We start from the raw sequence: 44,119 nt of genomic DNA, 5'->3' as shown, positions 1-44,119 counted from the left end.
TCGAAGCGGGGCCGCTTTCCAGTTCTTCGCTTTCGCGTTTCCCTTTCCGGCGAGTCCGACTCTATCAGATCCTTTCGGGCCTGATTCCCAGTCAGTGGGGTTTGTCTTCCCGGCTGTTGGGCCGTTCCGACGTCCAAACTCTAGCGGATTTTCCCGGCGACTCATAATCGAGTCTTCGAAATCAATTTCGGCATGCCGAAATTTTCCCGAGTGGGAGATCGTGCTGAGTTTTGGTTGCCGCATTCGCGGCAGGATCGGCTGCCGCAGAACCGTTCCGGCTCCGTGACAACTCGAAGAACCTTACGGATCGAGGTGGGACGTGTCAACTCCGCCAGGTCAAGCGGTTTTACCGCGTGTCCGACAGGAGTTCAGTCCAGGTCGGTGAGGCGGCCACCGGCGTCCGGCTGGGCGTGTTCCACGCGGCGCAGGAGGCGGATCAGCATGTCGCCGAGGACGCCGCGTTCGTCGCCCGTGAGGTCCTGGAGCAGGTCCTCCTCGAAGTCGGAGGCCATGCGCATCGCCTCCAGCCACTTCGTACGGCCCTCGTCGGTCAGCTCGACGATCACACGCACCCGGTTGTTCTCGTCCCGGTCGCGGGTGACCAGGCCCTCGCCCGCCATGCGGTCGATGCGGTGGGTCATCGCCGCCGGGGTGAGACCGAGGCGCTTGGCCAGCTCTCCCGGGCCCAGGCGGTACGGGGAGCCCGCCAGGACCAGGGTCTTGAGGACCTCCCACTCGGCGTTGCTGATGCCGAGGGCGGCGACCTGGCGTCCGTACGCCACGTTCATCCGGCGGTTCAGTCGGCCCAGGGCCGAGACGACCTGCTCGACCTGGGGGTCCAGGTCACGGAACTCGCGCTGATAGGCGGCGATCTGCTCGTCGAGGCTCGGCTCCTGGGGTCCGGGCTGCTCGGTGGTGTCAGGCATGGCGGGCAGTATCGCACGCCTTCCAAAGCCGTCGAAGTCCTTCGGTCTGAATTGTTGAGCTTCTAACTTTAGTGCTAAAGTCTTCGGGTTCGAGTCGTTCGGATGGCTCGACAAGTCGCTTCGAGACCTTGAGGTAGGTGAGTGTGACCAGGGAGATGGGTGCAGCACTGCGGCGGATCCAGCTGGGGAGCGCGCTGAGCGCGTTCGGGCTGGGGTTCACCGTTCCGTATCTGTACGTCTATGTGGCACAGGTACGGGATCTGGGTGCCGGTACGGCGGGAGTCGTGCTGGCGGTCTTCGCCATGGCAGCGCTCGCCGTTCTGCCGTTCACCGGGCGGGCCATCGACCGGCGCGGGCCGCTGCCCGTACTCGTCGTCGCCTCGGTCGTCGCTTCCCTGGGCGCTGCCGCCCTCGGCCTGTCGTCGGATGTGACCGCCGCCGTGCTGTCGGCCGCGATCCTCGGCGCGGGTACGGCCGTCATGCAGCCGGCGCTGGCCACCATGCTCGTGTGGTGCTCCAGCACCGCCACCCGTACGCGTGCCTTCGCCATGCAGTTCTTCCTGCAGAACCTCGGGCTCGGCATCGGCGGGCTGGTCGGCGGACAGATCGTCGACACGAATCGGCCGGAGACCTTCACCCTGCTGTTCCTCATCGAGGCCGCGATGTTCATCGTGCTCGGTGTCGTCGCCTCCACAGTGCGGCTGTCCCGGACGCCTTCCTTCTCCGACGCCAGGCCCACCGACGGGTCCAAGGCGCCGGGCGGGCTGCGGACGCTGCTCTCGCACCGGGCCATGGTGCAGCTGTGCGTGCTGGGCTTCGTGCTGTTCTTCGCCTGCTACGGACAGTTCGAATCCGGGCTCGCGGCGTACGGCACCGAGGCTGCCGGAATCCAGCCCTCGACGCTCGGTATCGCGCTGGCCGCGAACACCGCCGTCATCGTCGTGGCTCAGTTCGTCGTACTGCGTCTGGTGGAGCGCCGCAGGCGCAGCCGGGTCATCGCCTCGGTCGGTCTGATCTGGGCGGTCGCCTGGATCGTGGCGGGGTACGCGGGGCTCGGACACGGCAGCCAGACCATGGCGACGGCCGCGATGATCTCCACGTACGCGCTGTTCGGGCTCGGTGAGTCGATGCTGTCGCCGACCGTGGCGCCCCTGGTCGCCGATCTGGCGCCGGAGTCGATGGTCGGTCAGTACAACTCCGCGTTCGCCCTGTGCAAGCAGCTCGCGCTCGCGGTCGGTCCGGCCGTGGGCGGGCCGATGGGGGCGACGCTGCACGGCCCGTACATCGTGACGTTCGTGCTGTTCTCGCTGGGCATCACGGTGCTGGCGCTGCGGCTCGGCCGACGGCTCACTCCCGTACAGGATCAGCCGTCGATCGAGACGGTGCCGTCCAGGGTGGTGGCCGTGTCACTGCCGGAGGCCGAGCCCGTGGTTGCCTCCGCCGTCACCACTCGCTGAGGCGGTGGAGCGGTATAGACGAGTAGGGGTCCTGCTTCGGCAGGGCCCCTACTGCGGCAGGGTGAATTCGCACCAGACGGCTTTGCCGCCGCCAGGTGTGCGGCGGCTGCCCCAGGACGTGGCGATCGTCGCGACGATGGAGATGCCGCGGCCCGCTTCGTCCGCCGGGTCGGCTCGTCGGCGGCGCGGCAGGTGGTCGTCGCCGTCGGTCACCTCGATGATCAGGCGACGATCGGTGCGGCGCAGGCCCAGGCGCATCGGCGGGGTGCCGTGCTTGAGGGAATTCGCGACGAGTTCGCCGGCGGCCAGGACGCCCAGGTCGCAGAGCTCGACCGGGAAACGCCACGACGTCAGGACGCCGGTCGCGAAGGCGCGGGCGCGCGGGGCCGCTTCGATGCCGCCGAGAAGATCGAGCGAGGCGTTGTGGAACAGCTCCGCGTTCGCCCCCGTTCGGGCGGGGTGCTGGACCACCAGCACCGCCACGTCGTCGTCGTGTTCCGCCGTGACGCCGAGGGAGCGGATCAGCCGGTCACAGACCACCTGGGGGGACCCCTTGGCACCGGAGAGGGCGCGTTCCAGAGCGGCGACGCCCTCGTCGATGTCCTCGCTGCGGCGCTCCACCAGGCCGTCCGTGTAGAGGACCGCGGTGGAGCCGGGCGGCAGCGCGATCGTGCCCGATGTGTGGATCCAGCCGCCGGTGCCGAGCGGCGGTCCTGTCGGGTCCTCGGCGCGGTGGACCGTACCGTCCTCGTGGCACACCAGGATCGGGAGGTGCCCGGCGGAGGCGTAGACGAGCCGGCCCTCGTTCGGATCGTGGACCGCGTAGGCGCAGGTGGCGATCTGGCTGGCGTCGATCTCGGCGGCGAGACCGTCGAGGAGCTGGAGCACCTCGTGCGGCGGGAGGTCGAGGCGGGCATAGGCGCGCACGGCCGTGCGGAGCTGGCCCATGACGGCGGCGGCTCGCACCCCACGGCCCATCACATCCCCGATGACCAGGGCGGTGCGGCCTGCGCCGAGGGTGATGACGTCGTACCAGTCGCCGCCGACCGCGGCGTCCGTGCCGCCTGGCTGGTAGGTGGCGGCGATCCGCAGGTCGTCGGGCTGCTCCAGCTCCTGAGGGAGCAGGGAGCGCTGGAGGGTGACGGCCGTTTCGCGGTGGCGGCGCTCGCTGGCGCGGAGCCGTTCGGCCGCTTCGGCGTGGTCGGTGACATCGACGGCGTAGACGAGAACCCCGCCTTCGCCGCCTTTGTTCCTGTTCTTGCCGCTCCGGCTGCCCTTGTTCTGTTTCTTGTTCCCGTCCCTGTCCCCGTGTCCGTCGCCGCCGTCGGTTTCGCCGTCGCTGTCCCTGTGCACCGGGGTGCAGGTCACGGTGTACGAATTGCCGTTGCGGACCTTGCGGGACTTGACCGTACGGGGTGTGCCACTGCGCAGGACCTGGTCCATGAGGGGCAGCAGGCTGAGCTCGGTGAGCTCGGGCATGGCCTCGGCGGCGGTGGCGCCGGCCGGGCGCGGTCCGAAGGCGGCGGCGTAGGCGTCGTTGACGTACGCGATCCGGTGGTCGGGGCCGTACACCAGGGCCACCAGGGCGGGCAGCTGGCCGAGAATGTCCCGGGCCGAGAGATCCTCCAGGGCCGGGCCGCGATCGGGAGGTTCGCCGTGCGTGTCGTGGTGCGTGTCACCGCGCGTGTCGCCAGGCGTGTCACCGCGCGTGTCGTCGCCCGGCGGGCAGGACCCGGTCTCGGGCCGTGCGTACTCGGCGCGGGCCGAGGGCACGGGACTGCGGTCGTCCCGTGCGGCGGCGCGGCGCTGCGTTCCGGGTAGGCGGGCGCTCCAACGCGTGAAGTTCACGGAATTTCTGGCCTCGTGTGTCGGTCTGGTCCGCTTGGGCGGGCTGCTCACTGTCGGTCGCTGCCGGCCGGGTCACTCTGTGCAGGTGTGGGTCCACCCATGGTCACACGTCCAGTGTGACGGACCGTACTGACAGTTGTCGGTACGGCCGGGTCCCGGGTAGGTGCGCAGACGGGCCGACGGGCAGTCAGCCGCCGTTCCTCGGCGGGCCCTCGGGCCCTGGTGGGTGGCCGGGTCCCGGCGTGCCGTCGGCGTTCGGCGGGCCGGTCCGCCCGGGGCGTTTGCCTCCTGCGGCGAGTTCGAACTCGGCGCGCGGGTGTTCCAGCGAACCGAGGGAGACGATCTCGCGCTTGAAGAGCCCGGCGAGGGTCCATTCGGCAAGGACACGGGCCTTCCGGTTGAACGTCGGGACGCGGCTGAGGTGGTACGTACGGTGCATCAGCCAGGCCGGGTAGCCCCTGAGCTTACGACCGTAGACATGGGCGACGCCCTTGTGGAGACCGAGTGAGGCGACGGAGCCCGCGTAGCTGTGCCGGTACTCCTTGAGGGGTTCGCCGCTGATCGACGCGAGGACGTTCTCGGCGAGGACCTTGGCCTGGCGCACGGCGTGCTGGGCGTTGGGGGCGGTCTCCTTGCCCGTTTCCGCGGCGGTCAGGTCGGGTACGGCCGCGGCGTCCCCGGCGGCCCAGGCATGCTCGACCCCTTCGACGGTGAGTTCCGCCGTGCATGTGAGCCTGCCGCGCTCGTTGAGCGGCAGGTCGGTGGCGGCGAGGATCGGCGCGGGTTTGACGCCCGCGGTCCACACAAGGGTGCGGGTCGGGAAGCGGGAACCGTCGCTCAGGACGGCGATCCGGTCCTCGCAGGACTCCAGCCGGGTGTCGAGGCGTACGTCGATATTGCGGCCTCGCAGCTCACGGATCGCGTAGGTGCCCATGGCGTCGCCGACCTCGGGAAGGATGCGGCCGGTCGCCTCCACGAGGATCCATTTCAGGTCCTCCGCCTTGATGTTGTGGTAGTACCGCGAGGTGTAGCGGGCCATGTCCTCCAGCTCGGCCAGGGCCTCGACGCCCGCGTACCCGCCGCCGACGAAGACGAACGTGAGGGCGGCGTCGCGGATGGCCGGGTCGCGGGTGGCGGAGGCGATGTCCATCTGCTCGATGACATGGTTGCGCAGGCCGATGGCCTCCTCGATGGTCTTGAAGCCGATGCCGTGGTCGGCGAGGCCGGGGACCGGGAGGGTGCGCGAGACGGAGCCTGGTGCGAGGACGAGTTCGTCGTACGGGATCTCGACGGCGCCGGTGCCGTCCTCCCCGGTGGCGAGGGTGGTGACGGTCGCCGTGCGTTTGGCGTGGTCGATGCGTTGCGCCTCACCGATCACGATCTTGCAGTGCATCAGGATCCGGCGGAGCGGCACGACGACGTGACGCGGTGAGATCGAACCGGCGGCCGCTTCGGGCAGAAATGGCTGATACGTCATATAAGGCTCGGGTGTGACGACGACGATCTCGGCCTCACCGTTCCTGAGTCTCTGCTTCAGCTTCCGCTGGAGACGCAGCGCTGTGTACATCCCGACGTAGCCGCCGCCGACGACGAGAATGCGCACACCCGGCGGGGGGCCGGGGGGTGTTCCCCCGGAATCTGAAGCCATCACCACCCCATGACGCAACGTGCTCCAGGGTTTGTCCACAGCCCCGGCAAATTGTGTGACCGGACGTTCTGGACGGGCCGCTGTTGCCGATCGCGGCTACAACACGGAAGCTGCGCAGGTCAGGGGTTGGAGTGGGGGTCGCGGGCGGGGGTCGAATCAGTAACCAACCGGTCCTTGCTCCGATCGGGGGGCGCTCCGTGCGGAACTACCCCCTTCTGAATTGACTCGGGCTCAACTATGTTCGTGTGTCGTCGGGGTGTCGGGTTGGGGCCATGATCCACACTCTGACTAAACGGCGGGAAGTCTCCGGGGGGAGACGTCATAACCGGGGGAACAGCTATGCACATTCAGGATTCTCATTGGCAGACTGCTACGGCAGTTACGCCCCATTCGTCCGACGGAAACGGACGAAACGGGGCGGTAGGGACAGTGGACACGGTGGGTCCGGTCGCGGCAGCCGGAACAGGCGGCACGACCGGAACAGCCGGGGCCACCGGAGCGAACGGACGCTCGGCTCCGCTCCGCGTGGACGCACAGCGCAATCTGGAGCATGTGCTGCGAGCCGCACGCGAGGTGTTCGGTGAGCTGGGATACGGGGCTCCGATGGAAGACGTGGCGCGTCGCGCCAAAGTCGGAGTCGGCACGGTGTACCGGCGGTTCCCGAGCAAGGACGTGCTGGTGCGGCGGATAGCCGAAGAGGAGACCTCCCGGCTGACGGACCAGGCGCGGACCGCGCTGGGCCAGGAGGAAGAGCCGTGGTCGGCGCTGTCGCGCTTCCTGCGAACGTCCGTGGCCTCGGGCGCGGGGCGGCTGCTGCCGCCGCAGGTGCTGCGGGTCGGGGTCGATGCCGACGCCGACGCCGACGGCTCGAACGCGGTCCGGGAGTCGCAGGCCATAGCGGCCTCCGTATCGGACTCGGGTCCGGGCAGTACTCGGGATGAGACGCGGGTGCCTCAGCAACGGCAGGGCGCGGGTCAGGCCGACCTCCGGCCGGCCGACGGGCCTTCCGTAACGGAGACCGGCATCGAGGACGACACGGGAGCCGGCGAACTGCTGGAGGTCGTCGGCCGGCTGGTGGACCGGGCACGGGCAGCCGGTGAGCTGCGCCATGATGTGACGGTGGCGGATGTGCTGCTGGTCATCGCGACGGCGGCGCCTTCGCTGCCCGACGCGGATCAGCAGGCTGCGGCTTCGAGCCGACTGCTGGACATCCTGCTGGAGGGGCTGCGCTCTCGACCAGCCGCGTGAGAGGGCTGCGCGGTAGCGGAGCGCACGTGCGTGCCGGTGTGTGAGCGTGGCGCGCGGGCGTGCCGGTGCGCGGGCGTGCCGGCGTGGTGCGCGGGCGTGCCGACGCGGCGAGATGGCTGCGTCGGCGCGGGAGCACGGCACGTTGGGCGCGGTGACTGTGGCGGCACGTGAGCGCGGTGACGCCTGAGAGTGCGGGTGCGTGGGCGTGTTGTGCGTGGGTGCGCCGGCTCTCCGGGCGGGTGGCTGGGCGCGCCGTCGGATCGGACCGGGTGGCTGGGGCGCGCCGTCGGGCGCGATTGGCCTGGCGTGAATGCGCTGGGCGTCGAGCGGTGGGCGTGGCCCGTTCAGGCGGGTCCCGCTCGGCAGCCCATCGTTGCTCGTGCACCGCTCGTCTTCCCCTTCCCCCTCCCCTTCCCCTTCCCCTTCCCCTTGCGGCCTCCGAGTCCGTCCTCTCGACCGCTCCTGGACCGGGGCGCGCTCTGCCCGCCGATCGGCTCTCTGTGGCGCCGTCTCAGCTCTCCTCCGGTTCTTCGGCGGCTCTCGGACGTCGCTTGAATGGCTCTTGATCGGCGTGTCTTCCGCGCTTGATCGGCCCTTGTCGGTGGGGCTGCTGCCCTTGGTCTGGAACCCACCCGTGCAGAAAAAAACTCCCTTAGCCTTCCCCGAATGAGTGGCCGCTAGTGCTCACATTCGGGAAAACGCCCCGGATGAGTGGTTGCCGGGGCTGAAGGTTCGGCGTGATTGCGCCATGTGGCAGTCTTGCCCGGTGTTCGGGTCCGAAAGCGCATACGGGGGCTTCCGCGATGAGCCGTGACGGTCAGCAGGAAGAGTCGTTCGACGACGTTCCCGCCGTGGGTGGTGTGGCGGAGACCGGTGGACTGTCCTCCCGGCAGGTACCGAGTCAGGGCGGACCCGGGCGGTCGGGTGGTGACGCCAAGGGCGGTACCGTCCTGCCCGGTCCGCGGCCGGGACGTATCAGGGCCGACATCGCAGTGCCGATGCAGCGGGAGGGCGGCCGAACCACCACCGCCGATGCCTCCGGCCCCGCTTTCTCCGACGCCGAGTTGATCAGGCACATGCGGGACGGCGACGATCTCGCGTACGAGGAGCTGTTCCGGCGGCACTCGGACGCGGTGCGCCGCTACGCGCGGACCTGCTGCCGGGACGCGCACACCGCCGACGACCTGACGGCCGAGGTCTTCGCCCGCACACTGCAGGCGGTGCGCAGAGGCAAGGGGCCGGAAGAGGCGGTACGGGCCTACCTCATGACGGCTGTCCGGCATGTCGGAGCCGCGTGGACCAAGACCGCGAAGCGGGAGCAATTGGTCGATGACTTCGCGGTGTTCGCCGCCCAGGCATCCCAGTCCTCCCAGGTGTCGGACGCGGACACGCTCGACCTCGGTGCCGATGTGCTGGCGATGCACGAGGCCGAGCAGTCGATGGCGATGCAGGCGTTCCGCAGTCTGCCGGAGCGCTGGCAGGCGGTGCTGTGGCACACCACTGTCGAGGAGGAGTCGCCCAGCGATGTCGCCCCGCTGTTCGGGCTGACCGCCAATGCCACGGCGGTGCTGGCCAGCCGGGCCCGCGAAGGGCTCAAGCAGGCCTACCTGCAGGCGCATGTGAGCCAGGCGCTCACCTCGGGCGGCGACTGTGCGCGTTACGCCGACCGCCTCGGCGCGTATGCCCGGGGTGGACTCCGGATGCGCGCCGAGCGCGGGTTGCGGGGGCATCTGGACGAGTGCGTGAAGTGCCGGCTCGCCGCAGGCGAGCTGGCCCATGTCAACGCCGGGATTCCTGCGCTGCTGCCGGTCGCGGTCATCGGCTGGTTCGCCGCCGGGTATGCGCTCAAGGCTGCCGGAATCGTCGCCGGTGGCGCGGCGGGAGCCGCGGGCGCGGGTGCCGCCGCAGCGGCGACCGGTGGAAGCTCGTCCGGGGGCTCGGCCGGTGGTGCCGCGCTCTCGGAAGGGCTCGGTGCCCCGGCGAAGGCCGGTATCGCGGCGGCGGCTGCCGTGGCCGTGACGGCCGGACTGGCCTGGGCACTGGTCGGCAACGACCAGCCGAAGCCCGAGGCCAGACATGCGGCCAAGCCGGCTGCCGTGGCGCCCGCGATGCCGACGCCCGCACCGCCGAGGCCGAAGCCGACACCGCCGCCGAAGCCCGATGCGCCGGCACCGCCCGCACCGCCTGCCCCGTCCCCGACGCCCCCACCGAAGCCGACGCCTACTCCGACACCGACGCCTACTCCGACACCGACCCCGACCCCTACTCCGACACCGACTCCGACGCCCACCCCCAAGCCGGCATCGCCCCCCAAGCCCTCGACGCCTGCCACGTCACAACCGCCCGCCCCGACCCCACCTCCGGTTCCGCCCGCGCCGATCGTCTACCGGGTCAGCGAGCTGAGCTACTCGATGCTGGGTGACCACACCCGACCGGAGGTGGTGATCGGTGAGAGCAACTGGGTCTGGCAGCGCTCCGGCCTGCGGATCGGCGGCACGCAGTACGCGCACGGGGTGACCGTCCACAGCAAGTCATCGGTCACCATTCAGCTGAACCGGCAGTGCACTCGGTACGAGGCCATGGTCGGGGTCGACGACATGGCGATGGGGTTCGGCACGGTGCGCTTCTCCGTCTTCAACGGTGACGGGACGCGGCTGTGGCAGTCCCCGGTGATGAACGGTAACGACCCTGCCGTACCCGTCGGGGTCGGTATCACCGGTCAGCAAAGGATCCGGCTCGTCGTCGAGCGGGTAGAACCGGGCGGCGGCGCGGCCCTCGCCGACTGGGCGGATTCGACCATCAGTTGTCGGTGAGGGGGCCCGGGAGTTCTGCGGTGATGCGGGTCAGGAGCTCGATGACGTCGTCGACCGTCAGCGTGCGGCCTGCGGCGCGCTCCGACTCGTACAGCTGAGGTCCCAGTGTCTCGCGCGCCTGTCGCTCGACCTCGTCCGCCTCGGCCTGTTGCGCCTTGGTTCTGGGGCCGGACAGACGCCAGCCGTCGGCCGCCCCCAGGATCCGTACGGCAGCTCCGTGGCGGCGCACCTTCAGCAGCACGGTCGCCACGCTGTCCGCCAGATGTCCGGTGACGAGCTCGGCGCACTGGGCGTCCCGCGCCGCGCGCAGTGCGAGCGTCAGACCCCGTATCCCGGCCACCGGGCCGCCCTCGGGGCCCGGCTCGTGCACGGCGATCCGGGCAGCCAGCCCTTCGACCACCGCGGTGAAGTGCGACGGCGGGCTGCCGCGTCCGGCCGAGGCCTCCGCCTCGGTGACCAGCCGTCGCGCCTTCGCGATCTCGCCGCGGTCCAGGGCCAGGGTGGCGCGCAGGAAGTGGGCGTAGGCGCGGGCGTCGTGCACCTGGTAGCGCTCTGCCTCGGTCTCCGACTCGGTCAGAGTCCGCTCGAAGCCCGCCATGTCCCCAATCCGGTAGTCGAGTTCGGCGAGGCGGGCGAGAAGGAACGGTCCCTCGGCGTGCGCCCCGACCTCACGGGCGAGCAGCAACGCCTCCTCGTACGCCGCGCGCGCCTCCTCGTACCGTCCGCGCATCATGCCGGCCTCCGCGGCTGCGCCCGCGACCTGCGCACGCAGCCAGCGGTCGCCGACGCGGCGGCCCAGCTCGCGCAGCTCGGCGAGATCGTCGTCGACACCGGGCATGCCGCCGGGCATGTCGACGACCATGTGGGTACGGAACAACAGCGTGACGCCGTACTCCCAGCCGCCGCCGTGGATACGGGCGTTGGCGACCGCCATATCGATCATCTCGTGCGCTTCGGCGGTGGTGCGGCTCACGAACAAGGTGATCGGCCAGATCAGTCCCGGGAAACGGGCGGACTGCGGCCCGGACGACCCGAACGCGTCGGCCACCCGGCCCATCAGGGCCCGGCGCCGGTCATCACCGCGGATGTCGTCGGCCGGGCCGCTCTCCGCAGCGAGGAAGTACCGCAGTACCTCCAGATGCATGCGCGGCCAGAAGCGGGGGTCGCTGCCGTCGTCCGGTTCCGGTCCGAGCGCCACGGCCCGCTCGGCCCAGGTGAGGCCCTCGGGACGGAAGTTCCGCAGAAACCAGAACCACCCCATACCGAGAACCAGGCGCACCGCATCCGGTTCGGACGGGGTGGTGACGATGGAGCGGTGGAGAGCGGCCCGGATGTTGTCGAGGTCCGTCTCCAGGCGTGTGATCCAGGGGAGCTGGTCGCCGGAGCGAAGGCGGGGCTCGGCCTCCTCGACCAGTGCGACGAAGTACGCGGTGTGCGCGCTCGCGGCGGCGGCGCGGACGTCCGGGGTCTCGGCGGCGCGTTCGGTGGCGTACTCGTGGATGGTCTCCAGGAGGCGGTAGCGCATCTCACCGGAGGCGGTCGGGGTGGCGACGACGAGGGACTTGTCGACGAGAGCGCCGATCAGGTCGGCGGTGGAGTGCCGGGCTGGGGCTTCGGTGGCAGGGGGTGCTCCAGCCGTGGTGACGGCTTCTGCGGCGGGCAGGTCCCAGCCACCCGCGAAGACGGAGACCTGCCGCAGAACCGCGCGTTCGTCCTCGTCGAGCAGGTCCCAGGACCAGTCGACGACGGCGCGCAGCGTCTGCTGACGCGGCAGTACGGTGCGGGATCCACCGGTCAGCAGACGAAACCGGTCGTCGAGCCGGTCCGCGATCTGGCGCGGGCTGAGCAGCCGCAGCCGGGCAGCGGCGAGTTCGATGGCGAGCGGCTGTCCGTCGAGCCGCCGGCAGATCTCGGCGACGGCGTCCGGATCGTGTGCGGCCTCCTGCTCGGGGTCGAAGTCGGGACGTACGGCGCGGGCGCGCTCGGCGAACAGCCTGTGGGCGGGGTCGGCCGGAAGCGGGCCGACCGGGCGTACGGATTCGCCGGGGACGCCGAGGGGTTCGCGGCTGGTGGCGAGGATGCGCAGCTGCGGGCAGTGGGTGAGCAGGCTCTCGGCGAGGGCGGCGGCCGCGTCGATGACGTGTTCGCAGTTGTCCAGAATGAGCAGGAAGGGGCGGATGCGGGAGCAATGCGCCAGGTGCTCGACGAGAAGGTCGGTCGGGTCGGTGCGCAGCGGCTGCCCGTCGCGGTTGTTGTCCCGGAGAAGGGTCGTCTCACGCAGGCCGAGAGCGGAGAGTACGGCTCCGGGAACGTCCACGGGGTCGTCCACGGGGGCGAGTTCCGCGATCCAGACGTCCGTGGGGGCCGGGACCGTCCGGCCTCCCTGGGCGGCGGCCTCCTCGGCGAGACGGGTCTTGCCGGAGCCGCCGGGGCCGGTGAGGGTGACCAGACGGGACCGGGTCAGATCGGCGCGGATGGAGCGCAGTTCGGGCTCACGGCCGACGAACGAGGTGAGCCGGGGGCGGAGGTTGCCTCGACCGGGGGCGTGGTTCGGTGTGTCGGGTGAGCCTGACGCGGCCGGTGCAGCAGGTGCGGCAGATGCGGCTGTTTCAGATGATGCGCCCGACGGAGGAGTAAGCAACTCCCGGTGAAGTGCAACCAGTTCCGGTCCGGGATCGGTGCCGAGGCGGTCGGCGAGGGCGCGGCGAGCGTCCTCGTAAGCGGCCAGCGCGTCGGCCTGGCGGCCATCGGCGCGCAGGGCGCGGATCAGCTGGGCCCGGAAGCGTTCGTCGTACGGGTGGGCCGCGGTCAGCTCCTTGAGCTCCGGTACGAGGGTGCGCGGGCCGGCAGCAGGCCGCACGCCGACAGCGGCACCCGCACCGGCACCGGTCGCCGCACACCGCAGGTCGGCCTCGATGCGGCGTTCCAGCGCGGCCAGACGGTGGGCCTCCGGGCGCAGGCCGTGGCCGTGGTCCCGGTCCGGCAGGTCGGCCAGGGCCGGGCCGCGCCACAGTGCGAGCGCGGTACGGAGCGTGCGGGCCGCCGTCACGGGGTCGCCCGCGTCGAGCTCGGCGGCCCCCTGCCGGGACAGCCGCTCGAACACATGCAGGTCGACCTCGTCGGGCGCGGCCTCCAGGCGGTAGCCGCCGTGGGTGCTCGTGATCGCATCCCTGCCCAGCACACGGCGCAGCCGGCCCACGAGGGCCTGGAGCGCGGCGGGAGCGTCGTACGGGGGGTCGCCGGCCCATACGTCGTCGACGAGATCGGCGACGCGGACGGGCCGACCCGTACGCAGGGCGAGGGCGGCGAGGAGGGCGCGCAGCCGCGTACCGCCCATGGGCAGCGCACTGCCGTTCTCGTCTCGCGCCTCGGTGACGCCCAGGATCAGGTACCGCACCCGGCCATTCTGTCCCGCGGGGCGGCCGGAAGCAGAGGCCCACCGACAACGGCTGCTACAGCTACTACAGCTGCTACGCCTGCTATGGCTGCAGTGTCCGCCTCGCCGGGACGACTCCGCCCGCGACCGCACGCTGGCGGGGTGCCGCCGTGCCCGTCCAGCAGGTGCCGCGCCGCGAGACGAGGCGGCGGAGCCAGAGTTCCGTGGCCGCCAGGTGCGCCAGGCCGTCCAGCGGGAGTGGTTCGCCCTCCGAAGCCGCGCGCAGGGCCTTTCGTACGACACGGGCCTCGACCAGGCCCGCGTCGGCGAGCAGCGGTGCGTCGAAGAGGGCGATCAGGTCGGGGAGGGCGGCGCGCAGTCCGGTGCGGGCGGTCGCGTCCGAGGTGGCGAGGGAAGGGGCGCCCCAGCCGGGCGGCAATTCGTGGATGCCCGCGCCCGCGAGCACCCGGCGCAGAACCGCGGCGCGGGCGCCCGGCTGGACCCGGAGCGATTCGGGGAGCGCACGGGCGGCGCGTACGACCTGATTGTCGAGGAACGGGGCGTGCAGCCGCTGGCTGCGGTTCTCCGCGGCCTGCTCCAGGATCCGGTGGTCGGCGGCGTACCGGGCAAGGGCGGCCCGGGCGCGGGCCTCACCCGGGCGCTGGACGGAGGCGGGGCGGATCGCCGCCTCCTGCAGACGAACCGATACTTCGGCGAGCGCCTCCCCCGTGAGCCAGCGCGCGGCGGGCCCCGGCCGCGACCAGGCGAGGGCGGCGAGCGAGGCGTCGGCAGGAGTGTCGAGTTCGGGGGTGTGGCGGTTGGCGTCCGGCAGCCGGTCGGCCGCCGTTTCCAGGCCGGTGCGGTAGGACGTACGGGACAGGCGGCGGGCCGCGCGGTAGACGGTCAGCGGAACGAAGAGAGAGTGCGCGGTCGGGCCCTCGGCCTTGGCGAGTGCGGCGACCGGGCGCAGCAGATGGCGTCGGCGCCGGTCCATCAGCAGGTCGGCGAGGCGGGCCGGGTGGGCGTCGAGCACCTGCCGCGCGCCGCCGCCGACGAAGTGGTCGGCGCTGCCGGAGGCGAGGCGGCGGCGGTGGCGCTCGGCGACGACGAGGGACGGGGCGGGTTCATCGGTGAGCGGGCCGGCGCCCAGGTCGGCGTAGGGCAGGGCCTCCTCCCCGGCGGCGACGACGACATGGTGCAGGCGCGGGTTGGCGGCGATGACCCGGGCGCGTTCGAGTTCGTCCTCGTGTCCGCGTGCGGTGAGGTCGTTGAAGGTGACAGCGAGCAGCCGCTCCCCCGCGCCCGTGCCGTGGCCGAGGAGGGTGCCGGGCAGGCCCGGCAGTCCGGCGGCGAGCAGGGCGAGGGTGGCGGAGGCGCTGCCTCCGGAGAGGTCGGCGCCGATTCCGGGTACCGGTGCGCCGCGGGCGGCGCGTCGTTCGGCGGGCCCCATGCCGGGGACCGGTCCGGGGTCGGGCGGCAGGGTTTCGGGTGCGTGGCGCGGGGCGGTGAGTCTGGCGCGTACGGCTTCGATCAGTGCGTCGCGCACTCCGTCGACGGCGCTGACCGGGTCGAGTTGGGGCGCGGCGACGGCGAGGGACGCCACCGCCTCGTACCCGGTGATCTCGCGCGAGCCTTCGCGGAGGATGAGCGCGTGCCCCGGCGGGATGCGCTTCACTCCCGCGTACGGGGTGCCGTCGCGCAGCGCCTCCGGTGTTTCGGGGCAGGCGAGCAGGGCAGCCAGGTGACCGATGTCCAGCTGGGCTTCGATGAGGTCGGCGAGCGGGAGTGCGGCGGTGGCGTACGCCGTACCGCCGGCCCAGGGTGTGTAGAAGACCGGGCGGGCTCCGGCGAGGTCCCCGATGACGGTGATCCGGCGGCCGACCTGGACGACGGTCGTGTAGCTGCCGGGCCAGGAGGTGAGATGACGCAGGGCTCCGCCGCGGGCGGCGAGGAGGCCGGCGCGCAGCTGCTCATCGGTTGCGCTGCAGCAGCCGAGGACGGCGAGCCGGGCGGTGGGCGCGCCTTCGGCGGTTTCGGCCGCGCTGACACGAATCTCGTCGGGGCGCCAGTCGCCGACGGCCCAGAGAGGGTCGGGGTCTCCCCACAGGAGTTGGGATCCGACGGGGTGCATCGTGCGCCCCTCGTCGGCGGCGCCGACGGCACCGGCCGTACCGAAGCTCGCGGCGATACTGCTCCACCCCACCAACCAACGCATCGCCGCCTCCACAGGCTGTGGACAAAACGGCGCAGCAGGAAAGTACCGGGAGAACTGCGGTAGCGCGCGGCGCCGTTGCGAACATGCTGCCACGACAAAGGCGCGCAGGAGGGGCTACGGACGGCGCACGTCGCAAGCGCATGCGCCCCTGGCAAAGGCCGGACCGGGCCGGACGGCGGACGGGTGCGGACGGACGCACATCGGGGCGGCAATCGGCGGCAGGTTTCCCGGGGGCTGACCGGCGCGCGTCCCGCGCGAGGCGGCTCGTGCGCCAACGGGCTTTCGGCTTGGGCGTGTTGCGTTCCCCGTACGCGCGAGATCTACCGGCCGAAATCCAGCCACACCCCGAACCGCCCGCGGACTGGTGGCGGACGACCTCCGAACGGTCGACGCAATGTCCGCGAATCGCTCGGCCCAACCTAGGGCGACCGACGACATTCAGCCATTCTCAGAGCACACTGCAACCTGACGACAGGGAACTCGACGCATCAGAAGTCCCTTTTCGCCCCACTTCATTCCCTGATTCTTCCCGAATCGCTCCTGGAATCCTCCGTCGGCCGCAGGAGATCGCCACCGGGGCGGCGGGCGGCCCCGGCACAGACCTCGCACCCGGCCCCGTACCGCTGTCGACGCACAGTCCGGGAGGTGCTGTTCACCTCCCGGACCGGTCCGCCGCCTGCGGGGAATGAGGCGGCAGTGTCCCCCAGCCCACTGAGTCCAATGCAGTGGACCGACCCACGCAGCAACCATGGAAGCGCTTCCGAAACGGCCGTACGAGAGCGCACGGCCGGGCGCACGGCCACACACCAGGAGCACGTACAAGGCTCGGCGGGCGGTGTCGCCGCCACGTGCGAACGGTGCCTCCGGGAGCGCATGAACGGGGCGTCGAGCGGGGTCCCGGGCCGGGTCCGAGCCGGGTTCCGGGCCGCTGTGCGCGGCAACCGGAGCGGCACCGCGGCGGCACCGCGGCGGCAACCGGAGCGGCGCCGCGAAGCCGCTCGCGTCCGCACGGACAACAATCCCGCCATACGGACGTCTGCCCCTTAACGGTAGGGATGCGGCGAACTACGCTGGGTTTACTGAGGTTCTCGGCAGGAGGCATATTCCTCGGGGCTCGGCCAAATGCGTGTGCGGCCGGAGTGCCGGGGTTCGTCCCTGGGGAGGACACGGTACGAATGCCGCGCGCCGCAACGGTGACGCGGCTGCCGTCTGTGTGTCGAGGGGTGGCGCATGTCCAGGGAGCAACGCGGACCGAACGAGAAGCTCGGAACCGTTCTCGCCCTCGCGGGAATCAGCAACGCCGGGCTGGCCCGGCGGGTCAACGACCTCGGGGCGCAGCGCGGTCTTACACTCCGGTACGACAAGACGTCGGTGGCCCGGTGGGTCGCCAAGGGCATGGTGCCGCAGGGCGCCGCGCCCCATCTCATCGCGGCGGCGATCGGCGCCAAACTCGGCCGGCCGGTCCCGCTGCATGAGATCGGGCTCGCGGACGCCGATCCGGCGCCGGAGGTCGGACTGGCCTTTCCGCGCGATGTGTCCGAGGCCGTCCGCTCGGCAACCGAGCTGTACCGGCTGGATCTGGCCGGGCGACGGGCGGGCAGCGGCGGGATCTGGCAGTCGCTGGCGGGTTCGTTCTCGGTGAGTGCGTACGCGACGCCCGCGTCCCGCTGGCTGATATCCCCCGCCGACCCGTCGGTGGCGCGCGACTCGACAGCCGCCGAGGCAGCCATCCTCGGCACCCAGGGCGCAAGGGGCGCACGCCCCAGTGCAGGGGCGCAGAGGACGCCGGGTACGGCGGGCACGGCAGCGGGGCAGAGCGCGGAGGCGGAGTCCGGCGCGCCGGGCCTGGCAGGAACGGCGGGCACATCCGGCGCGGCGGGGGCCCTGGCAGCTCAGGCGACGCCGGTAGCCCTGGGGACACAGCGGACACCGTCCATCCCCGCCCAGCCGGGCCCGGGGACCGCGTCCACACCCACGCCCACGCCCACCAGCGCGAACACGATCACGAGCGACATCTCCCCGCTGCGGGTCGGCCACAGCGATGTCTCCAAACTGCGCGAGGCGGCCCAGGACGCCCGCCGCTGGGATTCCAAGTACGGCGGCGGGGACTGGCGTTCCTCCATGGTCCCCGAGTGCTTACGCGTGGATGCCGCGCCACTGCTGCTCGGTTCGTACAGCGACGAGGTGGGCCGGGCGCTCTTCGGCGCAGCGGCCGAACTGACCAGACTCGCCGGGTGGATGGCCTTCGACACCGGCCAGCAGGAGGCCGCGCAGCGCTACTACATCCAGGCACTGCGGCTCGCGCGGGCCGCGGCCGACGTACCTCTCGGCGGCTATGTGCTCGCCTCGATGTCACTGCAGGCGACCTACCGCGGCTTCGCCGACGAGGGGGTCGACCTCGCGCAGGCAGCCGTCGAACGCAACCGGGGGCTCGCCACGGCCCGCACCATGAGCTTCTTCCGCCTGGTGGAGGCGCGCGCACACGCGAAGGCGAGTGACGCGCCGGCCGCAGGGGCAGCGCTGAAGGCCGCCGAGGGATGGCTGGAGCGTTCCAGGGACGGCGATGCGGACCCCTCCTGGCTGGGCTTCTACTCGTACGACAGGTTCGCGGCCGATGCCGCGGAGTGCCACCTCGACCTGAAGGCGCCCCGGCAGGTGCGGCGCTTCACCGAGCAGGCCCTGTCCAGACCCACCGAGGAATTCGCCCGCTCGCACGGACTGCGGCTCGTGGTGTCGGCGGTGGCCGAGCTGGAGTCGGGGAATCTGGACGCGGCCTGCGCGGCGGGCACCCGGGCGGTGGAGGTGGCGGGCCGCATCTCCTCGGCGCGGACCACGGAGTACGTACGGGATCTGCTGCACCGGCTCGAACCGTACGGGCACGAGCCGCGCGTCGCCGAGCTGCGTGAAAGGGCCCGGCCGCTGCTGGTGGCGCCCGCGTAGCCGGACCGCGCAGGACGGACCCACGCACCTCCTCACCGTGTCACCACGATGTCCTTGCGGCATACAAACAGTGTCCGGACGGCGTCCCGGCGGCATCCGGCCGCCGCCAGGCGTAAGGATTCGGCGCCACGCTGGGCTTCGCTGGTTTGAATGCGATGTCAGTGGGTCAGTGCACTATCGGGGTGGGAGGTGGCGTGATGATGACGCACGCGGCGTACGACTGCGACGTGCTGGTGATCGGCGGCGGGATCGTCGGCCTGTCGACGGCGTATGCGATCACGCGCACCGCTCCGGGCACCCGGGTGGCGGTGCTGGAGAAGGAGTGGGGCCCCGCCCGTCACCAGACCGGGCGCAACAGCGGAGTGATCCACAGCGGCATCTACTACCGCCCCGGCTCGCTCAAGGCCCGTTACGCGGTGCGCGGCGCCGCCGAAATGGTCGATTTCTGCGCCGCGCACGGCATCGCGCACACGGTGACCGGCAAGCTGATCGTCGCGACCGAGCGGTCCGAGCTGCCCCGGCTGCACGCACTGGTCCAGCGCGGCCGGCAGCACGGGCTGCCGGTGCGCGAGCTGGGGCCCGCCCAGATCGCGCAGTACGAGCCGCAGGTGCACGGGCTCGCCGCGATCCGCGTCGGGACGACCGGGGTGTGCGACTTCGGGGCGGTCGCGGCGCGGTTCGCCACCGAGGTGAGCGGGGCGGGCGGAGTGATCCGTTACGGGGCGGAGGTCACCGCGATCGACCGACGCCCCTGGGGTGTGGCGGTGCGTACAGCGGACGGTCCGGTGGTGCGGGCCCGGGTGCTGGTCAACTGCGCGGGGCTGCACTGCGACCGGGTGGCGCGGCTCGCGGGCGACGACCCGGGGGTGCGGATCGTGCCCTTCCGGGGGGAGTACTACGAGCTGGCGCGGCCGGAGCTGGTGCGCGGCCTGGTCTATCCGGTGCCCGATCCGGCGTTCCCGTTCCTCGGCGTGCATCTGACCCGTGGCCACGACGGCAACGTCCACGTCGGGCCGAACGCGGTGCCGGCGCTGGCGCGCGAGGGGTACGGCTGGCCCGTCGTACGCCCCCGTGAGCTGGCGGACACCCTGGCCTGGCCCGGCACCTGGCAGATCGCGCGCAGACACTGGCGGTACGGGGCGGGCGAGGTGCACCGTTCGCTGTCGAAGCGGGCGTTCACGGCAGCCGTGCAGCGGTTGCTGCCCGAGGTCACGGAGTCCGATCTGCGTCCGGCCCCGGCCGGGGTCAGGGCCCAGGCCGTGCTGCGGGACGGCACACTGGTGGACGACTTCCTGATCCGTGAGGCCCCGCACACCGTGCACGTGCTGAACGCTCCGTCGCCCGCCGCGACGGCGTCCCTGCCCATCGGGCGGGAGGTGGCACGCAGGGCGCTGCTCCGGGCACAGGGGACGGGGTGGAAGCCGCCCGCCGTAGAATCGGGGCATTGTGTCTGAGTCCTTGAACCCCTCCGCAGATCCCTCCACGAATCCTTCCGCTCCGACGCCCGGCGAGGCCGCGGCCGGGACGAGCAGCTCCGCAGCCGGGACGGGCACCGTCTCCTCGGTCCACGCCCCCGCCTCCGCCGCTGCCGGAATTCCGGACGATCTGCGCGCCGCCTCCTTCGAGCGGCAGCGCAGGCTGCGCCAGGAGCCGCGCTTCCCCGGCGGACCCGCGATCGATCCGGCCGGATCGCACCACGAGCGCCGGATCCGCAGTTTCCAGCCGCGCCGCAGCCGCGTCACGCCCGGCCAGGAGGACGCCCTGCTGCGGCTCTGGCCGAAGTGGGGCCTGGACATCGACGGGCAGCGCGTCCTCGACCTGCCCGAGCTGTTCGACGGGCTCCCGGCCGTGCTGGAGATCGGTTTCGGAATGGGTGAGGCCACAGCGCAGATGGCGGCCGACGACCCGGGTACGGGCATTCTCGCCGTCGATGTGCACACCCCGGGCCAGGGCAATCTGCTCGGCCTCGCGGACCGGAACGGCCTGTCCAACATCCGGGTCGCCAACGGCGACGCGATCATCCTGCTGCGCGAGATGCTGAAGCCGGACTCGCTGGACGGGCTACGGGTGTACTTCCCCGACCCGTGGCCCAAGAAGCGCCATCACAAGCGGCGGCTGATCCAGCCGGAGTTCCTCGATCTGGTGGCGCAGCGGCTGAAGCCCGGGGCCGTGATCCACTGTGCGACCGACTGGGAGCCGTACGCCGAGCAGATGCTGGAGGTGCTGACCGCGCACCCCCTCTTCGAGAACACCCTGGCGGACGGCGGCTATGCGCCGCGGCCGGCGTTCCGGCCGCTGACCCGGTTCGAGGGGCAGGGCCTCGACAAGGGTCATGTCGTGCACGACCTGCTCTTCGCCCGCCGCTGAGACCTGCGCGCGGAGCCGGTGACGGGGCCTGACGGACCCGTCGCCCCATGGCCAGCTGTCAGTGCTGCTCGTTAGGGTCATCGGGTGGTGTCCGACGGATCTGTCCAGCAGCGCCAGTCGCAGCCGGCCGTCCCGCTTCTCGAGGAGCAGCGGGTCGGCGAGATTTTGGCTGCCGTGCCGGAGCGCAGGCACTGGCGTTACCGGCCGCGCCGCGTCGGCATGGTGTGGCGCAGCAGGACATTCCGCATCGCGGCCGTGTGCACGGTGCTCGCGCTGTGCGGTCTGGCGATCCTGGCCCTGGTCCGCGATCAGACGGGCACCGAGGGGTTTCTCGTAGGTCTGGGTCTCGCCGTGCTGCCCGTCCCACTCCTGATGGCGGCGTTCCGCTGGCTGGACCGGGTCGAACCGGCGCCGTGGCGGAATCTGCTGTTCTCCTTCGCCTGGGGTGCGTTCGCGGCCGCCCTGGTCGCGATCATCGCGAATTCGTTCGCGACCCGCTGGATAGCCACGGCCACCGCCGACCCGTCGGACGCCGACACCCTCGGCGCCACGGTCATAGCACCGGTCGTCGAGGAGAGCGCCAAGGCCGCGGCCGTCCTGCTGATCTTTTTGTTCCGAAGGCGGGAGTTCAACGGAATCGTCGACGGTGTCGTCATCGCCGGCTTCACCGCGAGCGGCTTCGCCTTCACCGAGAACATCCTCTACCTGGGCACCGCCTTCGGCGAGGACCAGCAGATAGGCACCTCGGGCGTCGTCTCGATGACCGCCGCGACGTTCTTCGTACGGGCGGTGATGTCGCCGTTCGCTCACCCGCTCTTCACGGTGCTGACCGGAATAGGTTTCGGGCTCGCCGCGGTCAGTGCGCGGCACCGCCGGATCCGCCGCATCGCGCTGCCACTGCTGGGTCTCGTCCTCGCCATGGGCATGCACGCCCTGTGGAACGGGTCGGCGTCATTGGGCCCGTACGGCTTCTATGCCGTGTACGGGGTGTTCATGGTCCCGGTCTTCGGCCTGGTGACCTGGCTGGCGATCTGGTCGCGCCGGCGAGAGCTGCGTACGCTCTCGGCCGAGCTGCCCGCCTATGCGGCGGCCGGCTGGCTGACCCCCGCCGAACCGCTCGCCCTCTCCTCGATGCGTGCCCGCGGCATGGCACGCGACGCGGCACGCCAACGACACGTCGCCGCAGTCTGGGGAAGCCCGTACGGACCGGGATACGCGCCGGGATACGGGCAGGGATACGGGCAGGGGTATGTGGCGCCCGGGCGCGGGCCGTCGGCTCGTGCCAAAGCACAGGCCAAGGCCAACGGCAGGGCTGCCGCCCGCGCCGTCGCCGAGTACGAATCGTTCGCGACATCGCTGGCCTCGCTGCGCCGACAGGCCCGCCGCGGGGCGGCGGGCCCGGACTTCGCCGAGCGCGAGCTGGAGCTGCTGCATCATCTCTGGCAGCGCAGGGACGTGGCCGCTCCCGCCCTGACGTACGCGGCGCATGCGACGGGCCGCCTGCGCCCACACCGTCTTCCGGCGGCCCCCTACGCATACCCGTTCCCGCAGCACACGCAGTACGGCGGCTACGGCTACAACCCCTATCTGGCCCCGCACCGACCGCCGCCACCGCAGTAGCACAGCGCTCCAGGGGTGCTCGCGAACAGTCGTCCGCGATCCGTGGACGGCTGGTCCGCCCTCGTCAGGCGGATGCCTCGGTGAGGTCCGCCAGTTCCTGCTCGGTCAGCGAGAGGTCGGCGACGGCCACCAGCGCGGGCAGCTGCTCGACCGTACGGGCCGAGGCGATCGGCGCGGCGACGGTCGGCCGGGACGCAAGCCACGCAAGCGCGACGGTCGCGATCTCCGCTTCGCGCTCCTGGGCGACCTTGTCGAGTGCCGCCAATACCTTCTGTCCCCGCTCCGACTCCAGGTACTGACCGGCCTTCTCGGCCCGCGCGCTCTCCACCGAAGCACCCGGACGGTACTTGCCGGTGAGGAAGCCGGAGGCCAGGGCGAAGTACGGGACGGCGGCGAGCCCGGCCCGGGCGGCCGTGTCCTGGAGCTCACCCTCGTACGTGTCGCGGGAGACCAGGTTGTAGTGCGGCTGCAGGGCGACGTAACGGGCCAGCCCCTCGCGCTCCGAGAAGTCCAGGGACGCCTGGAGCCGCACAGGGCTGATGTTGGAGGCGCCGATCTCCCGGACCTTGCCCTCCTTCACCAGCTGATCGAGGGCGGTGATGATCTCCTCTACCGGGACGGTCTCGTCGTCGAAGTGCGTGTAGTACAGATCGATGTGGCCGGTGCCGAGCCGACGCAGCGACTCCTCGGCCGCGGCCTTGATGTTCGCGGCGGAGAGCCCCTTGTACGAGGGGTGGGCGCCGACCTTGGTGGCGACGACGATGTCGGAACGGTTGGAGCGTGCCGCGAGCCACTTGCCGATGACGGTCTCCGACTCGCCGCCCTCGTTGCCCGGGATCCAGGCGGAGTAGGCGTCGGCGGTGTCGATGAAGTTGCCGCCCGCCGCGGCGTAGGCGTCCAGCACGGCGAACGACTGCGCCTCGTCGGCGGTCCAGCCGAAGACATTGCCGCCCAGGGCGAGCGGGAAGACCTGGAGGTCGGAAGGGCCCAGCTTACGAAGAGAACTCATATCTCGGTCAACGGATTCCCGCGGGTCCGCTATTCCGGCAGACCGGCAGCCCTGACGTCGGGGGGTGAGCGTCAGGACTGCCGGGGTTCAACGGCCGGTGAACCGGCTCGGATCACGAAGGCCGGGAGGCGGCCGGCGGATCAGGGGTTGAGGCCCTTGCCGCGCAGCCAGGCCATCGGGTCGATGCCCGTGCCGTCGGGGGTGTGGACCTCCAGGTGGAGGTGCGCGCCCGTGACATTGCCGGTCGCGCCGACCCGGCCGATGGTCTCACCGGTGGTGACCTTCTGGCCGACGCTGACGCCGATCGAGGACTGGTGGCAGAACCACAGCTCCGTACCGTCGTCGAGCTCCAGCACCGTGCGGTAGCCGTACGAACCGGAATAGCCTGCCGACTTGATGGTGCCGCCGTGTACGGCCTTGATCGGGGTGCCGGCCGGCGCCGCGAAGTCGAGGCCGGTGTGGTGGCCGGAGGACCACATCGGGCCGGCCTGGCCGAAGGTCGAGGTGATCGTGTACGAGGAGGTCGGGATGGCGTAGCTGGCGGCGAGCTTGGCGAGCCGCAGGGCCTCGGCCTTCGCCTTGGCTTCCTCCTCCGCCTTCTTCTTCTCGGCGGCGGCCTTGGCCTCGGCCGCGTCCTGCTGCTTCTTGGCCTCGGCGGCGGCCTTCTCCGCGGCCGCCTTCTCCTGCGCCGCCTTGGCCTCGGCGTCGGCGGCGTCCTGCTGCTGCTCGGCCTGCTGGAGGATGCGGGCCCGGAGTGCCTCGCCCGCGTCCGTCGTGCCCTGCTCGGCCTCGGCGGCGGTGAGGCCGGCGGTGGTGAGCGGGGCGGCAGCGGCGGCGGCCTCGGCCTTGTCGGCCTCGGACTCACCGGAGAACAGGGAGCCCACGCCGGGAAGGGACTTGGCGTCGGGGAGGTTGTCCGAGATGGAGTCGGGAAGGGAGATGGAGACCGGCGGCTTGCTCTGCGCGGTGGCCATGCCGCCCGCGCCGACTGCCGCGATGACACCGACCCCGAGCACCGTGGAGCTACGGGCAAGTCCGTTGCGCTGCTTGGCGACGCGGTGCTTGCCACGTACGGGGCGGACGGACTCCTCGGTGGGGTTCCACTCGTCCCAGCTTCTGTCGGGCTCAGCGTTGCCGTCGGCGCGGAATTCGCTGCCGAACTCACCGGCGAAGTCGCCGCCCGTCTCGGCGCCGAACGCCGTTCCCGTCCCGGCGGTTCCGTAGTCGGAGCCGAAATCGGTTCCGAACTCGGAACTGAACTCGGGGTTGAACCGAGAGGGGGCCTCGGGGGCAGGCTTGTTGGACGCCACGGGGGCGCACTCCTTTCCTTCCTTCTCGCCTACCGGGTTAGCTGACGGGTTCGGAGCAGGAAGGTCTCCTACGGGCCCCTCTGCCTCTCACGAGACACAGGTGTCCGATTCACCCCATGTAGGTGGTTCCCCGGTTCCCTTGCGGAATTCGGCGCTCGCGCACGGTGCCGCCACTGACGACGGCTGGGACGACCGCGCTGCGTTATCGAACGTTAATAGACACACGGGTCCGATTCCAAGCTGTTCCCACTGATCGTTCAGGTCTTTGGCCTGGACTTTACGGGACACAACCGGGTGGAATCGGACGAGTTGATCGCCTCTCAGCCATTACCCGGTTTCTGACGTTGCGTCAAATGTTATGCGGAGAGACGCCTTTCGGTTACGTACGGTGGCATCCCGCGCCCCAAGGCCGCACCCCCGGGCCGCGCGAAACACGCACGAGGCACCCGCCCGCACGAAGCACCCGATTCATGCGAAGCACCCGCCCCACCCGTCACATCGTTTCCAGGCCCACGATCTTCACGGTCCTGCGCCGGTCCGGCTGCCCCTCCGCGGGACGTACGACCGCGAGCAGCGCCATGTCGTCGGTCGTCTCGCCGCCCGTGTGCAGCCGCACGTCATCGGTCAGCGCGGACAGCAGCTCCTCGGGCCCCGGAAAGATCCGCCCGTGCAGCCGGGCCGCCGGGTCGTAGAAGACCCCGTCGGCGTTCCGCGCCTCGGAGAGGCCGTCGGTGTAGAGGAGCAGGGTCGTCCCCGCCGGCAGATCCCACTCGTCCGCCCGGTCGGGCCACACCCCCAGGTCCATCCCGAGCGGCAGCGCGGGCACCGTGGACCCCAGCACCTCCACCGCCCCGTCCGGATGCAGCAGGATCGGCTCGGGGTGACCGCGGTTGACGATCCGCACCCGGGACACTCCGGACGGGATCTCGGCCAGTACGGCAGTGATGAACCCCTCGACCGCGTCCAGCCCACCCCGCGCCCCCTCCCGCGCCAGCGCCCGCTCCAGCCGCTGCGCCACGCCCTCCAGCGAACGCTCCTGCTCGGCCGCCTCCCGGAACGCCCCGATGACCACCGCCACCGACTCCACGGCGCCGAGCCCCTTCCCCCGCACATCCCCGACCACCAGGCGCACCCCCTGCGGGGTGTCCGCCACGGCGAACAGATCCCCGCCGACGTACTCGTCAGCCTGCGCCGCCTCGTACCGCGCCGCCACATGCAGCCCGCCGATCCGGTCGGACGGCTTCGGCAGCACCGCCCGCATGGCGGTCTCCGCGATGACCCGCGCGGAGGCCAGTTGCTCATTGCCGCGCCGTACGACCGCGTTGATCACGACCGCGAGGACCGAGACGGTGGCCAGGGTGAGCAGCTCGATGAACGGCACGACCAACGGCAACGGGTTGCTGTACAGCCGCAGCACGGTGACGGCCACCATCGAGGCAAGGCCGGTACAGATGGTGCCGGGCAGCGAGAAGAACGGCGCGGCGATCAGCGGCGCCGCCACGAACAGCGGAATGGCGGTGAAGACCGGCGGGGTGAGGAGATCGAACACCAGCCCGCCGATGATCATCAGGGCGGGCAGCATGCGGACGAACCGCCGGGAACGGGTGCCATCCTCGGCATGTCTGCCGCGCCGCTTCAGCCGCTTCCACACCTGTGGTCTCCTGCCCGGTACGCGCGCGGCTGCGGACGGTACCGCGCCCCACCCCCAGGCTCGCCGGAGCGGAGCCGTGCGGCGACTCCTCATCGACCAATGGGGGTACATGCATGGCACAGCTCACACACCGCCCGGACCCGCTCCTGCATGGGCCCGCAGACCGGCCGCCCCACGCCCCGGAACGCGACGCGGAAATGAATCAGGCCCGGCACGCTGCATGCGTGCCGGGCCTGATTCTTCAGTAGCGGGGACAGGATTTGAACCTGCGACCTCTGGGTTATGAGCCCAGCGAGCTACCGAGCTGCTCCACCCCGCGTCGGTAAACACAACTCTACGGCATGTCCGGCGCACGAATGACCACTCGGCGAATCATGGCCACTCGGCGCCCGGTCCGTGCGCCCCTCGTGGTGACGGCGAACAGCGCGGCTCCCGCCCCCTCGGTTCGTCTCGGTGATACGAGGAGTGGCCTTCAGTTCGTCTCGGTGATGCGAGGTGTGGTCTTCCCGTTGACCGCCGGGGGCTTCATCGGGTTCGCACCGCGTTGCAGCGAGTGGAGGATCGCCAGCCCCTGGCTGACCACGCCCGCCGCCATCTCGTTGACACCATTGGTGCCGTTGAGAACGGTGAGGTCGGCCCCCGACATGCCACGGGCGGCCGCGTCGGCCAGGGCGGGCAGGTTCTCCACAATGCGGTTGGCCGCGATGAGCTCCTGGTTGCCGTCGCGCAGCGAGGTGGCGCGCACACTGTTGGCGTCGGCCTGCGCCTGGGCAAGGGTCCGTTCGGTGTACGCGCTGCCGTCGGCCTCGAACTTCACCCGGTCACGGGCCGCTTCCGCGAGAGTGCGCTGACGGTACGCCTCGGCATCCGCCGGACGCCGGACCTCCGCTTCGAGCCGTTGTGCGGCGAGTGCGGCCTGCCGCTCGGCCAGCGAGGTCTGCTCCTCGATGACCTCCTGCGAGGCCCTGGCCTGGGCGAGCGGTCCGGCCTGCGCAGCGCGGGCGTTGTACTGCTCGGTCTCGGCGAGGAAGCCGGCCCGCTTGATCGCGGTGTCACGTTCGTACTCCGCCTTGAGCGCGGCGGCCTGCTGCTCGCGCTGGCTGGCTTCCTGGTCGGCCTTGGCCTCGGCGATCCGGGCCTGGCTGGCGACCGCGGCGGCGTGCGGGGCGGCGAGGTTGTTGATGTAGCCGGTGGCGTCGTCGATCTCCTGGATCTGGAGGGCATCCACCACGATGCCGAGTTTCTCCATCTCGCCGTGGCTGCCCGCGATGACCTCCTGAGAGACCCGGTTGCGCTCGCGGATGATCTGCTCCACGGTCAGCCCGCCGATGATGGAACGCAGGTGGCCGGCGAAGATCCGGCCGGCGAGTTCCTCCATCTGTTCCTGCTCGGACAGGAAGCGGCGTGCGGCGTTGGCGATGGACACAGCGTCGTCACCGACCTTGAAGACGGCGACCGCGCGGACGTTGAGACGGATTCCCTGCTGTGTCACACAGTCCTCGGTGATCTCCGCCTCGCGCAGCGCCAGGGAGAGCATGCGCGCCTTCTGCTTCACCGGGAGCACGAAACTGCCGTGTCCGGTGACGATCCGGAACTGGGTGTCCAGCGTCTGCCCCTTGGAACCGGATATGAGCATCGCCTCGTTGGGGGCGGGAACGTGCCAGAAGAACATCGGAAGACTCCTGCCGTACGTGACTGCTCGATGTACCTACGTCACTGCTCGACGCAGATACCTCACTGCTCGGCGTGGTGACCTCATTGCTTCGGCTCAGGACGCCAGTCGTCATTGCTTCGGCTCAGGACGGCAGCCGTTCCACGATCACGCCCCGCGCCGAGACCGAGTCGACGACAACGACGCGTGCGTCCCTGTCGATCGACGTCGCCGACCATGCGGTGTAGGCCTCCGACCCACCCCGTACGGCCACCAGTACTTCGCCCGGACCATCGGCGGGAATCGGCACGGTGACGCGGCCGATCGCACCGACCGGGCTCCGGGCGGACTCATCTGCCGTGTGCATGCGCCCTCGCGAGCGTCCCTGCGTACGCCTGCTCACACCGCCGCTCACGCCGCTCTCCGCGTCGCATCTCACGCCGCTTCATGAACACGAGGCGACCCCGCCTCCTGGAGGCCCGGGCCTCCCTCGACACTTCCACGGTACTCCGCACCCGCCCCGGAGGATCTCCCGGCGGACGGCCCCGAACGACAACGAGCGAGGCTAGTTATGTGGTGATATGACTGATTTACTATTCAGCCAGTCGACGCGATGGACTCGCGGTGATCGGGGAGCCGACAGTGGACAGTTACCCCCTGCTCAACCTCTTCTGGACCATGCTCTGGTTCTTCCTCTGGATCATGTGGCTGTTCCTGCTCTTCAAGGTCGTCGCGGACATCTTCCGCAGCGACGACCTCGGCGGCTGGGGCAAGGCCGGCTGGCTGATCGTTTCCCTGCTGCTGCCATACCTGGGCGTGCTCGTGTACGTGATCGTGCGCGGCAAATCCATGGGGGAGCGGGACATCAAGGAGGCGCGGCAGCGTGAAGCAGCCTTCAAGGCGTACGTACGGGAAGCCGCAGGCACCTCCGACGCGAGCGGCCCGAAGAAGGGCGGTCACGTCGACGACCTGGCGAAACTCGCCGAGCTGAAGGACCGGGGCGCCATCACGGACGAGGAGTACCAGCGGGCGAAGACGAAGCTCCTCGTCTGAGCACATCCCCGCAGCCGTGACGCGTATGTCTCCCTCCACCCGGTCCGGCGAACTGGCACGGCCCCCGGACCGCGGGGAGGCTTGAGACATCAGCCCACGGTGGCCGCATCCGCCGGCGGTTCCGGGGGGGGGGGCGAGCTCCGGGTACGTCTGCGCACTCCGACGGCCCGACAGGGCGGCCGGGTGGAGCGGTCCCCATCTCGGCGAGCAGGAAGACGGCCGGATCATGAACGGCACCACGCTCGAAACCCTGAACGCGATGCGAAGCGCGTTGCGCGGTCCCGTCATCGGTCCGCAGGACCCGGAGTACCGAACCGCCCGCACGATCTACAACGCCATGATCGACAAACGTCCGGCGGCCGTGGTGCGGTGCAGCGACACGGCGGACGTCATGGCCGCGGTCGACTTCGTCCGGGACGAGGGTCTCGTGCTCGCGGTCCGCGGCGGCGGACACAGCGCCGCCGGCCTGTGTCTGGCGGACGACGGCGTCACCATCGACCTGTCACCCATGCGCTGGGCACACATCGACCCCACCGCGCGAACGGCCACGGTCGGCGGCGGCGCCACGCTCGGCGACCTCGACCACGCAGCGCACGCCTTCCAACTGGCCACCCCCGCCGGAATCCAGTCGACCACCGGCGTCGGCGGCCTCACCCTGGGCGGCGGCCACGGCCATCTCACCCGCAGATACGGCCTGACGGCCGACAACCTGCTGGCCGCGGACGTGGTCCTGGCGGACGGCACTGCGGTGACGGCGAGCGGCACCACCCACCCGGACCTGTTCTGGGCGCTGCGCGGCGGGGGCGGCAACTTCGGCATCGTCACCTCCTTCACCTTCCGGATGCACCCGGTGGACACCGTGGGCGTCGCCATCACCCTCTGGCCGGTCGACCGGACCCCCGAAATACTGCGCTGGTACCGCGACTTCCTGCCACAGGCCCCCGAGGACCTGAACGGCTTCTTCGCCGCGCTCACCGTGCCGCCCGGTCCCCCGTTCCCGGAGGAGGTCCAGGGGCAGAAGATGTGCGGTGTCGTGTGGTGCTGGACGGGCGACCCCGGCCTCCTCGAAGCCACCCTGAAACCCGTGAACGACCCCGGCCCGCCCGCCTTCCACTTCACGGCACCGATGCCCTACACCGTCCTGCAGTCCATGTTCGACGAACTGCTCCCTGCCGGCCTGCAGTGGTACTGGCGCGGCAACTTCTTCGACCGGATCACCGACGACGCCATCGCCGTACACGCCAGGTACGCCGAGAACCTCCCCACCGACCTGTCGACCACGCACCTGTACCCGGTCGACGGCGCCGCCCACCGGCCGGGCCCCGACGACACCGCCTGGGCCTACCGGGACGCGGTCTGGTCCGGCGTGATCGCGGGCATCGATCCGAACCCGGACAACGCCGAGAAGCTCAGGCAGTGGTGCGTCGACTACTGGGAGGAGCTGCACCCGCACTCCTTGGGCGGTACGTACGTGAACTTCATCGGCGCGGGCGAAACCCCGGACCGGGTACGCGCCACCTACCGCGACCATTACGACCGCCTCGCGGCCATCAAGCGCACCTACGACCCGCACAACTTCTTCCACGCCAACCAGAACATCGAGCCGGCGGCCTGACCCGGCCGCGGAAGCGGGCTGCGGGTGCTCGGCTGCTCTCGGCATCCATGGCGACAGCGGCGCCCTTGTGGCCGCTCAGCCGTCGCTGACCGACTGCCGCACACCCGGATCGATCGTGGTCGTCGCATCGCCGGACCCTGAGCCACCGTCAGCCGGACCGGCCGTCAGCACATCGCCGTGGACCCCTTCCAGTCCCGTACACGCGAAGACCCGCGCCGGTATCCGGTATCGGCCGCGTACAGCTCACCGTCCACGGGAGTGTCGCACCGTCTACAACACTGTAGACGGTCTACGTTGCACGGGCGTAGAGATGCGGCGAGAGGCCGGCGCGCAGGCGCTGTCGGAGCGCGAGCCGGGCGACTGATGCCGTTCACCGCTGTCACACAACAACGGGTCGCCCACTGCCCGCGCAGTGGAGCGCCGAACGGTCGACCAGGAGTGCGCTTTGGGACAGTCGGAATTTCTCACCGCGGTGGATGTCGCCAGTGAGCGCCGGTACGTGATGAAGAAGCTCCCGGAGGTCACTCTGGCCTTCTGGATCATGAAGATCGCCGCCACCACCCTCGGTGAGACTGCCGGAGATCTGTTCTCCCAGACGCTGCGACTGGGCTATTTCCTCACCACGATCGCACTGTTCCTGGTGTTCGTGCTGACGTTGGTGGTGCAGCTGCGCTCCAAGCGCTACAACCCGTTCTTCTACTGGACGGTCATCCTGTCCACAAGCATGGCCGGCACCACCATGTCGGACTTCATGAACCGTGACGCCAGCGCCGAGTACCTCACGGCGGGCACGACCTCGCTGGGCTGGGGCCCGCAGGGCCTGGGCCTCGGATACCCCGCAGGTGCCGCGATCCTGATCTCCCTGCTGATGGCCATCTTCATCGTCTGGAAGCTCACCGGACAGACCTTCGCCATCCGCGACATCGTCACCTTCCGCGGTGAGGCCCTCTTCTGGTCCGCGATCCTGGTGTCGAACACACTGGGCACGTCCATGGGCGACTTCCTCTCCGACAGCTCCGGCCTCGGCTACGCCGGCGGCGCCCTCCTCGTCACAGCACTCCTGGCCGTGCTCGCAGCCCTGATGCGGGTGCCGGCCGTCCCCCATGTCGCGCTGTTCTGGATCGCCTTCGTTCTCACCCGCCCCCTGGGCGCCACCGCCGGTGACTTCCTCACCAAGCCTGCCGCCAAGGGCGGTCTCGATCTCGGCACACCGGGTTCCTCGGCCGTACTCCTGGTCATCCTCCTCGGCCTCATGGCCCACGCCCACGCGCAGGAGCGCAAGAACACCGCCCAACGGCGCGCACGCGACGCCCAGCCGTCGTAACCACACGTTCCTCTGTTGTGCGCGACCGCAACGGCTCGTCCGACACTCCGAGACGTCTCTTCCAGGCGATCTCGATGCCGAGTTGCGAACCCCAGTTCCTCGACGGGACTGGCGCAAGAGCCCCCGTACAACGGAGCGCCCCGCCCGGCAGAAAACGCTTCCGACTCACCCCTCCGTACCTGGACCCACTATCCGGCCAAGGCAGCGTGACGCGCGGTAGCGGTTCACACTGCGGGGCGCTCGACCGCGAGTCCGACACCGAACGCCGCCAGGATCGCGCCCCCCACACGGAGAATCGCGCGGGTCACCCGCGCGTCGCGCAGCATCTTCGCAGCGGCGCTGAAGACCAGGGCGTATGCGACCAGTGACAAGAAGCCGATCACCGCGAACACGGCACCGAGGATCAGGGTGTCGACAGGCCGCGCGCCGTGGTCGATGAACTGGGGGATGACACTGGTGAAGACGATCACGGTCTTCGGGTTGGAGAGGTCGCTGATAAGGCCCTCCCGGAACGCGCGCCGCCGGCTGTGCGGTTTGCCGACACTTGAGGGCACTACGCCGTGATCTGGCGACGCGGCGGGGGTCCGGGTCAGCAGGAGCTTAATGCCGAGGTAGACCAGGTATGCGGCTCCGAGGTACCGAACCACGTCCAACGCGAGTTGCGAAGACACGAGCAGTGCGGTCAGGCCGGCAACCGAGGCCCCGGCCCACACCAGATCGGCGGCCAGGACTCCCAGCGCGGTGAGGAGCGCTGGACCTCGGCCACGAGCGACCGCGCTCTTGAGGACCAGCATCACCGCGGGTCCCGGAATGATGACCAGGACCACGGACAGAGCAGAGAAGGCGAGTATCGACGACATGGACGCATTATCACCATGACCTCAGCACTGGACCCTGTGGAGCCTCAAGGAATCCTGACGGACACCAGCAGCCGATCAATGTCTCCGGCCGGCCAATCGAGCCCGGCCACTAGGTACAGAACGGGGCTGGACGTTGTCTCAGCGGTTGACTTCGAGATTTGTCAGGGCGAACAGGGCACGCAGGAGGCGCGTGGCGCGAGCGGGATCGGTGCGGAGCTTGGTGAGGATCCGCCAGTTCTTGAGGTGGGCGAAGCCGTGTTCGACCGGTGCGCGTCCGACGGCGAGGACTCGGTTGGCGGTCTTCTGGCCGGGCGTGAGCTTGTGGGTGCGGCTGGCGTGGAAGCCGGTGACGATCACGGGGTCGAGTACGTCGTTGTCCGAGCCGCGGAAGCCGAGGTCCGCCAGCGCCCCGAGGCCGGCGGCGCGTAGGTGGGCCAGGATGTGGTCGTGGCGGGCGGCAGTGTTGTCATGGGTGCGGCCGGGTCGGGCCGCAGATATCCAGATCAGGCGGCCTCTCTCGTCGGTCAGGGCGAGTAAGTGCAGGCCATGATGATGGTGTTTGCCGGAGTAGTTCCGCCGGTCGGCCTTTCCGGTGCGGCGCTGGGTGGGGATGAGGGTGCCGTCGATCAGGACCACCTCCCCGCCCTGCCGGGCAACCTTCTTCAGGGCACGGTCCAGGCGCGGTGCCTGGGCGGCGAGCAGGGTGATCAGCTCGTCGCGCCAGCGGCGGACGGTGGACTCGGACACGTTGTTCCCGCCGGCCACGTCGGCCAGGCTCTGGTCGTGATGCAGGACGGCCAGGACGATCACCGCGATCTTCCCGGGCGGCAGGCTCCGCCACCTGGACCGTATTGCCTTCAGGTGGCGACGCAGTAGATCGGCGAGGTGGTTGACGGTCCGCGTGGACAGCGGCAGACGGCACTAATAGACAAGCGGGCAGGTGTCGTCGGCGCGTTCTTTGGTTTTCGTCACACAAATCCAACGGCCGCCGGGGGCACCGTGGTTACGCCCACGGCGCACCTCTGCGGGCGATAGCGTCCCCGGTCACAGGCGGGTGGTGAAGCGGCCGTCGGACAGTTTCCGCAGCCAGCCGCGATCAACGAGTCTGACAAGCCTCCCACGCAGCGGCTCCAGCTTGGACCGCAAGGTGACGTCGACTCCCAGCATCTCGCCGACCTGCCGGGCCATGACCGGCCCCGCGGCCTGTCGCACAGCGGCGAGAATGCGCTGGTAGTCCGGCGGAAGCATGGTCTCCTCCATGTCCGGCGTACGGTGCGGGATCAGCATCACCGCCCGGCCACCCACCTGCCCCGGTGCCGGCGCAGCCGAGGCGCGCTCGTCGGCGAGCTGCTCGCTCACCCTCTCAAGGACCCGCTCGGCGACGGCGAGTTCGTCCCGCTCGGCCCGCACCTCCGCCAACTGCTTGGCCAGCTGTTCTTCGAGTCCGTCCAGTTCTGCACGTCGCGCGGTGATCCGCTCCAGCAGCTCGGGATCCATGCACCGGACCGTAGAAGGCCGCCCGGCCCCAGCGGGCTGTAACCAGCGAACCGTCCGACTCCGTCAGACGATCTACTCCGCAGACACCCGCCGACGACCAGCGTGAGCAGCCCGAGAGCCGGTCACACCAGCCCTTTGACCTGCGTCTTCAAGATGGCGGAGGCTCACTCGATGGCCTCCACCCGATGAACATCCACCCGGTGCACGATGCGCGCCGCGGATGGATGTCGGGTAGGAGTGGCGCGCATCGGGTGGGCTCGGTGCGGTGTTCCGGGTGGGCCCGGTGCGTCGCGTTTCCCCTTGACACAGGCCTGTGTCAAGGGGAAACGCGGCAGGGTGCACCGGGGTGGATGCCGAGCATCGTCACCGGCGATGTCGTGCACTGAGCCTCCGCCAACTTGAAGTCACAGGTCAAAGGGCTGGTGTGACGGTCTTCCGGAGTACTCGCGCTGGTCGTGTGCGGCAGTCTGCGGAGTAGATCGTTTGTCAGCGTGTTTTCGACATGGACGTTCAGGATGGGAACACCAATGTCCGTTTGCGTGGCTCCGCCCCTGGACGGGTGCGGTGCGTGGGGCGTACGTCAACGGGTTCGCGCAATGTGGATGAGCACCTGGCCGTGGACTCTCAGCCCGCACCGCCTTGCCCAGGCCTTGGTGGCTCGGCCCGTGGTCGGCCCCGCAGAACACGCACTTACAGTCTGCGGATCGATGCGGGGTGAGGGACGGTTCGGGCCGTGTAGAAGGATGGCTGGAGTCGGCCGGTCAGCGCCAGGAAGGCGACGAACGCGCCTGTGACGATCCAGCCGGGCCATCCGGCCATGCTCATGTGCAGGGGATCCAGTGCTGCCTTGGAATCGGCGAACTCCGTGACCATGGCGACACTCACCGAACTCACGAACGCATGGCCGATGACGGCGGGTACGACCGAGCCGGAGCGCAGACGCAGCCATGTGAAGACTGGCAGGATGAGGAGGCAACTCACCAGCATGGCGGGCACCGACACATACCAGGGCCGACCTGGGTACTGGCCGCCCATCAGCAGCGTGGGCAGGTGCCACAGGGCGAAGGCCGCGCCGGTGATTGCGTACGCCCGTATCAGGCTCCGGCGGTCACCGTCCTGTGCGAGGCGCGGAAAAAGGTAGCCCTGCCAGCCCAGTTCCTCGCCGAAGAACAGCGGAAGCGACACCAGCATGTTCAGCACCGCTGCGGCCGCCCACGAGCCGAGCCCGTTCCAGTGCACTCCACCGAACGGGTAGCGGCCGGCGAAGGTGCCGATGACAAGAGCAGCCGTGGTGAGGCCGGCGGGGACGACGAAAGCCATCAGGCACGCCCGTGCAGCACGCCCCCAGGGCTTCGTCCAGCGCAGGGCGAGCGTGTCCCGCACCCGGCCGCTGCGCTCGACCCAGCGGACGACGAGGATTGCGGCGAGGGCAGGCGCCAACATCGCGGCCGCGATGCACACCTGCTCCAGTGCACCGGTCTCCTCGCGTGCGTCACCGCGCTGGTAACCGCTGGCCAGGAGTGGTGACATGGCCGCCCACATGCCGATGTAAGCGACTCCGAGGAAGATGAACAGACCACGTCGCCGGTTGACGAGCGGTAAGTGCCTGGTTGAAAGCGTCATGACGTGAAACCTACGGATCGGCGCAGCAGCGAGGAATCCAGCTAGAGCGCATATCGACAGTGGAGCTGACTCCCCTTCCTGCAGGGAGACCTCTCCACCCATCGAAGAAAGTCAGCGGTTGACTTCGAGGTTCGTCAGGACCAGCAGAGCGCGCAGGAGGTGGGTGGCACGAGCGGGATCGGTGCGGAGTTTGGTGAGGGTCCGCCAGTTCTTGAAGTGGGCGAAGCCGTGTTCGGCTGGTGCGCGTCCGGTGGCAAGGACGCGGTTGGCGTCCTTCTGGCCGGGTGTGAGCTTGTGGGCGCAGGTCGCTGTGAAGCCGGTAACGATCACGGGGTCACGTACGTCGTTGTCCAGGCCGCGGAAGCCGAGGTCCGCGAGGGCCCCGAGGCCGGCGGCGCGCAGGTGAGCCAGGACGTGATCGTGGCGGGCGGCGGTGATGTCGCGGGTGCGGCCGGGCCGGGCTGCGGATATCCAGATCAGGCGGCCTCCAGTTCGGGGGTGCTCCAGCGGGACAGCGGCGCGCCGGTCTCGGCGGGCAGTTGGCAGGCCAGGGCCTTGACCTGGGCGGCCTGCAGCGGGGTGAAGGAGGGCGGGCGGCCGGTCCGCTTGCGGTCCGCCAGGCCGGGCATACCCAGCTCGGCGAAGCGGCTCCGCCAAATGCGCACGGTATCCACGTGCACGCCGACCCGCTCGGCGACCCGTGCGTTCGGGAGCCCGCAGTCGGCCAGCAGCACAATCTGCGCGCGCACCCGCAGCCGGAGCTCGGTCTTGTGGCCCCAGGCCGCCTTCTTCAACCGGTGTCGCTCGGTGGCGGTCGGGGATATCGGGCGGGCGGCCGCAACGGGCATGGCAGGCAAGACGATCAGGAGAAGTGGATCAGCAGCCGCCCAGTTAGCCTCGCAGGTCACACAGGTCCTCGTCACTGAGACTGAGATCGTTCGCCGCGAGGTTCTCCTCCAGGTGATCGAGAGAACCGGTGCCCGGAATCGCCAGCACCGAGGGCGAGGTCGCCAGCAGCGAGGCGATCGCGACCTGCGCAGTGGTCGCGCCCAGGCGTGCTGCGACCTTGCCAAACCGTTCGGCGTCGAGCGGGCCGCCACCACCGCCGAGCGGGAAGTACGGCACGTACGCGGTGCCCGCTTCCTCGCATTCCGCCAGCAGCCCCACGTCACCGGTGTGCCGGTTCTGCACCGCCGCGACGGGCGCGATCGCCCGGGCCTCGGCGAACTGGGCGGCGTCGACGTTACTGACGCCCAGGTGCCGGATCAGCCCCTCCGCGCGGAGCTCGGCGAGCACCGCGAACCGTTCGGCAATCGACTCGCCGCCCGGTCCGGTCATCCCGCCGACCCGCAGATAGACCAGATCGAGCCGGCCCAGCCCGAGGGAGCGCAGATCCGCCTCGACCAGGCCGCGCAGCTGATCAGGTGTCGCCTGCTCGCTCGGCACACCGTTTGGTCCGGGCAGCGGCCCGACCTTCGTCGCGATCACCAGGTCGTCACGATAGGGGGTCAATGCCGTACGGATCAGCTCATTGGCCCGCACCGCTCCCCTGCCGTAGAAGCCAGCCGTGTCGATGTGGTTCACGCCCAGCTCCATAGCGCGCCGGAGCACCGCGATGCCGCTCTGCGGGACTCGTGGCGGGCCGTCAAAGGTGCCCATCGCCAAGCGCATTGCGCCGAAGCCGAGCCGGTTGATGGTCAGGTCTCCGCCGAGGGAGAAAGTCTTGATCGTCATGACGCTCATGGTGTCCGCCGCCACGACGCCCGGCGAGCTCGTGGCAGCTTGCTGCCAGACTGGAGGGATGCGGAACGAACAGGTGTTTTCAGTGCAAGGGGACGCAGAGTTGATCGCGCGGGCCGGTCATCTCTTCGAGTCCGCGCAGACCGAGTTCCTGTGTGCCGCCCGGGACCTCAAGACCTGGTCGCAGCCGGAGGCCAGGGCCGCGATCGGGAACCGGATACGTGCTACGGATTCCTCTGACTTCACCTCTCGCAAGCTGCTGAGCCCGGTCGCGCTCGTCGACGAGGAGGCCCGCGCGCACCTGCGGCTGGTGCAGAGCAAGGGGGCACTCGTTCGGATCAGCGGCTCGCAGCTGCCGCACGAGACCATCCTCATCGACCGGCGGGTGGTGATCCTCGCCGGCCAGCACACGCCCACCGGCCGTGAGTACACCGTGACGACATCGCAGCTCCTGGTCGACGGCGTCCACTCGCTGTTTCGGGCGATCTGGGACACCGCCGTCGATCTCGACACCTACCTGCGCAGCAACGTCCCGCACCTCGATGCCGACGGCCGCGTGATCCTCCAATCCCTCGCTTCGGGACTCACCGACGCAACCGCGGCCAACCGGCTCGGTGTCTCGCTACGCACCTACCGGCGGCGCGTAGCCGAACTGATGGCCAAGCTCGAGGCCGACTCACGCTTCCAGGCCGGGCTGCGTGCGGGCGAGCTGCGGCTGCCCCGCTGAGACCGTAGTGATCGCATCCCGTCAGCGGTCTGCACATCCCTGCCAGTCGCTCTGCCGGCCCAGCCAGGTCCCGGCAGGAACACCGAGTACAAGGGCGAGCGAACCGGCAATGGACAGCGCAGCGACCACACGCCCGCGGACCTCGGGTGCGAACAGGCCCACGCATACGCCGGTTCCGTTGCGAGAACACCGCCTGCACTGCGGTGACCTTCGCCGAGCAGGTCGCAGGCCTGACGACCCCGCACAGCCGCTACACCCCAATGCTGATCGGGATGTTGACACAGATCGGGCCGGCCCTGGCCGGCCGGGCAGGGGCCCGACTGGCAGCCGCGGTCGGCATCACCGCGGGCAAGGACACGCTGCTGCGACTGGTCAGAGCCCTGCCGGAGCCGGAGACCGGCGAAGTGGAGGTGCTCGGCGTGGACGACTTCGCTTTCCGCAAGGGCCGCCATTACGGCACAGTGCTGATCGACATGGCCCCCCACCGTCCGCTGCACCCGACCGCTACCACCTGTGGGCCAATCTCGGCCAAGTGGTCGAGAAGACGGTGAACGCCCATCGCTCCCGCCTGTCCGAAGCACCCGAGGAACCCACAGACACTCCCGACGAGCCGCAGGTGGTCCAGCCGCCGGCAGAGCTGAAGATCGTGACTCGGCTCCGTGAGCAGCATGCCGCCGCCCACGAGCTGTGGGCCCAGGGCATGGCGAAGGCGGCGATCGGCCGGAAGCTCGGGCTGCACCAGGCCACCGTCCGCAAGCTGGTGGACGCCCGCTCCGCCGACGATGTCGTCGCCAAGAGCCTGCAGCGGACGCACATCATCGACCCGTACGTCGGCTACTTGCACCGGCGCTGGAACGAAGGCGTCAGAAGCGCCGCGCGGCTCTACCGCGAGATCCAAGAACTCGGCTATCCCGGTGGCGAGTTAGCCGTCCATGGCTCTATCGAGCAGTAGTGGTTCCAGGGCTGTTGCAAAGTCGCGTGATCTCGTGGGTGTGCTGGGCCGAAGTCGCCTCGACGCCATGTCCGTTGCCCCCTGCCGGTGTTACTGTCGCGCCATGTCCAAGATCGAGATTGACGCGATAACCGCCGAATTCTTCGGAGCCTTCGACAACCGCGGCGGCAAGGCCGCGGACGTGGCCCGGATCCGTCGGCTGGTCATTCCGGGTGGTGTGATCGTGCTGACCGGGCCGAAGTACACGGTCTACACCGTGGACGAGTTCATCGAGCCGCGCGAACGCCTGCTCGCCGACAGCCGGTTGGTCGAGTTCTCGGAGTGGGAGACCTCCGAGCGGACCGAGATCGCGGGCGACATCGCGTCGCGCTTCGGCGAGTACCGCAAGGCCGGCGTCCTGGACGGCGAGCCGTTCGAGGGCGGCGGGACCAAGACCTTCCAGTTCATCCGCACCCCGGAGGGCTGGCGGATCGCGGCGTTCTCCTGGTACGACCAGCCCTGAGCGCAGCAGCCCGCGGGGCCTCACTATTCCGTCCCGTGAGGTCGGGAACGCGGCCGGCGGGCGGCCTCCGCCGGGTGAATCGGCTGTCCGGGCAGTGGGGGCGCTTCAAAGTCCCCGTGATCACGTGAGTCCGCAGGTCGCGGCGGTCCAAGGAGTGCGGGCCGGGCCGTCACGCACGCCACGAAGCTCCGGTTGACCGGGGCGACCTTCCCACGTCGCCTCGTACCACCGGAGCTTCGATGTGTCGTCAGTCTGCCACCGCCTGTCTGATCAAGTCGCCCGCTCTGGAGGACACCGCAGGGTTGTCGCTGGTGGAGCGGTTGCGGCTGTTGCCGGATCCGCGTCGGCGTCGAGGGGTGCGTCACCCGTTGGTGGCGGTGCTGCTGGTTGCCGCCTCGGCGGTTGTCGCCGGCGCACGCTCGTATACGGCCATCGGCCAGTGGTCCGCGAACGCGCCGCAGCATGCCCTGGCCCGCCTGGGTGCCCGGGTCGTGGGGGCGTTGAGCGTGCGCGTCGCGCCGAGTGCCGCCACGACTCGGCGGGTTGTCGGCCTGATCTGCCCTGGTGGCCCGGCCGATCTGACCGGCGCTGATCCTGCCGGCTCGGACTCGGTGGCGATCGACGGCAAGGCCGCCCGCGGCTCCCGACACGGCCAGACGCCCAGCAACTACAAGATCACCGGACTTTGCAACGGCCCTGGTAGTGGTTCTGGCACAGATTCCGTTTGCGCCTCACGGCGCAAACGGAATCTGTGCCAGAACCAAGTTTCGATGTCACTCGCTGGACCCCGAAGAGGAGTCCCGGTCCTGCTGAGGCCGTTCCTCGATGGGGAACAGGATCGGACTCAGCAGATGAAGGCCGCGGTGTGCTGTGGGCTTGTTGTCCATCCTGGACACGATGGCGGTGCGGACCTCGGCGATGAGCTCGGCAAGTTCGTCCTGGCTCAGCCAGAGCGGGACCTGGATGTAGCCCACCGAGTCAGCGGTCGGCTCGGCGTGATCCCGGTCGAGGTAGGCGTTGAATTCAGCGTGCAGGGCGGCCATGGCGGCCGTGAACCCGTGGCGGTGGTCTTCCAGGGACATCGACGCGGCCGCATCGGCGTCGATCGTTGCGCGCTCACGGCGCAGGCGGTAATGCCGTTCGACGGCGCCGTGTACGCGCTGTTCGTCGATGACTTCCAGGATTCCGGCGTCGGCCAGCAGGCCGACGTGCCGGTACAGGGTGGTCTTGGGGACGTCGGGCAGGCTCACGCACAGGTCGGAGGTGGTGCGCGTGCGTCCGCCGGACATGGCGTGCACGATGCGCACCCTCACCGGATGCAGGAGCAGTTCAAGCGTGTCCACCAGGCCACGATCCCACATCCGGTACCGTTCCCAAAATTGGAAACGCAGTGCCGACAGTGAGGAAGTCAGCGATGCAGAACCAGCCGCCCGGGGCGCTCCCGACCACGACGGCCGAGGCGGTACCACCGCTCGGGGAGTACTGCGAGGTGGAGGGGCGCCGGTTACTGCTGCACCGCTTGGGCAGCGGGAGCCCGTCAGTGGTCTTCCTGCCCGGGGGCGGCACGGTCGGCCTCGACTACTGGAACGTCCAGGAGAAGGCAGCCGAGCTCACCACAAGCGTGGTGTACGACCGGGCCGGAACGGGGTGGAGCGACCGCGTCGAACTGCCGCGCACCTCGGCAGAAGTGACCGACGAACTGCACCACATGCTGCGGAGCGCGGACATTCCCGCTCCGTACCTGCTGGTCGGGCACTCTCTCGGCGGCCTCTACGCCCGCCACTACGCGACGCGGTTCCCGGATGAGACGGCCGGTCTGCTCCTGCTGGATCCCGCACACGAGGACTACAACGCCTATATGCCCCAGCAGCTGGTCGACCAGTGGGAGTCCTGGGACCCGGACCAGGCGCTTCCCGACGAGTTGCCAGACGAAGTCGTCCAGATGTACCGGAGCCTGTTCGCAAAGGAGTTGGCCGACTGGCCCGAGGGCATCCGGGGGCCGCTCACCGAACGCCATGTCAGCCCGGAATGGCTGCGGGTCGGCTTCCAGGAAGCGAAGAACGTCAATCAGCTCTACGACGAGATGCGTCGCGCGGCGCCACTGCCGGACGTACCGATGATCGTCCTCACCGCCATGGGCATCGATGCCTTCAAGGAGGCGGTTACGGTTGGCGAGTCGGAGTCGCTGTTGGAGGAGGAGATCCAGGGCAAGGCGCGTCTCTACACGGCGTTGGCTGCATCGGTCCCCCGCGGCGAGAACCGCCTCATCGACGGCGCCGGACACGTCACCATGCACTGGCGACGTCCTGACGCCGTGCTGCAGGCGGTCCAGGACCTGCTCGGCAGGTGACGGCCAACGTCAACGGAACACCAGCCGACAACGGCCAGGCTCCTTTGTCGGCGAACACAGAACCGCAGCTCTGCCAGGCCATGTCCCTGACGTCTCTCACCACCACACATCCGCCTGACCAGTATGAATGGACCCGACCTCTAGATAAGCCTGGCTCCAGCCGGCTACGACGAGGCCACCCTCTATATCTCCAGCCTCGCTGTCCCTGCGGTTGCAGACCGCGTCCTCCGCGAGTTCAAGCCCAGGCTGCAGTCCGCCTCTGGCCGCTTCTCCCAACCGGTCATGGCTAGCGAGTACCTCCAGGGGATCGAACGCGGAAACAACCTGGAACTCGAAGCGCCCTTGCGGGGGCACCTCACTCACCTGCTCAGTTGACCCACCCTGTCCGCCTGCTGAGAGGCAAGCGGACAGGGTGTCGATGGGCGTCACGCTTCAGATGTTGATTCCGCCCTCGACGCAGACGAGGGCGCGCAGTCTCCGTACTCGGGAGGGCGGCCGGCGGAGCGATGTGCCGACTCTGTTTCGTCGGTCGCTGGTCGGCTCGCGCAGCGGTGGGCGTCCCGGCGGGTACGAGATCAAGCCGGTACGGGCGCCAGACGAGCACCTCGCTGACGGAGTCCGCGCTGTCGAGCTCCCGTTGCGCTGCAACCATGCGCAGGAGGATCGTGGGGTTGTGTCCGGCCCGCTGGGCTTGATCCAGCATGGCCGCCAGGGCAGGCCAGCTGTCCTCGGACTGGACGCGGCTGGCCAGTTCGGGCAGTGCGGAACGGATTGCGGCGACCTGGTTGTGCTGTGTCTGGGCGGAGAGCCTTTCGCCGTATGCGCGCATGTCGGCCAACGGGCCTGCAGCAACAGCCCGGTACGCCGTGCGCAGGTGCATGGCGGTTTGGCTTGCGGCTTCGGCTTGTTGGGCGTGCTGGTGGGCGGCATGCCAGTGCCCGGCGGCAATGACGGCGAGGATCAGAACGTCCAGGACCAGGGCGGTGGTGGCGCCGTCTGAACCGTGTCCGAGGGCATGCCCGGGGTGAACGATCTGGCGGGCGGCCCGTCGCAGGGCGTACATCTGGGTCTGCTCGCCGCGAATGTTGGAGCGGCTTGCCCGCTCGAAGGTCCGTGCGGCATCTCGGAGTTCCTCATGTGGACGGCCCAGGGTGGTTTGGGCGAGGGCGTCGAGGACTTCACCCACCCCGACGAGGTTGGCAGCCACGGCCTCGTCGTCGGTGGAGGCGATCACGGCGTGGGCGGGGTGTCGGTGATCGAACGGAACACCGCGGCGGCCGAGGCGTTGACCGTGATCAGCGGATCGTGGACGCTCTCGGTGATCACATCCAGCAGCCGCGACTTGCCGCACCGCTTCGCCGGCCCCACCACGGCCAACCGTGGAGCGTGCTGCCACGCCGTCTGCAGGTGCGTCGCCGCAACCCACAGGGTTACCGCCGTGAAGGCTTCCTCGCCAGGCAGCACGACGTACCGGTGGAGCTGCTCCCGCAGCTCCGTCAGCACCCGCTCACCCCCGGAGGCCGAGGAGTTGTCGGGTCCGTCCACGGACGGTCCAGGCTCGGACGGCTGACCGGGGATGGCGACCGGCGGCCAGGAAGGCTTGTCGAGGGTGGAATAGGGATCGGCTCCGGCGTGTTCCACGGTCGAGCTGGAGTCCGGCAAGCGCCCGAAGCCCCTGCTCTGGACGACCCAGCGGGTGGAGCGCTGGCGTGCCACCGGTGAGCTGCCGTCACCGGTGATGGTCTGGACGCCTCCGCAGTTCGGCACGTTCCTGGACGCGGCCGAATCCGATCGGCT

General features: G+C 70.0%; 34 protein-coding genes, 1 tRNA gene, 4 pseudogenes and 1 riboswitch. Of the genes and pseudogenes, 17 read left to right on the top strand and 22 right to left on the bottom strand.

The features are described from left to right. Positions 1 to 368: 368 nt before the first annotated feature. Positions 369 to 926: a MarR family transcriptional regulator gene (locus ACIPEK_RS38115; RefSeq protein WP_327273955.1), complete on the bottom strand. Its 558-nt coding sequence runs from the start codon at positions 924 to 926 to the stop codon at positions 369 to 371. A 155-nt stretch (positions 927 to 1,081) separates the two neighbouring features. On the opposite strand from ACIPEK_RS38115, the gene ACIPEK_RS38110 reads away from it, so the two are divergent. Beyond that, entirely contained in the window at positions 1,082 to 2,383 is a 1,302-nt protein-coding gene (locus ACIPEK_RS38110; protein ID WP_402006078.1) for an MFS transporter, read from the top strand. A 48-nt stretch (positions 2,384 to 2,431) separates the two neighbouring features. On the opposite strand, the gene ACIPEK_RS38105 is transcribed toward ACIPEK_RS38110, so the two are convergent. Together ACIPEK_RS38105 and ACIPEK_RS38100 are read right to left on the bottom strand one after the other, a co-directional pair. Then, positions 2,432 to 4,231, bottom strand: a complete 1,800-nt coding sequence (locus ACIPEK_RS38105) for a SpoIIE family protein phosphatase (protein WP_402006066.1) — start codon at positions 4,229 to 4,231, stop codon at positions 2,432 to 2,434. 187 nt (positions 4,232 to 4,418) lie between these two features. Then, entirely contained in the window at positions 4,419 to 5,879 is a 1,461-nt protein-coding gene (locus ACIPEK_RS38100; protein ID WP_402006063.1) for an NAD(P)/FAD-dependent oxidoreductase, read from the bottom strand. A 339-nt stretch (positions 5,880 to 6,218) separates the two neighbouring features. On the opposite strand from ACIPEK_RS38100, the gene ACIPEK_RS38095 reads away from it, so the two are divergent. Both ACIPEK_RS38095 and ACIPEK_RS38090 read left to right on the top strand, forming a co-directional pair. Then, the gene (locus ACIPEK_RS38095; RefSeq protein WP_402006060.1) at positions 6,219 to 7,127 is read left to right on the top strand and encodes a TetR/AcrR family transcriptional regulator; all 909 of its coding nucleotides are present in this window, start codon (positions 6,219 to 6,221) and stop codon (positions 7,125 to 7,127) included. 803 nt (positions 7,128 to 7,930) lie between these two features. After that, positions 7,931 to 9,940, top strand: a complete 2,010-nt coding sequence (locus ACIPEK_RS38090) for a sigma-70 family RNA polymerase sigma factor (protein WP_402006057.1) — start codon at positions 7,931 to 7,933, stop codon at positions 9,938 to 9,940. Here ACIPEK_RS38090 and ACIPEK_RS38085 read toward each other — a convergent pair. Continuing rightward, positions 9,927 to 13,337 carry a BTAD domain-containing putative transcriptional regulator gene (locus ACIPEK_RS38085; protein WP_402006054.1) on the bottom strand — a complete coding sequence of 1,137 codons (3,411 nt, stop codon included), beginning with the start codon at positions 13,335 to 13,337 and terminating at the stop codon, positions 9,927 to 9,929. The genes ACIPEK_RS38090 and ACIPEK_RS38085 overlap by 14 nt on opposite strands. Before the next feature lie 82 nt (positions 13,338 to 13,419). Continuing rightward, entirely contained in the window at positions 13,420 to 15,531 is a 2,112-nt protein-coding gene (locus tag ACIPEK_RS38080) for an asparagine synthase-related protein (RefSeq protein ID WP_402006051.1), read from the bottom strand. 1,230 nt (positions 15,532 to 16,761) lie between these two features. On the opposite strand from ACIPEK_RS38080, the gene ACIPEK_RS38075 reads away from it, so the two are divergent. The 4 genes from ACIPEK_RS38075 (at position 16,762) to ACIPEK_RS38060 (ending at position 22,458) form a co-directional block, all read left to right on the top strand. Beyond that, positions 16,762 to 18,471 carry a sporulation protein gene (locus ACIPEK_RS38075; protein ID WP_402006048.1) on the top strand — a complete coding sequence of 570 codons (1,710 nt, stop codon included), beginning with the start codon at positions 16,762 to 16,764 and terminating at the stop codon, positions 18,469 to 18,471. Between the two features lie 197 nt (positions 18,472 to 18,668). Next, on the top strand, positions 18,669 to 19,925 hold the full coding sequence (lhgO, locus tag ACIPEK_RS38070; RefSeq protein WP_402006046.1) for an L-2-hydroxyglutarate oxidase: 1,257 nt from the start codon (positions 18,669 to 18,671) through the stop codon (positions 19,923 to 19,925). Beyond that, entirely contained in the window at positions 19,915 to 20,838 is a 924-nt protein-coding gene (gene trmB / locus ACIPEK_RS38065) for a tRNA (guanosine(46)-N7)-methyltransferase TrmB (RefSeq protein WP_402006075.1), read from the top strand. The genes lhgO and trmB overlap by 11 nt, the downstream gene beginning before the upstream one ends. A gap of 87 nt (positions 20,839 to 20,925) precedes the next feature. Continuing rightward, a complete protein-coding gene (locus ACIPEK_RS38060) occupies positions 20,926 to 22,458 on the top strand; it encodes a PrsW family intramembrane metalloprotease (RefSeq protein WP_402006043.1) in 1,533 nt (510 codons plus the stop codon). Between the two features lie 64 nt (positions 22,459 to 22,522). Here ACIPEK_RS38060 and ACIPEK_RS38055 read toward each other — a convergent pair whose 3' ends face one another. The 6 genes from ACIPEK_RS38055 to ACIPEK_RS38030 all read right to left on the bottom strand — a co-directional run bounded on the left by ACIPEK_RS38055 (position 22,523) and on the right by ACIPEK_RS38030 (position 28,446). Further along, complete coding sequence (locus ACIPEK_RS38055; protein ID WP_402006040.1) at positions 22,523 to 23,467, bottom strand: aldo/keto reductase; 945 nt, start codon at positions 23,465 to 23,467, stop codon at positions 22,523 to 22,525. Positions 23,468 to 23,607: 140 nt separating this feature from the next. After that, positions 23,608 to 24,777, bottom strand: coding sequence for a M23 family metallopeptidase (locus ACIPEK_RS38050; RefSeq protein ID WP_402006038.1), 1,170 nt, complete (start codon positions 24,775 to 24,777; stop codon positions 23,608 to 23,610). Between the two features lie 11 nt (positions 24,778 to 24,788). Beyond that, positions 24,789 to 24,941: riboswitch (cyclic di-AMP (ydaO/yuaA leader) on the bottom strand. A 329-nt stretch (positions 24,942 to 25,270) separates the two neighbouring features. After that, positions 25,271 to 26,359, bottom strand: a complete 1,089-nt coding sequence (locus tag ACIPEK_RS38045; RefSeq protein WP_383073008.1) for a PP2C family protein-serine/threonine phosphatase — start codon at positions 26,357 to 26,359, stop codon at positions 25,271 to 25,273. A gap of 314 nt (positions 26,360 to 26,673) precedes the next feature. After that, positions 26,674 to 26,747 (bottom strand) — tRNA-Met (locus ACIPEK_RS38040). A 153-nt stretch (positions 26,748 to 26,900) separates the two neighbouring features. Further along, on the bottom strand, positions 26,901 to 28,100 hold the full coding sequence (locus ACIPEK_RS38035; RefSeq protein ID WP_383072989.1) for an SPFH domain-containing protein: 1,200 nt from the start codon (positions 28,098 to 28,100) through the stop codon (positions 26,901 to 26,903). 124 nt (positions 28,101 to 28,224) lie between these two features. Beyond that, on the bottom strand, positions 28,225 to 28,446 hold the full coding sequence (locus ACIPEK_RS38030; RefSeq protein WP_383072988.1) for a hypothetical protein: 222 nt from the start codon (positions 28,444 to 28,446) through the stop codon (positions 28,225 to 28,227). 275 nt (positions 28,447 to 28,721) lie between these two features. Between ACIPEK_RS38030 and ACIPEK_RS38025 the strand changes: the two genes are divergently transcribed. The 3 genes from ACIPEK_RS38025 (at position 28,722) to ACIPEK_RS38015 (ending at position 32,071) form a co-directional block, all read left to right on the top strand. Beyond that, entirely contained in the window at positions 28,722 to 29,132 is a 411-nt protein-coding gene (locus ACIPEK_RS38025; protein ID WP_402006033.1) for an SHOCT domain-containing protein, read from the top strand. A gap of 226 nt (positions 29,133 to 29,358) precedes the next feature. Beyond that, entirely contained in the window at positions 29,359 to 30,747 is a 1,389-nt protein-coding gene (locus tag ACIPEK_RS38020; RefSeq protein ID WP_402006030.1) for an FAD-binding oxidoreductase, read from the top strand. A gap of 445 nt (positions 30,748 to 31,192) precedes the next feature. Then, the gene (locus tag ACIPEK_RS38015; RefSeq protein WP_402006027.1) at positions 31,193 to 32,071 is read left to right on the top strand and encodes a hypothetical protein; all 879 of its coding nucleotides are present in this window, start codon (positions 31,193 to 31,195) and stop codon (positions 32,069 to 32,071) included. Positions 32,072 to 32,295: 224 nt separating this feature from the next. Here the strand turns inward: ACIPEK_RS38015 and ACIPEK_RS38010 are convergent, their stop codons facing one another. The 7 genes from ACIPEK_RS38010 to ACIPEK_RS37980 form a co-directional block, all read right to left on the bottom strand. Further along, on the bottom strand, positions 32,296 to 32,931 hold the full coding sequence (locus tag ACIPEK_RS38010) for a LysE family translocator (protein ID WP_402006024.1): 636 nt from the start codon (positions 32,929 to 32,931) through the stop codon (positions 32,296 to 32,298). A gap of 138 nt (positions 32,932 to 33,069) precedes the next feature. Next, positions 33,070 to 33,741 (bottom strand): transposase family protein, encoded by a 672-nt coding sequence (locus ACIPEK_RS38005; RefSeq protein ID WP_402006021.1) that lies wholly within the window; start codon positions 33,739 to 33,741, stop codon positions 33,070 to 33,072. Positions 33,742 to 33,975: 234 nt separating this feature from the next. Next, positions 33,976 to 34,428 (bottom strand): hypothetical protein, encoded by a 453-nt coding sequence (locus tag ACIPEK_RS38000; protein WP_402006018.1) that lies wholly within the window; start codon positions 34,426 to 34,428, stop codon positions 33,976 to 33,978. A 690-nt stretch (positions 34,429 to 35,118) separates the two neighbouring features. Further along, complete coding sequence (locus ACIPEK_RS37995; protein ID WP_383080656.1) at positions 35,119 to 36,051, bottom strand: CPBP family intramembrane glutamic endopeptidase; 933 nt, start codon at positions 36,049 to 36,051, stop codon at positions 35,119 to 35,121. A gap of 111 nt (positions 36,052 to 36,162) precedes the next feature. Next, a complete protein-coding gene (locus tag ACIPEK_RS37990; protein WP_402006072.1) occupies positions 36,163 to 36,489 on the bottom strand; it encodes a transposase family protein in 327 nt (108 codons plus the stop codon). 38 nt (positions 36,490 to 36,527) lie between these two features. Next, positions 36,528 to 36,899 carry a helix-turn-helix domain-containing protein gene (locus tag ACIPEK_RS37985; protein WP_402006069.1) on the bottom strand — a complete coding sequence of 124 codons (372 nt, stop codon included), beginning with the start codon at positions 36,897 to 36,899 and terminating at the stop codon, positions 36,528 to 36,530. 43 nt (positions 36,900 to 36,942) lie between these two features. Further along, positions 36,943 to 37,785: an oxidoreductase gene (locus tag ACIPEK_RS37980; RefSeq protein ID WP_402006015.1), complete on the bottom strand. Its 843-nt coding sequence runs from the start codon at positions 37,783 to 37,785 to the stop codon at positions 36,943 to 36,945. 67 nt (positions 37,786 to 37,852) lie between these two features. Between ACIPEK_RS37980 and ACIPEK_RS37975 the strand changes: the two genes are divergently transcribed. Next, positions 37,853 to 38,518, top strand: a complete 666-nt coding sequence (locus tag ACIPEK_RS37975; RefSeq protein ID WP_402006012.1) for a DNA-binding response regulator — start codon at positions 37,853 to 37,855, stop codon at positions 38,516 to 38,518. A 39-nt stretch (positions 38,519 to 38,557) separates the two neighbouring features. On the opposite strand, the pseudogene ACIPEK_RS37970 reads toward ACIPEK_RS37975, so the two are convergent. Continuing rightward, positions 38,558 to 38,686: pseudogene (locus ACIPEK_RS37970) on the bottom strand (MFS transporter); the annotation flags it as partial. A gap of 35 nt (positions 38,687 to 38,721) precedes the next feature. Here ACIPEK_RS37970 and ACIPEK_RS37965 point away from each other — a divergent pair. The 4 genes and pseudogenes from ACIPEK_RS37965 to ACIPEK_RS37950 form a co-directional block, all read left to right on the top strand. Then, positions 38,722 to 39,069: a hypothetical protein gene (locus ACIPEK_RS37965; protein ID WP_402006081.1), complete on the top strand. Its 348-nt coding sequence runs from the start codon at positions 38,722 to 38,724 to the stop codon at positions 39,067 to 39,069. Then, a complete protein-coding gene (locus ACIPEK_RS37960) occupies positions 39,051 to 39,470 on the top strand; it encodes a hypothetical protein (RefSeq protein WP_402006009.1) in 420 nt (139 codons plus the stop codon). The genes ACIPEK_RS37965 and ACIPEK_RS37960 overlap by 19 nt, the downstream gene beginning before the upstream one ends. A gap of 103 nt (positions 39,471 to 39,573) precedes the next feature. Continuing rightward, a complete protein-coding gene (locus ACIPEK_RS37955; RefSeq protein ID WP_376270732.1) occupies positions 39,574 to 39,972 on the top strand; it encodes a nuclear transport factor 2 family protein in 399 nt (132 codons plus the stop codon). A gap of 239 nt (positions 39,973 to 40,211) precedes the next feature. After that, positions 40,212 to 40,517, top strand: a pseudogene (locus ACIPEK_RS37950) (transposase family protein); the annotation flags it as partial. Between the two features lie 228 nt (positions 40,518 to 40,745). On the opposite strand, the gene ACIPEK_RS37945 reads toward ACIPEK_RS37950, so the two are convergent. Continuing rightward, on the bottom strand, positions 40,746 to 41,315 hold the full coding sequence (locus ACIPEK_RS37945; RefSeq protein WP_402006006.1) for a helix-turn-helix domain-containing protein: 570 nt from the start codon (positions 41,313 to 41,315) through the stop codon (positions 40,746 to 40,748). A 71-nt stretch (positions 41,316 to 41,386) separates the two neighbouring features. On the opposite strand from ACIPEK_RS37945, the gene ACIPEK_RS37940 reads away from it, so the two are divergent. Beyond that, positions 41,387 to 42,322: an alpha/beta fold hydrolase gene (locus ACIPEK_RS37940; protein ID WP_402006003.1), complete on the top strand. Its 936-nt coding sequence runs from the start codon at positions 41,387 to 41,389 to the stop codon at positions 42,320 to 42,322. Between the two features lie 367 nt (positions 42,323 to 42,689). Here the strand turns inward: ACIPEK_RS37940 and ACIPEK_RS37935 are convergent, their stop codons facing one another. Both ACIPEK_RS37935 and ACIPEK_RS37930 read right to left on the bottom strand, forming a co-directional pair. Continuing rightward, entirely contained in the window at positions 42,690 to 43,556 is an 867-nt protein-coding gene (locus tag ACIPEK_RS37935; RefSeq protein WP_402006000.1) for a hypothetical protein, read from the bottom strand. 2 nt (positions 43,557 to 43,558) lie between these two features. Continuing rightward, positions 43,559 to 43,963: pseudogene (locus tag ACIPEK_RS37930) on the bottom strand (hypothetical protein); the annotation flags it as partial. Here ACIPEK_RS37930 and ACIPEK_RS37925 point away from each other — a divergent pair. Then, positions 43,959 to 44,119, top strand: a pseudogene (locus ACIPEK_RS37925) (site-specific integrase); the annotation flags it as partial. The pseudogenes ACIPEK_RS37930 and ACIPEK_RS37925 overlap by 5 nt on opposite strands.

This window comes from Streptomyces sp. NPDC088246 (assembly GCF_044741025.1).
Classification (GTDB): domain Bacteria; phylum Actinomycetota; class Actinomycetes; order Streptomycetales; family Streptomycetaceae; genus Streptomyces.
Note: the sequence above shows the minus strand (reverse complement) of the source record. Positions and strands in the feature narration are given on the sequence as shown.

Coding starts and splice junctions, on each gene's coding strand:
- ACIPEK_RS37975 (WP_402006012.1), top strand. CDS start 37,853: ATGCGGAACGAACAGGTGTTTTCAGTGCAAGGGGACGCAGAGTTGATC.
- ACIPEK_RS38055 (WP_402006040.1), bottom strand. CDS start 23,467: ATGAGTTCTCTTCGTAAGCTGGGCCCTTCCGACCTCCAGGTCTTCCCG.
- ACIPEK_RS38095 (WP_402006060.1), top strand. CDS start 6,219: ATGCACATTCAGGATTCTCATTGGCAGACTGCTACGGCAGTTACGCCC.
- ACIPEK_RS38110 (WP_402006078.1), top strand. CDS start 1,082: ATGGGTGCAGCACTGCGGCGGATCCAGCTGGGGAGCGCGCTGAGCGCG.
- ACIPEK_RS38045 (WP_383073008.1), bottom strand. CDS start 26,359: ATGCTGCCCGCCCTGATGATCATCGGCGGGCTGGTGTTCGATCTCCTC.
- ACIPEK_RS38115 (WP_327273955.1), bottom strand. CDS start 926: ATGCCTGACACCACCGAGCAGCCCGGACCCCAGGAGCCGAGCCTCGAC.
- ACIPEK_RS38020 (WP_402006030.1), top strand. CDS start 29,359: ATGAACGGCACCACGCTCGAAACCCTGAACGCGATGCGAAGCGCGTTG.
- lhgO (WP_402006046.1), top strand. CDS start 18,669: ATGATGACGCACGCGGCGTACGACTGCGACGTGCTGGTGATCGGCGGC.
- ACIPEK_RS37995 (WP_383080656.1), bottom strand. CDS start 36,051: ATGACGCTTTCAACCAGGCACTTACCGCTCGTCAACCGGCGACGTGGT.
- ACIPEK_RS38030 (WP_383072988.1), bottom strand. CDS start 28,446: ATGCACACGGCAGATGAGTCCGCCCGGAGCCCGGTCGGTGCGATCGGC.
- ACIPEK_RS38035 (WP_383072989.1), bottom strand. CDS start 28,100: ATGTTCTTCTGGCACGTTCCCGCCCCCAACGAGGCGATGCTCATATCC.
- ACIPEK_RS37985 (WP_402006069.1), bottom strand. CDS start 36,899: ATGCCCGTTGCGGCCGCCCGCCCGATATCCCCGACCGCCACCGAGCGA.
- ACIPEK_RS38075 (WP_402006048.1), top strand. CDS start 16,762: ATGTCCAGGGAGCAACGCGGACCGAACGAGAAGCTCGGAACCGTTCTC.
- ACIPEK_RS38000 (WP_402006018.1), bottom strand. CDS start 34,428: ATGGATCCCGAGCTGCTGGAGCGGATCACCGCGCGACGTGCAGAACTG.
- ACIPEK_RS38010 (WP_402006024.1), bottom strand. CDS start 32,931: ATGTCGTCGATACTCGCCTTCTCTGCTCTGTCCGTGGTCCTGGTCATC.
- ACIPEK_RS38100 (WP_402006063.1), bottom strand. CDS start 5,879: ATGGCTTCAGATTCCGGGGGAACACCCCCCGGCCCCCCGCCGGGTGTG.
- ACIPEK_RS37940 (WP_402006003.1), top strand. CDS start 41,387: ATGCAGAACCAGCCGCCCGGGGCGCTCCCGACCACGACGGCCGAGGCG.
- ACIPEK_RS37980 (WP_402006015.1), bottom strand. CDS start 37,785: ATGACGATCAAGACTTTCTCCCTCGGCGGAGACCTGACCATCAACCGG.
- ACIPEK_RS38080 (WP_402006051.1), bottom strand. CDS start 15,531: ATGCGTTGGTTGGTGGGGTGGAGCAGTATCGCCGCGAGCTTCGGTACG.
- ACIPEK_RS38090 (WP_402006057.1), top strand. CDS start 7,931: ATGAGCCGTGACGGTCAGCAGGAAGAGTCGTTCGACGACGTTCCCGCC.
- ACIPEK_RS37955 (WP_376270732.1), top strand. CDS start 39,574: ATGTCCAAGATCGAGATTGACGCGATAACCGCCGAATTCTTCGGAGCC.